Source organism: Amylibacter sp. SFDW26, from assembly GCF_009184395.1.
Taxonomy (GTDB): domain Bacteria; phylum Pseudomonadota; class Alphaproteobacteria; order Rhodobacterales; family Rhodobacteraceae; genus Amylibacter.
The window spans coordinates 225,993-283,663 of record NZ_WEIC01000004.1; the positions used below are offsets into that span (position 1 = coordinate 225,993).

At 43.3% G+C, this 57,671-nt stretch carries 58 protein-coding genes and 2 tRNA genes (2 of these 60 cut by a window edge); 26 read left to right on the top strand and 34 right to left on the bottom strand.

What is annotated here, in order from left to right; genetic code table 11:
- Positions 1-26, top strand: partial view of a formate--tetrahydrofolate ligase gene (locus F9L33_RS12780; RefSeq protein WP_152143184.1) — the 3' portion only. Its footprint begins 1,651 nt before the window's first position; 26 of the gene's 1,677 nt are visible here — the last part of the coding sequence; the start codon falls outside the window, past its left edge; its stop codon occupies positions 24-26.
- A gap of 93 nt (positions 27-119) precedes the next feature.
- The gene (folD, locus tag F9L33_RS12785) at positions 120-1,019 is read left to right on the top strand and encodes a bifunctional methylenetetrahydrofolate dehydrogenase/methenyltetrahydrofolate cyclohydrolase FolD (protein WP_152143185.1); all 900 of its coding nucleotides are present in this window, start codon (positions 120-122) and stop codon (positions 1,017-1,019) included.
- Between the two features lie 70 nt (positions 1,020-1,089).
- Here folD and F9L33_RS12790 read toward each other — a convergent pair whose 3' ends face one another.
- The 13 genes from F9L33_RS12790 to F9L33_RS15800 form a co-directional block, all read right to left on the bottom strand.
- The gene (locus F9L33_RS12790) at positions 1,090-2,400 is read right to left on the bottom strand and encodes an ATPase (protein WP_152143186.1); all 1,311 of its coding nucleotides are present in this window, start codon (positions 2,398-2,400) and stop codon (positions 1,090-1,092) included.
- Positions 2,401-2,491: 91 nt separating this feature from the next.
- On the bottom strand, positions 2,492-2,980 hold the full coding sequence (locus F9L33_RS12795) for a prepilin peptidase (RefSeq protein WP_152143187.1): 489 nt from the start codon (positions 2,978-2,980) through the stop codon (positions 2,492-2,494).
- A 9-nt stretch (positions 2,981-2,989) separates the two neighbouring features.
- A complete protein-coding gene (locus tag F9L33_RS12800; protein ID WP_152143188.1) occupies positions 2,990-3,841 on the bottom strand; it encodes a lipopolysaccharide assembly protein LapB in 852 nt (283 codons plus the stop codon).
- 22 nt (positions 3,842-3,863) lie between these two features.
- On the bottom strand, positions 3,864-4,433 hold the full coding sequence (locus F9L33_RS12805) for a tetratricopeptide repeat protein (protein WP_152143189.1): 570 nt from the start codon (positions 4,431-4,433) through the stop codon (positions 3,864-3,866).
- 51 nt (positions 4,434-4,484) lie between these two features.
- The gene (locus F9L33_RS12810) at positions 4,485-5,453 is read right to left on the bottom strand and encodes a type II secretion system F family protein (protein WP_152143190.1); all 969 of its coding nucleotides are present in this window, start codon (positions 5,451-5,453) and stop codon (positions 4,485-4,487) included.
- A gap of 2 nt (positions 5,454-5,455) precedes the next feature.
- Positions 5,456-6,415, bottom strand: a complete 960-nt coding sequence (locus tag F9L33_RS12815) for a type II secretion system F family protein (protein ID WP_152143191.1) — start codon at positions 6,413-6,415, stop codon at positions 5,456-5,458.
- An 11-nt stretch (positions 6,416-6,426) separates the two neighbouring features.
- The gene (locus F9L33_RS12820) at positions 6,427-7,884 is read right to left on the bottom strand and encodes a CpaF family protein (protein WP_152143192.1); all 1,458 of its coding nucleotides are present in this window, start codon (positions 7,882-7,884) and stop codon (positions 6,427-6,429) included.
- Positions 7,885-7,889: 5 nt separating this feature from the next.
- Positions 7,890-9,155, bottom strand: a complete 1,266-nt coding sequence (locus F9L33_RS12825; RefSeq protein ID WP_152143193.1) for a CpaE family protein — start codon at positions 9,153-9,155, stop codon at positions 7,890-7,892.
- Positions 9,156-9,352: 197 nt separating this feature from the next.
- Complete coding sequence (locus F9L33_RS12830) at positions 9,353-10,036, bottom strand: OmpA family protein (RefSeq protein ID WP_152143194.1); 684 nt, start codon at positions 10,034-10,036, stop codon at positions 9,353-9,355.
- Between the two features lies 1 nt (position 10,037).
- Complete coding sequence (locus tag F9L33_RS12835; protein ID WP_152143195.1) at positions 10,038-11,474, bottom strand: type II and III secretion system protein family protein; 1,437 nt, start codon at positions 11,472-11,474, stop codon at positions 10,038-10,040.
- A gap of 219 nt (positions 11,475-11,693) precedes the next feature.
- Positions 11,694-12,533, bottom strand: a complete 840-nt coding sequence (cpaB, locus tag F9L33_RS12840) for a Flp pilus assembly protein CpaB (protein ID WP_152143196.1) — start codon at positions 12,531-12,533, stop codon at positions 11,694-11,696.
- Positions 12,534-12,677: 144 nt separating this feature from the next.
- Positions 12,678-12,821, bottom strand: coding sequence for a hypothetical protein (locus F9L33_RS15795; RefSeq protein ID WP_193222041.1), 144 nt, complete (start codon positions 12,819-12,821; stop codon positions 12,678-12,680).
- Positions 12,822-12,927: 106 nt separating this feature from the next.
- On the bottom strand, positions 12,928-13,071 hold the full coding sequence (locus F9L33_RS15800; RefSeq protein ID WP_193222042.1) for a hypothetical protein: 144 nt from the start codon (positions 13,069-13,071) through the stop codon (positions 12,928-12,930).
- Between the two features lie 341 nt (positions 13,072-13,412).
- Between F9L33_RS15800 and F9L33_RS12845 the strand changes: the two genes are divergently transcribed.
- The 3 genes from F9L33_RS12845 to F9L33_RS12855 all read left to right on the top strand — a co-directional run bounded on the left by F9L33_RS12845 (position 13,413) and on the right by F9L33_RS12855 (position 16,795).
- The gene (locus F9L33_RS12845) at positions 13,413-14,261 is read left to right on the top strand and encodes a lytic transglycosylase domain-containing protein (RefSeq protein WP_152143197.1); all 849 of its coding nucleotides are present in this window, start codon (positions 13,413-13,415) and stop codon (positions 14,259-14,261) included.
- Between the two features lie 75 nt (positions 14,262-14,336).
- A complete protein-coding gene (locus F9L33_RS12850) occupies positions 14,337-16,298 on the top strand; it encodes an acetoacetate--CoA ligase (protein WP_152143198.1) in 1,962 nt (653 codons plus the stop codon).
- Between the two features lie 128 nt (positions 16,299-16,426).
- On the top strand, positions 16,427-16,795 hold the full coding sequence (locus tag F9L33_RS12855) for a diacylglycerol kinase (RefSeq protein WP_152143199.1): 369 nt from the start codon (positions 16,427-16,429) through the stop codon (positions 16,793-16,795).
- A 6-nt stretch (positions 16,796-16,801) separates the two neighbouring features.
- Here the strand turns inward: F9L33_RS12855 and F9L33_RS12860 are convergent, their stop codons facing one another.
- Positions 16,802-17,041 (bottom strand): hypothetical protein, encoded by a 240-nt coding sequence (locus F9L33_RS12860; protein WP_152143200.1) that lies wholly within the window; start codon positions 17,039-17,041, stop codon positions 16,802-16,804.
- 620 nt (positions 17,042-17,661) lie between these two features.
- On the opposite strand from F9L33_RS12860, the gene F9L33_RS12865 reads away from it, so the two are divergent.
- The 5 genes from F9L33_RS12865 to F9L33_RS15950 all read left to right on the top strand — a co-directional run bounded on the left by F9L33_RS12865 (position 17,662) and on the right by F9L33_RS15950 (position 22,041).
- A complete protein-coding gene (locus F9L33_RS12865) occupies positions 17,662-18,801 on the top strand; it encodes a porin (RefSeq protein ID WP_152143201.1) in 1,140 nt (379 codons plus the stop codon).
- 95 nt (positions 18,802-18,896) lie between these two features.
- Positions 18,897-19,724 carry a sulfotransferase domain-containing protein gene (locus F9L33_RS12870; protein ID WP_152143202.1) on the top strand — a complete coding sequence of 276 codons (828 nt, stop codon included), beginning with the start codon at positions 18,897-18,899 and terminating at the stop codon, positions 19,722-19,724.
- Positions 19,724-20,587: a sulfotransferase domain-containing protein gene (locus F9L33_RS12875; RefSeq protein WP_226804126.1), complete on the top strand. Its 864-nt coding sequence runs from the start codon at positions 19,724-19,726 to the stop codon at positions 20,585-20,587. Before F9L33_RS12870 ends, F9L33_RS12875 begins: the two co-directional genes overlap by 1 nt.
- 462 nt (positions 20,588-21,049) lie before the next feature.
- Positions 21,050-21,166: an Arm DNA-binding domain-containing protein gene (locus F9L33_RS15945; protein WP_226804127.1), complete on the top strand. Its 117-nt coding sequence runs from the start codon at positions 21,050-21,052 to the stop codon at positions 21,164-21,166.
- Between the two features lie 278 nt (positions 21,167-21,444).
- Positions 21,445-22,041 (top strand): site-specific integrase, encoded by a 597-nt coding sequence (locus F9L33_RS15950; protein WP_226804128.1) that lies wholly within the window; start codon positions 21,445-21,447, stop codon positions 22,039-22,041.
- A gap of 150 nt (positions 22,042-22,191) precedes the next feature.
- On the opposite strand, the gene F9L33_RS12885 is transcribed toward F9L33_RS15950, so the two are convergent.
- Complete coding sequence (locus tag F9L33_RS12885; protein ID WP_152143203.1) at positions 22,192-22,767, bottom strand: hypothetical protein; 576 nt, start codon at positions 22,765-22,767, stop codon at positions 22,192-22,194.
- Positions 22,768-23,067: 300 nt separating this feature from the next.
- On the opposite strand from F9L33_RS12885, the gene F9L33_RS12890 reads away from it, so the two are divergent.
- A complete protein-coding gene (locus tag F9L33_RS12890) occupies positions 23,068-23,247 on the top strand; it encodes an AlpA family transcriptional regulator (RefSeq protein ID WP_152143204.1) in 180 nt (59 codons plus the stop codon).
- 175 nt (positions 23,248-23,422) lie between these two features.
- Here F9L33_RS12890 and F9L33_RS12895 read toward each other — a convergent pair whose 3' ends face one another.
- From F9L33_RS12895 to F9L33_RS12905, 3 genes are read right to left on the bottom strand one after another with little or no spacing between them, the layout of a single operon-like run.
- Positions 23,423-25,477 (bottom strand): glycosyltransferase, encoded by a 2,055-nt coding sequence (locus F9L33_RS12895; protein WP_152143205.1) that lies wholly within the window; start codon positions 25,475-25,477, stop codon positions 23,423-23,425.
- 8 nt (positions 25,478-25,485) lie between these two features.
- A complete protein-coding gene (locus tag F9L33_RS12900) occupies positions 25,486-27,084 on the bottom strand; it encodes a GMC oxidoreductase (RefSeq protein ID WP_152143206.1) in 1,599 nt (532 codons plus the stop codon).
- 4 nt (positions 27,085-27,088) lie between these two features.
- The gene (locus F9L33_RS12905) at positions 27,089-27,643 is read right to left on the bottom strand and encodes a sugar dehydrogenase complex small subunit (protein WP_152143207.1); all 555 of its coding nucleotides are present in this window, start codon (positions 27,641-27,643) and stop codon (positions 27,089-27,091) included.
- Between the two features lie 199 nt (positions 27,644-27,842).
- On the opposite strand from F9L33_RS12905, the gene bcsS reads away from it, so the two are divergent.
- Both bcsS and F9L33_RS12915 read left to right on the top strand, forming a co-directional pair.
- Positions 27,843-28,562 (top strand): cellulose biosynthesis protein BcsS, encoded by a 720-nt coding sequence (gene bcsS, locus F9L33_RS12910; protein ID WP_152143208.1) that lies wholly within the window; start codon positions 27,843-27,845, stop codon positions 28,560-28,562.
- Positions 28,563-28,921: 359 nt separating this feature from the next.
- A complete protein-coding gene (locus F9L33_RS12915) occupies positions 28,922-29,176 on the top strand; it encodes a hypothetical protein (RefSeq protein ID WP_152143209.1) in 255 nt (84 codons plus the stop codon).
- Positions 29,177-29,274: 98 nt separating this feature from the next.
- Here the strand turns inward: F9L33_RS12915 and F9L33_RS12920 are convergent, their stop codons facing one another.
- The gene (locus F9L33_RS12920; protein ID WP_152143210.1) at positions 29,275-30,201 is read right to left on the bottom strand and encodes a LysR family transcriptional regulator; all 927 of its coding nucleotides are present in this window, start codon (positions 30,199-30,201) and stop codon (positions 29,275-29,277) included.
- A gap of 172 nt (positions 30,202-30,373) precedes the next feature.
- On the opposite strand from F9L33_RS12920, the gene F9L33_RS12925 reads away from it, so the two are divergent.
- Complete coding sequence (locus F9L33_RS12925; RefSeq protein WP_152143211.1) at positions 30,374-31,330, top strand: MBL fold metallo-hydrolase; 957 nt, start codon at positions 30,374-30,376, stop codon at positions 31,328-31,330.
- 70 nt (positions 31,331-31,400) lie between these two features.
- Here the strand turns inward: F9L33_RS12925 and F9L33_RS12930 are convergent, their stop codons facing one another.
- On the bottom strand, positions 31,401-31,694 hold the full coding sequence (locus F9L33_RS12930; protein WP_152143212.1) for a hypothetical protein: 294 nt from the start codon (positions 31,692-31,694) through the stop codon (positions 31,401-31,403).
- Between F9L33_RS12930 and F9L33_RS16080 the strand changes: the two genes are divergently transcribed.
- On the top strand, positions 31,676-31,987 hold the full coding sequence (locus F9L33_RS16080; RefSeq protein ID WP_152143213.1) for an RHS repeat-associated core domain-containing protein: 312 nt from the start codon (positions 31,676-31,678) through the stop codon (positions 31,985-31,987). The genes F9L33_RS12930 and F9L33_RS16080 overlap by 19 nt on opposite strands.
- Before the next feature lie 405 nt (positions 31,988-32,392).
- On the opposite strand, the gene F9L33_RS12940 is transcribed toward F9L33_RS16080, so the two are convergent.
- The 6 genes from F9L33_RS12940 to F9L33_RS12965 form a co-directional block, all read right to left on the bottom strand.
- Positions 32,393-32,467: transfer RNA gene (locus F9L33_RS12940), tRNA-Phe, on the bottom strand.
- An 86-nt stretch (positions 32,468-32,553) separates the two neighbouring features.
- Positions 32,554-32,736: a DNA gyrase inhibitor YacG gene (locus F9L33_RS12945; protein WP_152143214.1), complete on the bottom strand. Its 183-nt coding sequence runs from the start codon at positions 32,734-32,736 to the stop codon at positions 32,554-32,556.
- Positions 32,733-33,776, bottom strand: a complete 1,044-nt coding sequence (locus F9L33_RS12950) for a ribonuclease E/G (RefSeq protein WP_152143215.1) — start codon at positions 33,774-33,776, stop codon at positions 32,733-32,735. The genes F9L33_RS12945 and F9L33_RS12950 overlap by 4 nt, the downstream gene beginning before the upstream one ends.
- A complete protein-coding gene (locus F9L33_RS12955) occupies positions 33,773-34,357 on the bottom strand; it encodes a nucleoside triphosphate pyrophosphatase (protein WP_152143216.1) in 585 nt (194 codons plus the stop codon). Before F9L33_RS12955 ends, F9L33_RS12950 begins: the two co-directional genes overlap by 4 nt.
- Positions 34,358-34,361: 4 nt before the next feature.
- Complete coding sequence (infA, locus tag F9L33_RS12960; RefSeq protein ID WP_069301276.1) at positions 34,362-34,580, bottom strand: translation initiation factor IF-1; 219 nt, start codon at positions 34,578-34,580, stop codon at positions 34,362-34,364.
- 363 nt (positions 34,581-34,943) lie between these two features.
- On the bottom strand, positions 34,944-35,744 hold the full coding sequence (locus F9L33_RS12965) for a bifunctional 2-polyprenyl-6-hydroxyphenol methylase/3-demethylubiquinol 3-O-methyltransferase UbiG (RefSeq protein WP_152143217.1): 801 nt from the start codon (positions 35,742-35,744) through the stop codon (positions 34,944-34,946).
- Positions 35,745-35,968: 224 nt separating this feature from the next.
- Here F9L33_RS12965 and F9L33_RS12970 point away from each other — a divergent pair, with 224 nt between their 5' ends.
- Positions 35,969-36,433 carry a YHS domain-containing (seleno)protein gene (locus F9L33_RS12970; protein WP_152143218.1) on the top strand — a complete coding sequence of 155 codons (465 nt, stop codon included), beginning with the start codon at positions 35,969-35,971 and terminating at the stop codon, positions 36,431-36,433.
- Between the two features lie 199 nt (positions 36,434-36,632).
- Positions 36,633-37,388: a TylF/MycF/NovP-related O-methyltransferase gene (locus F9L33_RS12975; protein WP_152143219.1), complete on the top strand. Its 756-nt coding sequence runs from the start codon at positions 36,633-36,635 to the stop codon at positions 37,386-37,388.
- Positions 37,389-37,427: 39 nt separating this feature from the next.
- Here F9L33_RS12975 and F9L33_RS12980 read toward each other — a convergent pair whose 3' ends face one another.
- Genes F9L33_RS12980 through F9L33_RS15805 form a run of 6 tightly spaced genes read right to left on the bottom strand, consistent with a single transcriptional unit; the run spans position 37,428 to position 41,572 of the window.
- On the bottom strand, positions 37,428-37,871 hold the full coding sequence (locus F9L33_RS12980; RefSeq protein WP_152143220.1) for a low molecular weight phosphatase family protein: 444 nt from the start codon (positions 37,869-37,871) through the stop codon (positions 37,428-37,430).
- Positions 37,872-37,876: 5 nt separating this feature from the next.
- Positions 37,877-38,365, bottom strand: a complete 489-nt coding sequence (locus F9L33_RS12985) for a UPF0262 family protein (protein ID WP_370452128.1) — start codon at positions 38,363-38,365, stop codon at positions 37,877-37,879.
- Positions 38,358-39,671, bottom strand: a complete 1,314-nt coding sequence (gene hisD / locus F9L33_RS12990; protein ID WP_152143221.1) for a histidinol dehydrogenase — start codon at positions 39,669-39,671, stop codon at positions 38,358-38,360. The genes F9L33_RS12985 and hisD overlap by 8 nt, the downstream gene beginning before the upstream one ends.
- 3 nt (positions 39,672-39,674) lie before the next feature.
- The gene (locus tag F9L33_RS12995) at positions 39,675-40,160 is read right to left on the bottom strand and encodes a DUF2948 family protein (protein ID WP_152143222.1); all 486 of its coding nucleotides are present in this window, start codon (positions 40,158-40,160) and stop codon (positions 39,675-39,677) included.
- The gene (gene murA / locus F9L33_RS13000) at positions 40,157-41,422 is read right to left on the bottom strand and encodes a UDP-N-acetylglucosamine 1-carboxyvinyltransferase (protein WP_152143223.1); all 1,266 of its coding nucleotides are present in this window, start codon (positions 41,420-41,422) and stop codon (positions 40,157-40,159) included. The genes F9L33_RS12995 and murA overlap by 4 nt, the downstream gene beginning before the upstream one ends.
- 6 nt (positions 41,423-41,428) lie before the next feature.
- Positions 41,429-41,572 carry a hypothetical protein gene (locus F9L33_RS15805; protein WP_193222043.1) on the bottom strand — a complete coding sequence of 48 codons (144 nt, stop codon included), beginning with the start codon at positions 41,570-41,572 and terminating at the stop codon, positions 41,429-41,431.
- 92 nt (positions 41,573-41,664) lie between these two features.
- Here F9L33_RS15805 and F9L33_RS13005 point away from each other — a divergent pair.
- The 7 genes from F9L33_RS13005 (at position 41,665) to F9L33_RS13035 (ending at position 47,684) form a co-directional block, all read left to right on the top strand.
- Positions 41,665-41,739, top strand: a tRNA-Thr gene (locus F9L33_RS13005).
- Positions 41,740-42,076: 337 nt separating this feature from the next.
- Positions 42,077-43,054, top strand: coding sequence for a fatty acid desaturase (locus F9L33_RS13010; protein WP_152143224.1), 978 nt, complete (start codon positions 42,077-42,079; stop codon positions 43,052-43,054).
- A 169-nt stretch (positions 43,055-43,223) separates the two neighbouring features.
- The gene (locus tag F9L33_RS13015; protein WP_226804129.1) at positions 43,224-44,036 is read left to right on the top strand and encodes a class I SAM-dependent methyltransferase; all 813 of its coding nucleotides are present in this window, start codon (positions 43,224-43,226) and stop codon (positions 44,034-44,036) included.
- 92 nt (positions 44,037-44,128) lie between these two features.
- Complete coding sequence (locus tag F9L33_RS13020; protein WP_152143226.1) at positions 44,129-45,100, top strand: glycosyltransferase family 2 protein; 972 nt, start codon at positions 44,129-44,131, stop codon at positions 45,098-45,100.
- Complete coding sequence (locus tag F9L33_RS13025; RefSeq protein ID WP_152143227.1) at positions 45,087-45,779, top strand: class I SAM-dependent methyltransferase; 693 nt, start codon at positions 45,087-45,089, stop codon at positions 45,777-45,779. Before F9L33_RS13020 ends, F9L33_RS13025 begins: the two co-directional genes overlap by 14 nt.
- Positions 45,776-46,156, top strand: a complete 381-nt coding sequence (locus tag F9L33_RS13030; protein WP_152143228.1) for a GtrA family protein — start codon at positions 45,776-45,778, stop codon at positions 46,154-46,156. The genes F9L33_RS13025 and F9L33_RS13030 overlap by 4 nt, the downstream gene beginning before the upstream one ends.
- Positions 46,157-46,163: 7 nt before the next feature.
- Positions 46,164-47,684 carry a hypothetical protein gene (locus tag F9L33_RS13035; protein WP_152143229.1) on the top strand — a complete coding sequence of 507 codons (1,521 nt, stop codon included), beginning with the start codon at positions 46,164-46,166 and terminating at the stop codon, positions 47,682-47,684.
- A 317-nt stretch (positions 47,685-48,001) separates the two neighbouring features.
- Here F9L33_RS13035 and F9L33_RS13040 read toward each other — a convergent pair whose 3' ends face one another.
- Together F9L33_RS13040 and F9L33_RS13045 are read right to left on the bottom strand one after the other, a co-directional pair.
- The gene (locus F9L33_RS13040; protein WP_152143230.1) at positions 48,002-49,849 is read right to left on the bottom strand and encodes an ATP-binding protein; all 1,848 of its coding nucleotides are present in this window, start codon (positions 49,847-49,849) and stop codon (positions 48,002-48,004) included.
- Positions 49,846-50,484: a response regulator transcription factor gene (locus F9L33_RS13045; RefSeq protein ID WP_152143231.1), complete on the bottom strand. Its 639-nt coding sequence runs from the start codon at positions 50,482-50,484 to the stop codon at positions 49,846-49,848. The genes F9L33_RS13040 and F9L33_RS13045 overlap by 4 nt, the downstream gene beginning before the upstream one ends.
- 557 nt (positions 50,485-51,041) lie before the next feature.
- Between F9L33_RS13045 and F9L33_RS13050 the strand changes: the two genes are divergently transcribed.
- Together F9L33_RS13050 and F9L33_RS13055 are read left to right on the top strand one after the other, a co-directional pair.
- A complete protein-coding gene (locus tag F9L33_RS13050) occupies positions 51,042-56,597 on the top strand; it encodes an HYR domain-containing protein (protein ID WP_193222044.1) in 5,556 nt (1,851 codons plus the stop codon).
- Positions 56,598-57,305: 708 nt separating this feature from the next.
- On the top strand, positions 57,306-57,671 hold the beginning of the coding sequence (locus F9L33_RS13055; RefSeq protein ID WP_152143233.1) for a BCCT family transporter. The gene runs 1,461 nt beyond the window's last position; 366 of the gene's 1,827 nt are visible here — the first part of the coding sequence; its start codon is at positions 57,306-57,308; its stop codon lies off the right edge, out of view.

Below are 57,671 nucleotides of genomic sequence, written 5' to 3' on the forward strand. Positions count from 1 at the left end.
ACGGTCAGATTGAAGGCTTGTTCTAGAAAATAGCTTGATTAGCTTGCATAAATTCTAAATGAATATACACACCATCCAACGATTGGGTGGTGTGTCTTTTTTTGAGAAAAGGAAAACTAATGTCGGCAAAGATTATCGACGGTAAAGAGTTTGCAGCAAATGTGCGCGCACAAGTGGCTAAGCATGTGACACGGTTGAAAAATGACCATGATATCACACCTGGTTTGGCCGTTGTTTTGGTGGGTGAAGATCCTGCCAGCCAAGTTTATGTTCGTAACAAGCACAAATCGACGATTGAAGTTGGCATGAACAGCTTTGAACACCGTTTAGATGCGGATACATCAGAAGTAGACCTATTGGCTTTGATCGATCAATTAAACAATGATCCGTCCGTACATGGCATTTTATGTCAGCTACCATTGCCAGAACATTTGAACGAAGAGTTAGTGATAAATTCGATTATCCCTGAAAAGGATGTTGATGGTTTCCATATCTCTAATGTTGGTTTGTTGGGTACGGGGCAGCGCTCTATGGTGCCATGCACACCACTTGGTTGCTTGATGATGCTGCGTGATCACCACGGCAGTCTATCTGGCTTAAACGCGGTTGTAGTTGGTCGTTCGAATATTGTTGGTAAGCCTATGGCAAACTTATTGCTGAAAGACAGCTGTACAGTCACAATCGCACATAGCCGTACAAAAGACATTGAATCTATCTGTCGCGCTGCAGATATTGTAGTTGCTGCTGTAGGTCGCCCTGAGATGATTACAGGTGATTGGATTGGTGAAGGTGCTACGGTTATTGACGTAGGCATCAACCGTATTCCGCATCCTGAAAAAGAAGGCAAATCGAAGTTGGTTGGCGATGTTCACTTTGAAAGTGCTGCTGCAAAAGCTGGCGCGATTACGCCTGTCCCTGGTGGCGTGGGCCCAATGACAATTGCATGTTTGCTGGCGAATACTTTAACAGCTTGTAGTCGTGCAAATGGTTTGGATGAACCAGAAGGTTTAACGGCTTAGATTTTTATATTTAAAAGAAAAAACCTCTGCAATTTCTTGCGGAGGTTTTTTGTGCCTTGGGGATGGCAGTTTATCTTTCGACGTTGCTATCTTCTACGAACATGTTTGCCCATGCGTGATCAATCAGCTCACGCGACATCACACGAGGCAAGCCTTGATATTCGCAAATAGAGATCATTTGATCGATTAAGAAAGGTGCTTGATAGGCAGCGTATTTATGATCGACTTCATCATACTTTGCACCAAACAGGTAAACTAATGCATCTTTATCCAAGTTGAAACGTTTTGCTTTGGCCACCAACATATAAATTTGCAACATGTCTTCGCGATTTGGGGACTCAATCAAAATTTTAAAATAAATTCGACGTAAAGCCGCGCCATCAAAAATTTTATTTGGATGGAAGTTTGTTGAGAAAATTACCAATGTATCAAAAGGAACCGTAAATTTCTCACCAGAGGCAAGGCTAAGAATATCTTCGCCACCCTCCATAGGAACAATCCAGCGGTTGATTAGGGCTTGTGGGCTATCAGCTTGGCGCCCCAAGTCATCCACGATAAATACGCCGCCAGCAGCTTTTAATTGCAAAGGCGCTTGGTATGTTTTTGAGTTTGGGTTGTACTTGAGCTCAAGCATGTCGAGACTTAATTCACCACCTGTGATTACAGTTGGGCGATTACACTTAATATAACGACGATCATATGTACCACCAATGCGGCGTAAGCTGCTTGTTTCATCTTCTTCATTATCAGCAGATGTATGAATAATTGGATCGTAAACAGATATTACCTGCCCAGCATATTCCAAAACACGTGGAATATAAACTTTATCACCCATAGCGTCACGAATGCCGTTTGAAATTGATGATTTACCATTACCTGGAGGACCATACATCAGAATTGAACGCCCAGAGTTAACAGCTGGACCAATTTGATCAAGCAAGCCATCAGGGATGATCAAATGAGACATAGCACCTTCAAGTTTCGCTTTGGTGATACCTACATTGCGAATTGTTTGGCGTTTCACCTGTGTTTCGAAATCAGCCATAGGAACTGGAAGCGGTCCAAAATATTCTGATTGCCTAAGCGCGTCCAAAGTACGATTTTTACCTGTTTCGGTCATTTGGTAACGCATTTCAGTTGTAACGCCACCATCGCCATTACCCAAAGTTTCAATCAAATTCTGTGCTCGGCACATTGCAATCAGTTCGTTCACTACAGGTACGGTAATACAAAGCTCGCGCGCCATATCACTCGCAAGTTCTAAATTTTTGCGAAATATTGTTTTAAGGAAAATCTCACGTGCCAATACTGGAGATAATCCAGTTTCCTCAAGACTTGTTGGCTCTAATGGTTCAAGAGCTATGCGCGACTGCATATTCATAATTTACAGCTTTCTTTTTGTTTTTATCACACTGTGTAGTGCAAATTTAAACGCTTATAGAAAGCGAAACTAAGGCTGAATTTAGGCTTTTTTAGGAATAGAAATTCACTAAAAACAAATAAACGATCAAGCTTCCAGCCAACGTAATTCCAAAAGGAAACATTCCGTCTGGGTCCCAAGAAGCCCACTTTTCAGTGTGTTGTCTTAATACCGGTGTGACAGCTATTAATTTGTGTAAGGCGAGGGAAATAAAAGAAATTATTGCCACGATAAAGATAAATTGAAATGCATGCGATAAGGCAATGAATGGTGCTATTACTGCCGCAAATTTAGAGTCGCCACCACCTACGAGGCCCAAACTGGTTACCAGAAAACCAAGAGCGAGTATAACGGCACCTTGCGCAAGACGAATGCCATATTCTTGTAAGTCAAAAATCAGAAAACCGAGAATTAAAAAACTACCCAACAAAGCTAAACATGCATTATTGGGGATGCGCATGAACTTCATATCGGTCCAGCATACATAAATACCAATGAAAAATGCTGGAAAGAAAAGGAGAACCTCTGGTAAATTTAGCATCTTCTTATCCTATCCGAGAGCTTCTAGGCTACGTACTGCAGCTTCAAAGTGGCGTGGGTGAGTTTCAATAGCATCCTCTATTAAACCGCGGCCAATGGATTTTTTGCCTTGTTTTACTGCTGTTAAGCCAAGTGTATATAATAGCTGTGCTCGCTCAATTTGAGTGACTTGAATGAGTGGAAATGCATAATTTTCTTGAGAGCCACGAGATAAGATTAAGTTATTTTTTGCTGTGAACAACTTAGGGTCATACGATATGGCTTCTAAGAATAAAGCTTCAGCTTCCTTGTAAGAACCTCTTGTTAGCTTTGAGTATCCCCAGTTATTTAATACACTTGCAGGTTGTGTCGTGAGACCAGTAGCGGTTTCATAAAAACTATCTGCTTTTTTCCATTGTTTTTTGGAATCCGCTATTAAAGCCTCTAAGCGATAACGTTTAAATGTTTCTACTGTTGGTGGAACTTTATTCAATTCTAATTCTGCAGTCTTCCAATCATTTGACCTGATCAATGCATCTGCATAATCAATTCTATCTTGAGAGGTTGCAGCTTCGTTTGTTAAGAGCTTCTTGTAAACAGGGAGTGCTTCTGTTGCACGCTTAGAACGCACCAATGATGATGCTAACCCTCTTTGGAAATCAACTCTATCTGGTGCTTTTTGGAGAGAGTTCTGAAAGAAACTTACTGCTTCATTTGGGTCAGCAACAGTAAGCATAATGTCGTTTAAGTTAGTCTCATCTACGACATTAATCACTTTCTTTTCAGGGTTTTTCTTTTCAGCGAATGGATTACTTCCTGGACCACACCCAGCTAAGCTAACCGTACCTACCAAACATACCAAACGTAATAGCGAAATCCGCATTGCCTGTTTTCCTGTCTCTGCTCTATTCGTCTTTGGCTGTTCTTAATAACAGATATCTACCGTTACCTCGGCGGACCAAATCGAATTCATTATTATTTTTATTAGGTGCATCATAGCTTGTTTTTTCAATCTTTGCGATGACTTTGGTTAAGTTTTTGCGAATTTCTTCAGATTCACCGTTATCTAAGCCAAAAGCGAGTTGAAAAGCGCGTCTTGCTTCTTGTAAATTACCTTCACTCGATAAGACTATAGCTAGATTATTCCATGCAGGGACGAATTCTTCGTCTTTTTCCACAGCTTTTTTTAATAATTTTTTTGCTTGGCCTAAACGCCCTAGTTTCAAGTTAGCGGATCCAAGTGCACTTAACACATCAGCATTTAAACCTTTGGTATTTGCCGCACGAATATAAGCTTTTAAAGCAAGCTCGTATTCACCCGCTGCCATTAATCTATGCCCAACAATCAACCCATCTACGGCTTCATCAATTCTTGCCGCATCAATATTAGTGTTGTTATGCTTTTCTGAAACGTTAAGTGTATTTGAATTGTCCTGCGTACATGAGGCGCACAAAAATAAAAGTAAGCTCGTCATTTTGAGAGTTTTCATTTTGTGAGAACAACACATAGAATTACCCGATTTGTATCAACCAAAGTTTTGCATGATTTGGTAAACTGAAGGTCCTACCAACATGATAAGCAGTGGTGGAATAGTAAACATCATTGTACTTAATGTCATTTTAGTAGGTAATTTATTTGCTTTTTCTTCGGCACTCATAATTCGTTTGTCGCGCATCTCGGCAGCATAAACACGTAAACTATCGCCAATGGATGTACCAAATGTTGCTGATTGAACCAAAACAGTCACAAACGACTTGATGTCATCAACGCCAGAGCGTTCTGCAAAATCTTTTAAGACACTTGGCTTGTCTTTACCCGCACGCATCTCGTTCGAAACAATGATGTATTCTTCTGATAGGCTTGGATAAGAATGGTTTAGTTCCATTCCAACTCTGTTAATGCTTTGGTCCAATGATTGACCAGCCTCAATACAAACAAGCATTAAGTCTAAACTATCTGGAAAGCCGCGTTCTAATTCACTTAAACGCTGACTGGCCCTGCGCTTAATCCACATGATTGGCGCAAAGTAACCCGCTATAACTGGCACGGCTACGGCTTGGATAATCGGGATTAATTCAGTGTTACCAGAGATTATAAATGCATAGATCAAGCCAAGTACAAGGCCAATGGATAATAGTGCAAATTGGGCAAAGTGAAATGTACGCACTGCGTCTCTTGATCGATAACCAGCGCGCATCAAATTAAGCCTACTCTTTGATAATGCTTCTTGGTCTTGAGGTTCAAGGAATGATGCAAATTTATCTAAATTTGGGCCATTTTTATTTTGTCTAAGGTTAAGAGATGTGCTTGCCTTAGCAGGCCGCTTCTCAAAATTATTAGGGGTGTTTTTAATGCGATCAAACGGGTCCTTTGGCTTTACTAGAATAAATGGAAGCGTCAAAGTAACCAGGAAAATACCAAATACGCCCAAAGCGATGACTGGGCCAGAAGGCCCAAGTAAGTTTGTTAAGGTGTTCATTATTCCGTTTATCATTTTTACACCTTAATATTTACCATGCTCTTCATAATGAAGACGTTCAATGCCATCATGGCTCCTACAATAATTGCAGCAGGAAGAAAGGCCGGTGTCTGCTGCACTTCATCGTAATAATTCGGTCTAATCATAAGAATTGCTGCAAGCGCTAAAAGTGGAAAAGCTGACAAGAAATAACCAGAAAATTTTGCTTCAGATGTAATCGCTTTTACGCGTCTAAATAATCTAAACCTTGAGCGAATAACCTGGCCTAAACCACCTAAAACTTCCGCAAGGTTACCACCGGACTGGGCTTGAATGCCAACTGCTACGCACAAAAAGCGTAAGTCTTGTAAATCAATGCGACCTGCAAGTTCTTCCAATGCAACGGTTAAATCACGTCCATATGTTGCTTCGTCTGCTATGACACCAAATTCTGTTCCAATTGGATCTGGCATTTCTTGCGCAACTGTATTGATTGCGCTTGAGAAGGGGTGGCCGACACGTAATGAACGTACAATCAATTCGATAGCATCAGGTAACTGTTCTTCGAATAACGCCAATCGTGACTTAGCTTTTTTATTCAACCAAACATAAACCCCTCCGCACCCAATAGCGATTGCTATCGCTAATGTTGCTAAAATCGGGATTTCCGTGAAAATATTAAGCACAACAAAACCTGCTATGGATAATGCTACCATAATTGACACTAGTGCTTTTGGAGAAAAAGCGATGTTTGCTTGGGCTGCTTTTGTTGCAAGAATTGAAAAAACCGGAACGCGCTTTGAGCGGTTATGTTGCTCGCGTTCTTTGCGCAATGTGTTTAATACTTCTTCGTGATCTTTACCTTGCTCTAAAAGGGCAAGGCGTCTGTTCACTCGGGAATTAAGTTTGATACTCTTCCCGAAAACGGTCAAGTATAGGCCTTCGATGACCATGATAACGCCAACAAAAAGTATTAAAAGTACTGCTGCAACTGACATTATTTCATCCCCTATTGAGCCGCTTTTTTCGTATAAATACTTGTAGGCAAGTCGTAACCCCATTGTTTGAAACGGTCTGAATAGCTGGAACGCATACCAGTTGGTGTAAAGGCACCATCAATTTTGCCGTTATCCAAAGTGCCATAGATCTCATACTTGAAGATCTCTTGCATAGAGATAATCTCACCTTCCATGCCAACAATTTCAGTAATTGATGTCATACGACGAGAACCGTCTTGCAGACGCTTAACCTGTACAATTAAGTTAACCGCTGATGCGATTTGTGCGCGTGATGCAGATATCGGTAATTCCACACCTGTCATTGCGATCATATTTTCTAAACGCGCCACGGCGTCACGGGCATTATTGGCGTGAATTGTTGTCATAGAGCCATCGTGGCCTGTATTCATAGCTTGAAGCATATCGATCACCTCATTACCGCGCGTTTCACCAACGATAATGCGATCTGGACGCATACGTAATGCGTTACGCAGACAGTCTTCTTGGGTAACTGCGCCAGTACCTTCTACGTTTGCTGGGCGACTTTCCATACGTGCCAAGTGTGTTTGTTGCAGCTGTAGTTCCGCAGTGTCTTCAATCGTAGCAATACGTTCATTATTATCAATAAAGCTTGATAATGCATTCAAAGTCGTCGTTTTACCTGAGCCAGTACCACCTGAAACGATAATATTCAGTCGCGTAGCAACTGCTGCCTGAAGATAGGCAGCCATTTCTTCTGTAAAAGCATCAAAATTTACAAGCTTATCAATGCTAAGCTTTTCTTTTTTAAATTTACGAATGGAAACAAGAGCACCATCAACAGCTACAGGAGGGACCATAGCGTTAAAACGAGATCCATCTTTCAAACGTGCATCCACATAAGGGTTACTTTCATCTACACGACGCCCAACTGCGGATACGATTTTATCAATCACCCGAAGAAGGTGTTTTTCGTCTGCAAACCGAATGTCAGACAATGACAAGATACCAGCCCGCTCGACAAATACCTGCTTATGGCCGTTGATCAATATATCATTGACATCCTCATCCCTTAGGAGAGGCTCTAGAGGGCCAAGGCCTGTTACTTCGTCTACTAGTTCTTGAACAAGTTCATCACGCTCAGCTTTATTTAAAACGATGCCCATTTCTTGAAGGCCATCTTGTGTGACAGCGGAAATTTCACGACGTAAGTCAGCTTCTGAAGCTTTATCGATAGCTGCAAGGTTCAAGGTTTCGAGTAATCTTTTGTGCATTTGCATGCGAATATCAATTAGGCGTGCTCTACGTTTTTCGTCTTTGCTTAACTCTGCAGTTGCCGTTGGCGCAGGAGCTTTTTTTGGTATAGCCAACGCTGGTTTTTCAACTTTGACAGCATTCTCTGTCGTCGCAGGAGTCGAAGCTCCTACTTCTGTTAGCTTTGCATCATTAGGTGCCTGAGTTGAGCTTGTTTTGCTATAACGTTTGAACATATGACTTACTCAGCGGCTTCAGCAAGATCATGATCTTGGCATAGGTCAGCAAAAGTCTCTGCAATTTTCACGATATCTTTTCTCAATGGGTTTTTAGCAACCATCTCTCCAATTGAAGTGCCATGATCACCCGATGCAGGAACATGCTTGCCGCCATCTGATAACTGCCAACGAAAATCTATATCTAGTGACTCTGCCATACGTTTAACACGAGATTTGCCACTCAAATCAGTCATTTTAGGCGCCTTATTCAAAATGAATTGAACCTTTTCAAAAGGTAAATCTTCTGATTTTAAAGCGCGAATGAATCTCTGAATACTTTGTGCGGATCGCATATCTAAGCCAACAACTGCTAGGAAAAGCTCGCATTCATTTAGAACAACTTCTGACCAGCTTACGAGAGTGCGCGGCAAATCAATAATGACCACATCATAGCAAGAGCGGGCAAGATCGATGAGATATTTGACATCTTCAGGACTTATAAAATCTAGAGGTACAGCGTCTTGTGGTGATGGTAATACCGCAAGCTTTTCGTTGTATTTTGAGATAATTTGCTTGAACGAAACCGCATCCGCATTTGTCACTTCTGTTAACAATTCAAAAGCAGCTTCTGATTTTGGAACATCCAAGTAAGTTGCAACAGATCCAAACTGAAAGTCAAAATCCAAAATGCATACAGACTTGTTTTGCGCGGTTAGAAGCGACTGTATTTCCCAAGCTAAGTTTGTGGAAAATGTAGTAGCACCTACGCCACCAGACATACCGTAAACTGGTAATAGGATACCTTGTGTTTCAGGCTCAGCTTCTTTGGTATTTGAGCCTTCAGCTTGAATGAAAACTTCTTTGATTATGACATTCTCGGGCTTTTCACTCAAAACGCGCTCTACAGCTTCATCTAAAGCATTTTCTGGAAGCGGGTAGGGGACAAAATCATCAGCACCTAAACGCATAAGTTGATGCAATGAAATTGGCGTTAAATCATGGGTAACAAGAATAACTTTTATGCCACGATCTTTAGCGGCACCAACGATATTCGCTACAAATGTAAGATCATCTTCATCTGTCTTATCTAAGGCAATAGTAACGAACTTTATTGTGTCAGCGTGGGAACTACGTAAAATGTCTTCGGCGTTATTAAAATCTAAGCCACCCCAGTTTGCACCGAGTTTTTCTTCGAGATCTTCAATAAGTAGATCAAATTGCTCTAAATCACGCGCTATTGCACATGCTTCAATTATATCCGTATCGCTTGTTTCTGATGCTTCAGTCATTTTTTTGCCCATTCTTCTGTTTCTCCAACGTTTTCGTCATGAAAAACAAATTTCCTCCAGTATTCTCTAGGTGGGAAATGTGGCATTTTTAGGGGGGAAACTGCATATTTGCGTTTTATTTGTAATAAAAATGGCCCACTTAAATTTAAATGGGCCATGTCTACTAGTTTGTTCTGATTGCAGTGCGAATGAGAGCTTTAATTTTGGCTTTTATTCTGTGCCGCAATAATACCATCGCCTTGGTCTCTAATAATTTCAAGATTTTCAAGCGTTATGTATCGGTTGTAAATCTGTAATGCGTATTGTCCGCTAAGCCCCCCGCCTTTTTTGAAGCTTCCAAAACCGGCGACTTCTGTTACTGTTCTGCGGTTTTCGCGGTTGCGATCTTCTGTTAATACAAGTGGCTGTGTCTCACCAAATGAAGCTACGCCTCTTATTTTATGTCGACTTACGCCTAATGATATCAAGTAGTTAACGGCAGCTTGAGCGCGTCTCTTGCCAAGATTTTTATTATACCCTGGGCTGCCAACTTTATCCGTATGACCATAAACTTTAAACGTAATAAGTTGATGTTTCTTTATCCATGCTGCTTGACGTTTTAGTATTTCTTTTGCCTGTTGATCTAGACGGGACGAATTAAACTCAAAGTTTAATGTTGCGGGCGCTTCACTTGCAAATTTACGCGTAAGATCTGCAAGCATATCACTTGTTAGGTTTCCAGTATGAACAGCAATGTTATTTGCATTTGCTGTACCAAATGGAGCACCGAAAACTTGTGGACCAACTTCATTATTCGAGAACCAGTTTGCATCTTTATTTTTGCATGCTGATAATGCAATGACACAACAAGTAGATAAGATTAGTTTTGAGTGTTTCATCATCTTACTCCATCACATAGCCATAAGAACCGCTAAAGTCTTGCGATGCTACAGTGCCACCTTTACGTGTTTTGCCGCTACCTTCAATGTGCCCAAATAAGAATAAATCATTATCGCTTGGTAGTTTGACGCGATCTGTAGGTAGTGCAAGCACATCACCATCAACCGGCGAAACGAGGTGCGCTGTTACAATGATAACCAGCTCTGTTTGGTTGCGTTCATATTCGGCACTTCTAAACAAAGCGCCTAATACTGGAACGTCACCTAGCCATGGAACTTGCCCTGATAAATCACGGAAGTCTTCCTGTAATAAGCCTGCAATTGAAATGCTTTCCCCATCACGCATCTCGATTGATGTTGATGCTTCCCGGCGTGTAAACGCTGGAATGGTTAAGCCATCTAGTACAAGAGAGTTTGTTGTATCAATAGCACTTACAGCTGTTGTCATAACGAGATTAATCAGATCACCGCTTAGTACTGTTGGGATGAATTTCATCTCAATGCCGAATGGTTTAAATTCCACTGTGGTAACATTATTGGCCTGCGAAACTGGAATAGGGAATTCACCGCCACCTAAGAAATTTGCTTCTGTACCAGATAAGGCAACAAGGTTTGGTTCTGCGAGTGTACGTATTAAACCTTTGCTTTCTAACGCCTCTAAAAGCAAATTGATTGCCAGAACACCAGATGTAAATCCAAGCCCTACGGCACCATTGCGACCATCTAATAATGATGCTGCAGGGTTGTTTAAACCTGTTCCTCCATTGCCATTTGCAACAGCACTACCAGCTATTGCATTACCCACACTAAGGCCGCCATTTAATTTACCGCCAGAGCTTGTACTAATTCCGATTGATGAGCTTAGCGTTTTAGCCACGCTTCGCTGCATTTCTGCAAACCTTACTTTAAGCAATACTTGCTGTGAGCCGCCGACTGTTATTAAGTTGGTCACTCTTTCAGGTGCGTAGCGTTGAGCAAGATCAAGCGCCAATGCAATCTTTGATGGCCCTGATACTGTGCCGCTTAGAACAATACCATCATTTGCCGATCGCACTTGAATGTTCTCTTTTGGCATAATCTCTTTTAAAAGTTGTTTAAACTCAGAAAGATCAGGGGTTACGCGTACATTTACGTTGGTTATCAATTTACCGTCCGCGCCCAACAGTGTCATAACTGTTTTACCTGGCGACTTACCCAATACGTAAATTGTTTTATCTGATAATGTCGCAATGTCTGCAATACTTGGGTTTGCCACGGAGAGTTCTGCGAAGGATTGCTCTGACTCCATAACAATTGCTTGGTTAAGCTGAACGGAGATAGCACTCGTTGTAGTACCTCTCATAATTCGTAATGTATTTTGCGCATATGACATGGTTGCCGGAAGGGACGCACTAAAAAGTGCCCCAGCCACGACTGTGCATAGTGTTTTCACTAATTTCATGTGATCCTGCCTCTCTGACCACTGTTTTCGTTTATTATTATTATTACATTCATCATGGGCCAATTGTGTTTTTATTGCAAGAATCAATGATTTATTAGGTTTGCTTAGTGTGGATAACTAGCAACACAAGCTTAAATGTATGAAATTTAAGAACTTAAATTGTCTTTAGAAACGAAAAAGAGCGCACTCAGCGCTCTTATTGAAGTAATAATTACGTTATCAATCCGAGCAAGGAATTGGCACTTGTATAACTTCTGCGCCTTTTCGTGTCTTAATTGTACATACTTTTTCGACTTCTTTTACTACGGCCTGAGCTTCTACGCGACCAAGCAGGTCATTTTGAGTAACTTCAATGTTTTCAGAGTTTGTCTCATCATTAACACCGCGTAAAGATAGCAATAAATTACCCGTAGACTGTGCTTGTGCCAGAGCAGCTACCGTATGAGGAGACACTGCAACTGTTACTGTTTTTGCAACTGTCGGTGCTTGTGTTTGTGAGCTTGCGCTTTGGTCAATCGCGATCAAAGCAATCTCATCCATGATTAATCGAGTAACCGTAGATTCGCCCACACGACCTGTCCAATAGATATCGATTTTGTCGCCAGGGCGTAAGAAGCCTGATACACCAGATGCCACATCAACACGCAATGTAAAAGCACGCATGCCATCAGAAAGACTAGATGCAACACTTGCATCTTCACCAAGACCAGTGACTTTTGTTGATAAGAGTATTTCGCCAGCATCGACCGCGCGGACAACTGTTCTAAAATCAGTTTCGCCATCTAAGCCAAAAAGGTCTTCGGCTTTTGAAAATGCAGTCTCAGGGATGCTATTTGCAGGCCATTCGATAATTTTTACGTCTTCTTTTGTTAAAACTTTACCGTATGATAGGTTTTCTGCTGCTACATATACGTCGATTAATTCAACGTTGTTTGCTACACGCTTTTTCAATTCTGCAATGTGCGAAGCATTTGCAGTAAATTGCTTTCCTGCAAAGTAAACTGCACCACCCGCTAAAGCGACACCTAAGATCAATACCAATGCAAACACGATGCGCATAGTTACCTCATAAAACTGCTATATTTTTGCTCTTATTTTTATTTTTTTTGAGCGCAAAAGATAGCCACGTATGGCTATCTTTGAAATCTTATTTTACAGTTCCTTAAGGATAAGGCACTGTAATTATTTCACTTTGCTATTCTATTAAAGTGAAATTGCTGTGATTGCTGTGTTAACTTTAGTTGCCAAAGCTGAACCAACTGTTGCAGCGATCAAAACAGCACCAGCTGTTAGAACTACGAAGTCAACTGTTACAGCACCAGACTCATCATTTAAAAACTTTTTCATTTGTGTGTCCTCCAGGGTCTCTTATTAGTCATTGATGACTATGTTTATATCTTATAGTTACGACAGGCCTTTAAGAATAAAAGCCTGCGTAATTTTTACTCAACTATTAAAGTGAGATTGCAGTAACTGCTGTGTTAACTTTAGTTGCCAAAGCTGAACCAACTGTTGCAGCGATCAAAACAGCACCAGCTGTTAGAACTACGAAATCAACTGTTACAGCGCCAGACTCATCATTTAAAAACTTTTTCATTTGTGTACCCTCCAAGGTCTCTAAGTTGTAAAGAAAGCTTGTTTGTTATTTTGGGGTATGTTGCCCCGTTGCTTTCGAGACCTAATAGGCACTTTAAATACGGCAACAGTTTGGCTGGTATATAAAAAACTAAAAAAAATAGTTAAAAAGTATAATTTTTTATTTAAAATCATTTTTTATCAATAGCTTAGGTGTTTTTATTTTTTTCACTTTTTGTGTGAATGCCAAATCTAAAATCTGAAATATGTCTGTAATGTCACAGTCTCTGCGTAAATATGACCACATTTGCGCAGTTTTTACAAAATATCGTATAAGGATCAAAAAAAAGAGCAGGCAATTTTATGGGTATTTGGCGATCAAGGTTGGTCTTTGTGGGTTTGTGCACCGTTTTTATGGGTACTATAGCCGCTTCCACATCAATATATGCGGGCGATGAATCAGTTTTTAAACGGATCAAGGTGGAAAAGCGGCCATTAGGATCTCGGATTAATATTCAAATCAAGCCAGATGAATCGTATTATCATAAGGATAAGCCCGAACCTCAAAAAACTGTACCAATCATTGACGGCACTAAAACCGCCATAAAACCTGTTGGTCAATATGAATGGTTTTGGTCAGGATTTGATCACGATATATCGAACGCATCTTTAGCTCGCCTTATCGATGCAGAAGAGAAGCTATCACAGACACCACAAAAATCTGGGAATATTGCGCCAAGTTTAGAAAGTATGCGCAAATTAGTTAAAAGCTATGGCCCGCAAATTATGGTTGCGACATTAGACAAGAAAATATCACCTGCGTTTGTGTTGGCTGTAATAGGTGTGGAATCTGCCGGGCGTGTTGATGTAGTGAGTTCAGCTGGTGCAGTTGGGCTTATGCAGCTGATTCCAGAAACTGCAAAAAGATTTAATGTTAATGACAGCACGGACCCAAAACAGAATATTTCTGGCGGCGCAGCATATTTAGATTGGCTATTAAAAGAATTTCAGAGTGATCCAATTCTAGCTCTTGCGGGTTATAATGCAGGCGAGAACGCAGTAAAGAAGCATAAAGGCGTGCCTCCTTTTGCTGAAACACGCGGATATGTCCCTAAAGTAGTCGCTGCATGGAAGGTTGCCAAAGCGTTGTGTAAAACACCTCCTAAGTATGCAACAGATGGGTGTGTTTTTGATTTGAGTCCAAAAAACTAAGCAATAGTAATAATACGGGCTGGTAAAATGCCCAAAACTTGAACAGATTGCCCGAGCAAATCGATGGGGAATCAAATGTCAGATACTTTGCAACCTTTATGGGCACCTTCAGCTGAACGTATGAACGCAAGCTTATTGGCACAATTTCACCTGCAAACCTCACAAACATCTGGTGTTGAAGCATTGGATTATGACCAGATTTGGGATTGGTCTGTTAAATCCCCAGAAGATTTTTGGGATGCTTTGTGGGATTTTTGCGGCGTTGTTGGTGAAAAAGGTGCTCCAATTTTAGGTGATACTGATACATTAATTGATACGCAGTTTTTTCCAAATGCGGAATTGAATTTTGCGGAAAACCTGCTTTCAAAGGCGGGTGATGGTCCTGCGATTATTTTTCATGGTGAAGATGGGACCCGCAAAGAGTGGTCTTGGGTGGACTTAAGCGATACTGTTTCAAAGCTACAGCAGGCATTAACGGATAAAGGTATCAAAGCTGGAGACCGTGTTGCAGGTTTTTTGCCAAATTTACCAGAGGCGGTTGTAGCTATGTTGGCCGTAACAAGTTTAGGGGCCGTATGGTCATCATGTTCCCCAGATTTTGGTCTAAATGGCGTGAAAGACCGTTTTGGGCAAATTGAACCAAAAATTTTATTCACAGCGGATGCGTATCACTACAACGGTAAAACACATTCTTGTTTAGAGGTCGCTGGCCAATTGGCGGACGCAATTCCTTCAATTAAGGATGTAATCGTTATTCCTTATGTAGAGGAACGTGCTGATATTTCTGATTTGGCTGGTAAAGGTGTGCATCTGAAAGATGTATTAGATGCATATGCTGTAAGAGATATTGAATACACTCGTGTGAATTTTGCGGCACCTTTATTCATCCTATTTTCATCAGGGACCACAGGGTTGCCAAAGTGTATTGTGCATTCTGTCGGAGGTTCGCTTATACAGCATCTTAAAGAACATCAGATGCAATGTGATATAAAACCGAATGATCGTTTTTTCTATTTTACAACGTGTGGATGGATGATGTGGAATTGGTTGGTTAGCGGTTTGGCCTCTGGCGCGACTCTAATCCTTTTTGATGGTTCTCCTTTCTATCCAAATGGAAACCGGCTCGCAGATATTGCAGCCAATGAAAAAGTTACACATTTTGGCACTTCTGCGAAATACATAGACGCCTGTGCCAAATCGGATGTTAAACCTATTGCAACACATGATTTATCTGCTTTGCGTACGATTATGTCGACAGGATCACCATTAGCGCCAGAAGGGTTTGATTATATTTATAATGGATGGAAATCTGATGTTTGTTTGTCATCAATTGCAGGTGGCACAGATATTATGGCGTGTTTTGTTGGTGGAAGCCCAATCAGTCCTGTCTACCGTGGGCAATGTCAGAAGCGCCATTTGGCAATGAATGTTCAGGTATTTGATGAAAACGGTCAAGCAACTAATGGTGAGCCTGGTGAGCTTGTCTGTGCGTCGGCACATCCTTCAATGCCTATTGGATTTTGGAAGGACGAAAACAGAGCTAAATATAGTGCCGCATATTTTGAGAAGTTCGACAATATCTGGCATCATGGTGATTGGGTTGAGCTAACCGACCAAAAAGGCATGACTTTCTTTGGTCGGTCTGATGCCGTTTTAAACCCAGGTGGCGTACGTATAGGCACTGCAGAGATTTATCGCCAAGTAGAGCGTATAGAAGAAGTGTTGGAAGGCTTGGTGATTGGCCAACAGTGGGACAATGACGTGCGCGTCGTACTCTTTGTGCGCCTACGTGAAGGTGTTGAACTGACCGATGGCCTGATAAAACGCATTAAATCAGAAATTCGTCAGAATGCTACACCCCGGCATGTGCCTGCGAAAATTGTGGCTGTTGCGGATATTCCACGCACCAAATCAGGCAAAATTACTGAACTGGCCGTGCGTGATGTTGTTCATGGACGTGTTGTTAAGAATACAGAAGCAATGGCAAACCCAGAAGCCTTAGAACTGTACCAGGATCTAGACATTCTAAAGAGTTAAAGTTTCTATGAACTGCTCTGTTCTATCTACAGATGAAATAAAAGTTTGATGTTCCAAAAAATAAGCTAAAGCTTATAAATGATAGAAATGCATCATATAAGGTGCCGTGATAAAAGAAGAGGGGCGCAATGGGGTACATTAAGAGAGAAGCGGCACGTATTGTTGCGAGAGCTGTGAATACTTGGGACGGTTTGAAAATCACATGGAAAGAAGAAGCTAGCTTTCCACAATGGTGTATTGCTAATATTGTCTCAGCCTCACTTACATTTGCGATTGATATGACAGCAGTCGAGCAGGCACTGATTATAGGGTTTGGATTGCTGGTTTTGGTTGCAGAACTGTTCAACACTGGAATTGAGGCCGCAATTGACCGTGTTTCAAGTGATATTCATCCATTATCCAAGAAAGCAAAAGACGCTGGATGTGCAGCGGTTGCCCTAACTGCTGTCACCACAGGTGTAATTTGGGTGATTATCGCTTTGCCTAAAGTTATCTAAAGCGGATCAAGTTGTTGCTGACTTTATCTGATAGCTACCTTCAGGTAAATCTAATGCGGCTTCCAAATCCCTTATTTGAGACATCGAAAGCGTGATCTTTTGAACTTGATCGGTTCTTGGATCTAGCTGTTCTATATTAACCTGTGAAGCAAATACGTTAATCGTAACATCTTCTTTTAAAGGCGCTTGGCCCTCATCAATCAATGTTACGACAGTAGCGTCAAATTCGTGTTCTATAGTAAACATAAAGTTAGGCTAGCGGACATATAGCGAGCTTGCAATCGCATATGTATACAAGTTCATGTATATTCTATGTATGTTTTTTAACATTTTGTATGTTCGTTGCCGATACCAACCCTTTGTGTGGTAAATTGGCCAAATATTGAATCATCCCTCTCAATATCTAATATTCTTGTGAGAATCTTGTGAGTGTTTGGAGAGTCTAGATTCGTATTTGAGGATTTGATGCTTTGCTCAAATTTAAGTCTCAGTTTTTTATGCCGAGGGCTGTAAAAACAGCTCATTTCCCATAAAAATAAGGCTACTTTTCCTATTTTTTCAAAACTGTGAGTCGTAAATTGCTGTGTTTTAAAGGCAGGCTTGCATATAAAATTACACTCTATTAGCACTGCTAGCGGTATTTCTGTTGCATGGATGTAACTATTTACCATTCAATTACCAGTAAACTGTTCGTGCGACTTGTTTGTGAAACGATATTATGTGTTTTTATGTGCACAGGCAAAACCCTGAGGGGTGATGTTTAAGACTACTTACTCTGACTTGAGGCTAAGCAAACACTGTTTACTGATATGTTGGAAAACTGAATATGCTAATATTTAGCAACACGATCATAAAGGATTGGGATAATGAAGAACACATTACTTACAACAACAGCCCTAGCTTTGACAGCTGGCGCAGCATATGCTGATGGCCACGCAGTTGACGTAAAAGTTGGCGGTTTCTACAACACAACAGTTGCAATCACTTCTGTTGACACAGGTACTAACTTTGCTGGTACAGATTTCGATGGTATCGATGTTTTGTCAAACGCAGAAATCATCTTTAAACCATCTATCACATTGGACAACGGCATCAAATTTGGCGCAGAAATCCAATTGGAAGCAGGCTCAGGTGGCGGTAATACTGCTGGTGCTGCAACTGATGACATTGATGAGTCATACGTATACATTCAAGGTGACTTCGGCCAAGTGTTGATCGGTTCTGAAAACTCTGCTGGTTACAAAATGACTGTAGCTGCGCCAGACGTTTCACCTATTTTCGCACAATCAAGCTCATTGACAGCATTCGTACCTTACTCAGGTGCAACTGTTGGTGCTAACGTATTCCGTGGCACATTGGGTGCAACATACATCGAAAACGCTGGTAACAACGATGCAAACCGTATCACATACTTCTCACCACGTTTTGGTGGCTTACAATTGGGTGTCTCATACGCACGTGACGCAGGCCAAGGTAACGGTGCTGTAGACAATAATGCAGTAACAACTGACTTTGTTGATATCGCAGCTAACTACGGCGGTTCTTTTGGTGGCGTAGACATCAATGCATCTGCTCGTTACGGCACAGCATCAGCAATCGCTGGCGCACCTGATCCAGAAGTTTGGGGCGCAGGTCTTAAACTAGGTTTCGGTGGTTTCTCAATCGGCGGTTCATACGCTGAGCAAGATGGTACAGCTGGCGGACTTGGCGATGGTTCTTCATATGACGTGGGTATCGGCTACGCAAATGGCCCAATGAGCTACTCATTGACATACTTCGCTGGTGAAAACCGTGACAATGAAGGTTTGGATAACGTTGCTGCAACTGCAGATGACGGTGTTAATCGTGAGTCTCTAGACACAATCGTTTTGGCTGCAAAATACAAAGTTAACTCAAACTTTGCTGTATCTGCATTCGTAGCAAACACACAATTCGAAGAAGCTGGCAACCCAGCTGACGACGTTGAAGGTACTGTACTTGGTGTAGCTGCTCAGTTCAGCTTCTAAGTTAAGTTACTTACCTTAATAATGGAAAAGGGGTGGCCTAGGCTGCCCCTTTTTTCTATGTATAGGCTGCGTTCAATTGAAAGAGTCTCTCGCTAATGAAATCTATCGTATGGCTGGCATCTTATCCTAAATCTGGAAACACTTGGCTGAGGGTGTTTTTAGCCAATTATATTATAAATTCGGATAAAGCTGTGCCAATCAACGAGGTTCATAGGATTGGGATTGGGGATTCAAATTCTAAGGCTTATCAAATGGTCATGAAGACACAATTTGATCCTACTAATCCTCAATTATGTGCGAAAGTAAGGCCTGCTGTTTTGCAAGGTATTGTAAATAACAAGGCTGATGTGAATTTGGTGAAAACTCATAATGAAAATGGCACAGCTTTTGGTAACCGTCTGATTCCGCCAGAGTTCACCCGATCTGCAATTTATATCATGCGCAACCCTTTAGATATGATCCTGTCTTATGCAAACCATTATGATATGACCATTGATGCTGCGATCGAGGGAATTGCGCGTAAAAGCAATACCTTACAAGGGGGCGGGGAATCTGCGTTTCAGTTTATAGGAACGTGGTCAAATCACGTTGTTGGTTGGACAAAGGCGCGCAAATTTCCGGTTCTTACACTGCGATATGAAGATATGCTGGGTGATCCAATCACAGCATTTTCAAAAGTAATTGAACATATTGGCTTACCAGTAGATCAAGAACGGTTAGAAAGATCTGTGAAGTTTTCTGAATTCAAAGAGCTTCAGAAGCAAGAAGATAAAGCGAGTTTTGTAGAAAAATCTGATACCCAAGAGCGTTTCTTTCGATCTGGTACATCGGGTCAATGGAAGCAAGAGCTGAACCAAGATCAGATCGACCGAGTCCTACGAGACCACGGTCGTGTGATGAAAAAATATGGATACGAAATCTGATGCAACAACGTAATATTATTTGGATTGGATCGTATCCTAAATCTGGCAATACATGGGTTCGCTCTTTTTTGGGTAATTATTTCCAACCAACGGGAAAAGAATTAAGCATTAATGAGTTATCGTCGATAACCACGTCTGATGTGCGTAAGGATTGGTTCAATAAAGCTGCAGGTGGTGAATATACTGGTACCGGAATTGATGATTGGATCATCATGAGGTCAAAAGTGCTGAAGTTGATCAATCAATCTACTGGTGGAAATCGTTTTGTAAAAACGCATTCGAAGATTGCGAATATTGAAGGATACCATTTGATTGCTCCAGAGGTAACTGCGGCTGCAATTTGTATCATCAGAAACCCATTTGATGTAGCGGTTTCTTTTGCACGGCATTTGAATGTTCCACATGATGAAGTGATTGATCGATTGTGTGATCCAATGAGCATTACATCAACTGATAACGGTATTTTAGAAGCTCTTGGCAGATGGGATGACCATGTTCAAAGTTGGACCAAAGCGCCAGGTTTGCCTAGGCATTTAATGCGATATGAAGACATGGTCGATAACCCTAAAGTTGCATATAAGGCGATGTTGAAATTTTTACAGGTGCCCGCCGAATATACTCGCTTGCAAAAAACATTGAAAGAAACTTCGTTCAAAACTTTGCAAGAACAAGAGGAAAAACAAGGGTTTAAAGAGAAGCCAGCAGGTATGAAAAGGTTTTTTGCATCCGGTAAAGCAGGGGGGTGGGTGGAGCATTTAACGCCAGAGCAGGTTGATCGCATCCACTCTGAATTTAAGCCAACAATTGAAGAGTTTTTCCCCGAGATAGGCGAGCAAGCTGCAGCATTTGTTGCAGGCAAGTGACTTAATTCATATCCTTCAATAAATTAAACAATCAACATGTATTGGTGCGTTATAAGTATTGGATATGCAAGTTTGCGCGATCGTTTAAAAATCACCACTAGAAAATCTTATATTTCATTCAGAATATGAGATTAAATGGTGCCCGAGGGCGGATTTGAATCACCGACACGAGGGTTTTCAGTTCTCGTTTTACACAAATCATAGTTGAACATACGGATATATTTATCATTTTATTTCATATATTTAAATTGATATTTGTGAACATAGAAGAACATGTAAAACCGCCTCTACACCCGTTATTTTAGAGCCTAAAAGAGCCTAAGATCATGCAAAAGTAAATCTGACAGATATTACCGTTAAAACATTACCCTTAACTGACCATGGGCAGACAACCTATTGGGATGAAAATATGAAAGGGTTTGGTGTGCGTGTCTCTCAAGGCGGTTCAAAGTCTTTTGTTAAGTGCATGGTGTTAATCGCCAAAGAGAAACACTTGGTAAATATCCGACCATCAGTCTCAAACAAGCTCGTGATAAAGCGAAGCAGCTTATGGCGCAGATTACTCTTGGGATTAAGTAGGGGCGATCAATTTCATATTCAGAAGGGCGTGAATTATTCCTTGAAGCGTGTGCTGCTAAGAATAAGAAGAACACGGTAGACTACTATCGCAAACGATTAGACGCTCATTTTCGTTTTGGTCGTAAACGTCTCAATGAGATTACACGAGTAGATATACAATCCCGTATACGTAAGATCACAACATCACAGTCAGAACAGCATCATGCTTTTGTTGCTTTCGTACTTTTCTCAATTGGGCACTCAGAGAGCAGTATATAGATGTAAGCCCGATTGTATCCATGAAGCCACCTACAGCCTCTAAACCGCGCGAACGTGTTCTTACAGATGCTGAATTGGCGGAAGTATTTACCAAAGCTCACATTCACCAATACTCCTTTGGGCGAATTGTGACGCTATTAATTCTGACTGGTATGCGTAGAAACGAAGTTGCCCACCTAGAATGGGACTGGATTGATCCAGATGAGCGAATAATAACGTTACCTTCCACTCTTACTAAAAACAAACATACTCATACGATACCCTACGGTTCGCTGACTTTTGAGCCTTTGGAAGGCTTATCAAAAAACAGTAAATCCCTGTTTCCATCTGTAAGTGAGAAAGGAACGGTTTTTAATGGTTGGGGTAAATCTAAAGCGCGATTTGATAAAGAGCTAGAGAACGTTGAGCCGTACACTCTACATGACCTTCGCCGTACCTTTGCAACCGTCCATGCCAAGATTGGTACACCTATTCATGTCACCGAAAAACTGCTTAACCACGTTTCAGGTACCATTAGTGGTGTGGCTGCTGTGTACAATCGCCATTCATATATGGATGAAATGCGTACTGCTGTAACCGCATATGACAAATACTTAGAAAACCTAATCAATCCATGATGGAACGATATTTCTCCGAAGAGAGGCGCATAAGTGTTTACTATGAGGCTAGTGTTTAACTTTAAATGTGGGGGCAAACTGGCCCATAAAAACAAAATTGGTGCTAACCTATCTACGAGAAAATCCGCTCAGCGAGGCATGATCCAATATTTATTTACGGTATAGCTCATCTAACCCATCAATAATACGGCTCTTGGCTGCTCGTATTGTCTCATCAACACGAAGGGATACTTTTGACATCACCAGATCAAAATCAGGGTTCTCCGTTGAAAAAACTTGCTCCATGTCCTCATACATAGCTTGAACAACGCTTTTGATTATACCACCGTTGATAGGATTAACTTTCTCCATAAAATAATCTAACCTTACATCTCCTCTCAAAAGAAAGATTGAAATATTGTTCCTTGATTTGCCAATACTACTATCAGCTATATTTAATAAATGTCTCTGAACGTTATCTTTATCTCCCGTTTTAACAGCCTCAGGGAGTATCCGACTGCCAAAGTTCTTTAAGCTTTCATCAAGATCTTTTTTAATATCCCTTAAATGAAACTCAGAAATCTTTTTGGCTTGTTCTACAGTGAGGACACCATTTTGGATTTCTATTATTTTATTTAAATTCCTACTTAGCTTAGAGTTATTAAAATATATAGTTACGGCCAAGCCAATAAGTGCAAGAACAACACTCGAAAATCCAAAAAAAACTCCAATCATTTCTTTTTCCATAAATATAGTATCCTTTTAAAATAATAAGATTTTAAGAGGTAATTTGTTTTGCATATACCTTCAATATGAAAGTAAGTGTTTATCGCTGTTTGTACATTTGTGTTATTTTTGGGAGAAATAAAGTTCACAAGCTCTTGGCATCAATTGAATGGCGTTGATGTGCTGCCCCAATGCGTACTTTTGTATGTTGCATATGACGAATACCTAGAAAACTTAATCAACCCATGATAGCAAGAACGTCCCTCGAGGCTTAACCCTTGGGGTATCGCGATGCTCCTATATTACATAGGAGACATTGTGATGAGGATACTATCGAAGAAGGCGTTGAAAGAGTTGGTCTTATATTCACCCCAACACGTTGCACGACTGGAAAAGGCAGGCCTATTCCCTAAAAGGGTGCAGCTGGGCCCTAACAGAGTGGGATGGGTTGAAAGTGAAGTCTTAGATTGGCTTGAACAACGCTTGTTACACCGAAAGTAACCAACACAAGCTTCCTTGTGGAGCTGGGCGGCCCAACTGTGCATAGGTTGGGTAAAACTGCCCAAACTATCCATGCCGGCTTCCGGCCCTAAGCTGCCGTTCAAGAAAAATTTGGGGAAGCTAACTTTTCGTTCAAAGTATTACACGGCACTTTATCTTTAGTATTATTACTGTTTCAGATTGTACTAGTGTTATTTACATCGTCTGTTATGTGGTATTTGATTACTTTTTTACAATTAGTTTCTTCTATCAAGAAGGGTTTCTTCGCACATTTAGATTTTGTTCTAATGCTTGTTTTAAAACCTTGGCGAATAAAACTGAGTGGCGTTGTGAAATCTGAGTTCGAATTAAAAGTATCCCTTTGCCAGCCAGTTGAGTAGAGAGCATCTTCCAATAACTTTCTCTCATTTTGGTCAGGTACACTTAAAGAAAAGTCAGTTTTTAATGCACCTTGCGATTCATAAAAAGCATTAAGGGTTACTCTTGCTGATCCATTAGGGAAATAGATTTTTCCATCAATCGGAGTTGTATGACTGGCTTGTTTTATTGCCGTTTCAAAGCTGACAAAAGACATAGATATTTTTGAGGTTACAAGCTCATAAACTTTACCATCCACTGATAGCTCCGCTATCAGTGGTATCGAGAAACGGTGATCCTCAAATGTATTTTTAGAATGGTAGAGTATTTTGCGCACAAATATAAATCCTCGCGCAATATTTAACATGGCCCATAGGCTTGCAATCAAGATTAAATCAGAATTAAAGCCCGCTTTAAATACTGCGTTTATGTCAATATTTACAATCGTACTTGGATTTAAAATAATTGATGTAAGAACCCCCACCTCCAAATCATTCCAATTTGATATGCAGGCATATAGAATTGCTACAATACTAAGACATACAACAGATAATTGTGGTGTCATCATCAACCACTCGGCATTATTACTTGGAACCTTTTTAGAATACCGCCATGACATCTTATTTCGAAATACTGCAAATGTTGCGATAATCGCTATGGGAAACCGCATCATGCTGTATAGTTCATTGACCCAAAAACGGCCATAACCACAGGCAAATTCCTGTACCAAAGCATAAGTGAAAATCGGATATATAAGCATAATAAGGATATTTAAAATAGTAACTTCAAAAGGAGCAACACCAGTGAAGAGTGAATAAATCGGAAGAAGGTAGAAAATAAGATACTGCCAACCTTCAATATGATTTAAGCCGACCAATAGATACGCAATCCGTTGCCGAAGTGTTAAACCTTTACAAAAAAACAAATTTTCATGTCGCAACACATGAATATTTCCGTGCCCCCAACGCAAGCGTACTTTGTAAAAATCTGACAGTTGGAATTCACCTAATCCATAAGCAATGCTTTCATTGTGAAATGCAGTTTTGTATCCCTTTTTATGAAGTTTTAACGATGTATGTAAATCTTCAGTGACTGTATCTGTCGGTATTCCGTTAATATCATCTAATGCAGAACGTCTGTATATTACATTGGTTCCAATACAGGTTGTTGCGTTAAAATGATCCGAGTTTGGCATGGCAATGTGATAAAAATAACTTTGATCATGCCACAATTCGCCATTACGACCATTCACGAATTGTAAGCAATCTGAATTATAAAAATCTTGTGGTGCTTGTGCTAATGCCACTTCAGGGTCTTCAAGAAACCCCAACAATGCATGTATGGCATTTGGTTTTGGAATATGATCAGCATCAAAAACCATAACAAATTCTGCTTTACTATGAGCCAACCCAAAGTTCAGGTTTCCAGCTTTTGCATTATGATTTTCATCTCTAGACAGATAAAAACACCCCAATTCATCCGCTAGTTTTTTAACGGCTACATTTTTACCATCGTCTAAAATGATGGTTTGATGTGGGTATTTAATGTTAACTGCGGCTTGTACCGTACGTCTGATAACATCATATGGTTCTTTATAAGTTGGGATAAAGACATCTACTTCTTTACCTTCTGGGCAATCTGGCGAGGCTCTATATCTATGACTCGTTGTTGAAAAAATAGCGCCAAGCGATATGATAACCCCTATGATTTCGGCTGTGTAAAATATTGATGATAAGATTAGAGCATCACCATTAAAGATTGTGAGGCGCCAGAATAAATATGCACCAGAAGAACATATAAATAAGACAGCAACAAAAATGCGTAACTTCTGGCGTTCGCGGAAGCGTTCTTCGATTTTTATACCATTTTGCATCGTTGGCTTTACTTATTAATCTGGGTTAAAATCGACCGTGCGGTTCGAAGCGCCATAGCTGAAATCGTGAGTGTTGGCGTCGTTGTCGCTACTGACGGAAATAAAGCAGAACCTGCAATGAACAGGTTAGGGTGATCATGGCTGCGTCCAACGTCATCTGCAACAAATCGTTTGTTATCATGGCCCATCATTAAAGTCCCTGATGAATGGAGATGTGTATATGTTCCTAGAAGCTTGATATTTGTAGCGCCTAATATTTTGGCCATTCTAGCAACGTCGTTATAACTGGCCTCTACACCATCAGTTACGTAGCTATCCACATTATAATGTATAGAGATTTTTGGCATCCCAGAACTGTCGCGCTTATTAAAGTCGACGTTTACCTTATTAGATACATCTGGCAGTTGTTCTGTTGACGTTTCCACTCTTAGACGCCTTAAAGCAAGGTCACTCAAATAAGTGTCTATCTCAACAGGATCAAGGCTGTGTTGTAGAGCTTCAAGCGTTAGATTATTAACGGTATCTTGGTTTATAAACGATATTAAATATCCAGAACGTTTCTTCCTAAAATCACCGTCACGCTTTGAAATATCCGCATAAGCAGTCACTGGCCCGCGACCAGGGAAAACAGGATATGGCATATCAAAACTTATCTTAGAGCCATAATGATCCATAAGACGTTTCCCGACCATACCAGAAGAATTTGCTATGCCGTTTGGATGCGTTTCGCTCGTGGAAGAAAGAAGTAATCGCGGGGACTCTATGCCGTTTGCCGCTAAGACAAATATATTAGCTTTTACAGATAAAAGAGAACCATCAGGGCGCTTTACGATCGCTTTCTTAATACGGTTGTGACGGTCTGTTTCTAATCTTATTACAAGGGCATCTGCTAAAACTTGAGCGCCGTATTCTTCGGCTTTATTGATGTGCACATCACCAGAATATTGCGCTCCAATTGGACAGACATTTGTACAGTTGTGATGGCCATGGCATTGAGGGCGATTATCATATGGACGGCTATTCCTTGCCACAGGTTTTGGCTGAAGGTTATATCCGTTGCCATTCAAAACTTTAGAAACTGTTAAATCCGCATAAGAGGCTGCAACTGCAGACATTGGATACGGAGTTGATCTAGGGGAGTCCCAATCGGCATTATCTTCACAACTGACGCCAAGCTCTTTTTCGGCAGTTGCGTAATCAGGCTCTATTTCAGAATAAGAAAACGGCCAGTCAATTCCCACACCATAGTTAGAATTAATTGCCATATCCTGTGGCAAAAACCGATGGCAAGCAGCTGCCCAGTGCCATGTTGTACCGCCAACACCACGTAGATGGTCAGCTTGGTAGGGCGTGCCGCCAACATTTCCGATGTAATCTTCTGATGGGTCCGATGGGTCGGTTCGCGGTGCTAATTTAGTATTTGGATATGGCGCAGAACTATCCAGTTTCCATGTTTCTTGTTGACGCTCGAAAACGTCTTCTCGGGTAAATCTTGGACCTGCTTCTAAAATGATTGTTTTTACACCGCTTTGGCTAAGCTTGTATGCTATTATTGCGCCAGCAACTCCGCTGCCTATTATTACCGCATGTGTTTCTATAGTTTGCATGGAATTATTTCTTGAGTTTTTTTAGATATTCATCAGGAATATTTGCCCAACTACCTGGTTCTAAGATTCTGGTTCCTGGAGGGGCAATATAATTACCGACTACATCCCACATTAAAGCCGCATCATATAATATTCTTTGCTTGGGCTGTGCTTCATGGAAGTAAATGCCCGTATACCAAGTCGACAATATGTGGGAAACAAACCAAGCTTCACCATCCCCGATTTCTTTGGCTTCGACTAAGTCTGCTATGGATGCATCGGATTGTCTGTTTTCCAAACCATTCTTAATTTCGGTATAAGCTGTCGAAATGTGCTTCTTCCCCCAAGGTTCTTGTTGCATTAAAAGATACATTGTTTGTGCGCCATCTTTGTCAAGATTTTCACGACAGCATATTAATTGTGATAAATGATAGAAAACATCAAAAGATGGATGTTCTGGATCATTAAGGCTGGGGCTGTAATTCTGAAATATTCGGAGCGTTTCTTTTGCCATAGCCGTATTTCCTAACCCGTAAGACAACAAAGATAGGACAACACTGCGTCGGTTCAGGACATTCATAAATACAACTCGTATATTTGTAATTTTAACCCCATTAGCACAAAAAGTATCATGGGGTACTTCTTAAACCGATATTCTTTCATAAAATATCAATTTTGCAACATAGTTGGTTTATTTTACAAGCTGTTAAAATTTATTATATCCACTCATGATAAGTAATATTATGTAATATTTTAATTATGGTTTCAGGGGAAATGAAATGCTTACACTAAATTCTATTACTAAAGTTTCAGCAACAGCTTTGCTAATATCAACGACATCCGTTTTGGCAGAAGAAACAAACTCATCTGTTCTGATTTTTGGATCCGAAGTTGGTTCCGATAGCCTAACGGTATATACAGGTCTCATCAAAGCTTTTAATGGCGATCTAAACAAAAGCGGATATTTAGGCAGAGGATTTATAGCCTACGGTGATTACAATTATGAAACAGCTGCCGTTGCGGGTGGCTCCGTAGATATTGAAGCTGTATCTGGAGATCTTATGCTCGGCTATCAGATTGTTGGCAATCAAGCGATTATCAGCGGATTTGCAGGGCTTGATATTCAAAGTAATGCTCTTACCCCGAATGACCCACAAAATAGCACAGGCGGATCAGCTCATGGATTTAAGATTCAAGGCGAAGTACGCACAACTGAAAATGCTCCAGCACAAGCAAGCTTAATTGCAAGCTATTCAGGTGCAAATGAGACGTATTATTCCCGCGGGCGCATTGGGTTTAATGTTGGTAAGTTTTCCGTAGGCCCAGAAGCATCTTTGTTAGGTAACGAAGAATATGATAGCCAGAAATATGGCGCGTTCATTAGCGGTCTAAAGGTCAACTCACTAGATGTTTCTGTGAATGTCGGTTATGCGAATTCAAGCGGCAATGGTAGTTCTGATGGAGCTTATGCTGGCTTTTCTTTAGTTCGTCCTTTTTAAGCACACACAATAAAAATATTTTAAGCCCCGCTGAAACAAGTGGGGCTTTTTACAATTATATCAGCACTATCCATCATCATCTTTCCATATGCTTTGATCAGTATTACATCCTTGATTTTGTCGCTTCATTAAAGTGGTGATTAATGGTATTTTGTTTCACGTTTATATTCTAATGTTTTATTTGGGCTCAGAACGATCATTAGATCGATTGCAGCATTCAAAGTTTTAACTCTTGAATAAATGGCGTCTTTTTCTGGGTGATCCCATAGATCCTCCATCCGCAGTGAACGTCCGCTTCCCGCCCAAATTTGCCCGCAAAAACTTGCACATCCCTGTATGCACAAGTTTGGGGGAGAGCTATGCGTAAGTTCAAAATTGGTTTGGTCCTAGCGGGACAATACCTATCGGCAATCACCAAAGATGTTATCGATGCCATCTTTGGAAACGTGAGAACGCTTGTTATATTTCGTGTTGGGGTGACCTTCCAAACCAAGGGCGGCCTGCACACGGTCTGCGGCATTGATAAAACCCTGTTCTCCCAAGACTGCATGGGCTGGTGGGTTCAGACTCATCCGTGTCAGCAGAAAGTGCCGTTACCTGTAGCGTGCTGTTGACGCAAACGAGCAGACGATTGACTTCCGCATGACTGCGCGGCGAGATGCGAAGGTGAAGAAAACGTTTCTCAATAAGGCTGTCTAGTGCGTATTCGGAACTACTCCAACATGCCCTCTCTGGACAGAATGTCGGGAAGGATATCTTCCGAGAGTTTGATCGTTGCATCGATGCGTGCAATCCGGCGTGCGCCAGGCCGATATGCGAGGAACACCGGATGGGCTCGCACTTGGAAGTCAGGCAAACACCTTACCAGCCTACCCGTGGTCACGGAATCGCCTAGCATGAATTCAGGTATGAGGGCAAACCCCAGACCAGCCAATGCAATATCCAAAAGAATATGGAAACTCAGCACGGCTAGTGGGCCTGAGACAGGAACGGCAGTTTCTTCCGTTAGGGACTCAAATTCCCAAATGGCTCCGGGGCGATTCCCACGGAAGGTCATGCAAGGCGCGTCGGCAAGTTCTTTGGGATGTTTCAACTTGTACTTCGCACAAACTTCAGGTGTAGCAACCAGAATACGTCTGAAGGACCCCATCTCACGCGCAATCAGGCGATCATCGTGGACCTTGCCAATTCGAAAGGCAATATCGGTGCCAGGATCTTGCAGGTCGGCAAAGTCGTACTCGGTTCGCATAACCAGGGTCAGGTCTGGATGTCGCTCACGAGCGATGGGGAACAGTCTTGATGCGACAAGACCACCAAATTCATGCGTTGCCGCAATGTTGACTTGCCCGGATATACCGGTGCTTTCCTCGCGCGCGATATCCTGGATCAAGTCAATTTCAGCCAAAACCGAGGCAACCCTATGTTGTAGACGTTCCCCAATTGGTGTCAGCTTGACCGACCGTGCCCCTCTCTCAAAGAGTTTTACACCCAATTGATTTTCGAGCTGTGCGACATGTCGGCTGACACCGGACTTGGCAATTCCCAACTGGTCAGCGGCCGCGCTTATACCACCGATTGTTGCAACCGTGTGGAAACTGACGAGGGCGGGCAATCCTAATGTTCTAATTTCTTGAACCATGAGTTCAACTTTATCTCACTGTTCTGAAACATTGACAAGCTCTATCTTAGTTTCATCATTCGAAAAAGACGGCAATGATTTCGTTTTCAATTCGGTGAGCTTTTAAAATCAATAGCGAGGCAGTGTCTGATACTAGGCATCGCTTAGAACTAGAACCAAGGAGATAGTAATTATGACAAACGATGCATCCGAGTTAAAATTTTCCCGTCGAGCAACCATGGTTGGCGGTGCTGCTATTGCTGTTTCACCCTTAGTAGCGCCTTTTGCGCAGGCCCACACTCATGAAAATTCCGAGGATCGGGAGATCATACAAATCGCCGATGGTGTTTACCGTACGCGAGAAAAATTTACCTTTGGCTTGCTGATGGACACGGATGATGGTGTTGTCGTTTTTGACACTTTGAACGCAGACTTTTCCAGCTGGCTTGATGCTCAGATTGCGCAACGTTTTGACAAACCTGTGGCCGCTGTTGTTTATAGCCACAATCATTCTGACCATACGTCGGGTGGTGAGGTTTTCGCCAGACATGATCCAAAGTACATCAGCAGCGAGTTGGCTCGTGAGAGCCATGTCCGAATGAAAGTTGCAACAAGACCAGCCAATGTAACTTTCGATGAAGGCTATACTCTCAGACTGGGCGGTCAGGAAATACATCTTCGTTATCATGGGCCAAATGATGGAAAAGGGTCAATTTCCTTTCTCGTGCCAGACAAGGGTTTGCTCAGTGTTATTGACTGGTTGGTTATCGGTAGATTACCCTATCGCGAATTGAACCGTTATGACATGGAGGGAACGATCCGTTCTCTGGGTGAACTGGATGCGATGAACTGGGAGCTTGCTTCTCCCGGCCACTCAATAACAGGTGGAAAAGATGGTTTACGTCTTTTCCGTCGTTATCTTGAAACCCTGCGTGATTTGACACTGGAACACATAGTTGCACGAACTCCCATGGCGCAGGCTGTTGCCAATATCCGCTCGCAATTGGCAGCGGTTTCAGAATTTCATTCTCTAGCGCAGTTTGATGCGTGGGTGGAGGATAATATTCGAGGTATGCATTTTCAACTTGCGCGTATTGAAGGTTATGCAGATGGATTCTTACCTGACCCAGAATATGCCAGTGCTCAATAAAGTTTGATCGGTTGGCGATCAACCCTCAAATGTCTTGCCTCTCCAAAGTTAACTAAACTTAGGAACAGTTTTACGGAGGCAAGACAAAACTGCTTTTGTATAACTGTGGAGCAAAGCCGTAGACTTTCAGGTTTGGAAACAGTGCAGTTACAGATATTGACCCTGTTGTATCCTGCCTTGGAGCATTACTCCCAGCAAACACACCTTTGTAATTATCTGCCCCATATTGTGCAGCCACACCCAAAGATATTGTTGTGCACGCGGTCCACGATCTAGACGGGAATAGGATTGCCGAATACCGCGGTGACACGGGCGCCATATTAGCGGAATACATCTGGCTAAACGGTGAGCTTGTGGCAGCCATTACAGAGGGCTTCACCTTCTACGTCCGCACAGACCACATCGGCCGCCCGACATTTCTCGACGATCCAAGATGGCACCGTCATCGGTATCGCGGATTGGGAACCGTTTGGAGCCTTACACGCCACAACCAGCCCCCAAGCCCTAAACCTCCGCTTCCCAGGCCAATGGTTCGGCGGTGAAAGTGGCCTCCACCAAAACTGGATGAGGGATTACGATCCGACCACGGGCAGATACATCCAAGGCGATCCACTCGGACTTGTCGATGGAGCGAGCGTGTATGGGTATGCAAGGTAGAGTCCTAATCGTTATAGTGACCCAACTGGACAATGCCCCTGGTGCGTTGCTGCTGTACTTGGTGCATTAGTAGATTTAGGAACGCAATTAGCACTTAATGGATTTAATTTAAAGTGTATTAACTGGAAAGAATTGGCCGTAGGGGGGCTTGCTTCTGGGCTTGGTGTGGGAGTAAGGGTTTACGCCACGGCTACGGCATCAACGTTGTCCGTTCAGGCATGTAGTTGAACATGTTACAGAAATGGATGGGACATGCTGATATTTGCACCACTGCAATCTATGCCAATGCTGTTGGGCCTGAGGAGTTGGAGATTGCGGATCGGATGTGGTGAGAGCGCAATATATGAGATACATAGACTATTACGAGCCTAAGATTTTTTAGTTTTTGCTAAGTCTTTGATTTAATGGTGCCCGAGGGCGGATTTGAACCACCGACACGAGGATTTTCAGTCCACTGCTCTACCCCTGAGCTACTCGGGCACGAGTTTGCGATGATATGATTTACACCGCTGGGTCGGGGCGTTTTAGGATAGGGTGTCCCGTTGCGCAAGAGGTAATATGCGCTGTTAGTGTAATTTCTGATTTTCTTCGGAAAAACCTGCCGGAACGCTGTCTTCTTCGTCAGTTTCCATGGTTGGAATTGCGTATCCGCCTGTAAGCCATTTTCCCAAATCTAAGTCAGCGCAACGTTTTGAACAAAACGGGCGGTACTTGGCTTTGGTGTCTTTATCGCACATAGGGCAGCTCATAGAGATATCACTTCGGATAGGGGTAAACGTTCGCGTTTTCTTTGTAACTCATAATGGCCCAACGTGGTCCAACCGACAAGGATTGTATCAATACCATCTGCTTTGAAAGCGCGGCGTAGTTCGGTTTCGATTGTACGGCGCTCATTCTTTGGGCTTGGCGCGAAATCAATGACGATCTGGCCGCCTAAGCCGCGTAGGCGTAGTTGACGTGGTAAATCTTTAGCCGTGGCTATATTCGCCTTAAGACCCGCCGTAAGCGAGAAATCAGAACCAGTGTTCACATCTACGGCTACAAGGGCGCGTGTGGGCTCTATAACCATCGAAGCACCGCCTGAAAGTAGGCATTCAGTGCGACCAAGGGCATAAAGATGATCCCAGACGCCTAATGTTTCAAAGCATTCATCCTCGGCGATGACTTCATCTGCATCGGGCCAGTTCACCCATGCCTGTTCAGCAGCGTCAGGGGCGTCTAACAACAACTCAGGCTCGCCAGATGCATCTGCAAGGACAGCATTGGCTGTTTGTGTCATAGCCGTGATATCAGCATAGACATCATCTTCTGCTGCTTCGTTACATGCAGAGCGCAAGATTAGACCGCAGTTTTCAGGCGCATCTGCGAAAGCTTCATGTGCTATTTCACGTAAACGCAATTGTTCTTCTTCGTCTCGGATGCCGCGGGCAATATTAATGCCTGGATTGTTCGGTGTAACGATAGCGTAGCGGCTTTTGAATAACAGTTTATTAACCACAGGTGCGGCTTTGCCTGGTTCTGCGTGTGTTACAACCTGAACCAGCATCGTGGTTCCTGGAGCGATTCCCTTGGCTTGTTTCAAAAAACCTTTTTGACCGTTGCCCAAGTTCAGGATCAGACCATTTTGACCCTTCATGGGTTGCGTCGCTTTTGCACGGTAAATCGCATTCGGGCGCGGGGCATCTGATGTGGGATCCACAAGCAGGTCAACCAGCTTGCCATTTTCCAACATGGCAGCGGCGCGTTGGCCCTCTATTGTGTCTATGGCGACAACGGTTCCTTTTTTCATGATGAGGTCCTGTTGTAATCTAATGGGTATCCAACGCCTGATAACATGCCTGCAACTTCTGTTAGAGGAAGGCCTACGACGCTGCTATAGGATCCGTTGATCCATGGGATGAATGCGGCGGCAATACCTTGGATGGCATAAGCACCAGCTTTGCCTTGCCATTCGTTTGAGCGGATATAACCAGAGAGTTCTATATCTGATAGGACTTTGAATTTTACGGCTGTAGTGACCTGTTTTTCAATCACGCAATCTTTGGTTTTAAGAGCAACTGCAGTGATCACACGGTGACGGCGACCTGATAAAAGACTTAAGTATTCAATGGCTTGTGCTTCATTCGATGGTTTGCCAAGGATGCGACGGCCAACAGAAACAACAGTATCAGCACATAAAACGATTTCATCATCTGTGTGATCAATTGCTTGTAATTTATTGGCTGTGATGCGGCGAGCATAGGATAAAGGTAGCTCTGCCTTTTGTGGGGTTTCATCGATATCCGCAGGGCGGATATCACTTGGTATAACGCCGATTTGCGCAAGCAATTCTTGCCTGCGTGGACTGGCTGACCCCAGAACCAATTTCATGGTTTTACTTATAGCGGTAGTTGATGCGGCCCTTAGTCAGGTCATAAGGTGTCATTTCCACCTGAACCTTGTCACCAGCCAAAACGCGAATGCGGTTTTTGCGCATTTTGCCAGCTGTGTGGGCGATAATCTCATGGCCGTTCTCTAGCTCTACCCGAAATGTCGCATTCGGCAGAAGCTCAACAACGACACCATCGAATTCGAGAAGTTCTTCTTTAGCCATGTTTACTCCTAGTTTGTAACTGTATGGGGGATAAAATCCCTTTGCGGGGTTACATGATGGGGTTTCGGGAGAATTACAAGTAAAAAGGGGCTTAACGGTGCGTTTCAGATGGTTAATGTAAGTTAATGCAACAGATTATTGGCAGAAATGGGTGTATGATTTGCGTATGATCGGCGTGCACAGGACGTATGACAGCTGTACGGCATAAGAATATGTGTGTTTTGTTAAGAATGGTTAATTTTAGCGGGTGAAGAGCGCAATATTCGTTAAATTTATGCGAAGATTGGTATGACTTTCATTTTGTGTAGAATGGAAACCATGCTCAATATCTGCTATGGGGGACAAAGCTACCGTCGGGAACGGTTAGTTCAAATCCGTGACAAGGGTATAACTCATTGGGATTTGAGCTTTGCGATTACAATAAATATCGTATTCTGGTTCGCGAATTGTATGTGCATGTTCGGTCAGCTGGCGAATTCTCAATCCAGCAGAGACCGCGGACGTTAGAATATCTCCCAGACTGTGAATGAACCAATACCCAGTTTCCCCAACGCCATGGTCGAGACCATCATAAGCTATCGCTTCGTTAACCTCTTGTGGACTGCGATCAAAATAGCTGAAACTTGGCTCGTGGGGTCTATCGGTTGCTGGGTCGAAAACCTCCATAAACGGATGAGTTTCATAGATGACGAGCATGGCATGAGGAGACATTAGTCTTCGCACAACTTCGAAAAAACTTTGAAGGTCGGGCATCCAATTGAGGACTCCTATCGTGATCAAAACAAGGTCATAGGTTCCGAGATTCTCTGGTAAATCATAGATATCAGCTTCTAATAGGAGTGGGGCTTGCCCCGCTAACTCTGCAAGTTTTTGACCCTGTTTTAGAAAGGATTCGGATTGATCAATACCAAGGGCAGGCACTGCGCCAAGAGAAGCAAGAGAAAGGAGTTCACGCGCATTATTACAGCCGATTTGAACAGCATTCCGCCCATTTATATCGATACCTTGAAGTGTAGTGGTCAAACATGCGTCCAATACGCTAAACTCAGGCTTTGCAGCCGCCGCCAATAAATCATCCCATTCCTTGCCTGTTTCATGAAGTCGGGCTGAAGCCTCCCATGCGGCTTTGTTGGCTTGAGTTATGGAACGAATGTCATCTACCATTTTGAAAAATCTTTCTTAAATGCATCTTTCTATTTTCGTCGAACATTAACTATTCGCTACATCGTAGCAATATGTAAAAAGGGCTCATAGCAGATATTCATTCTTGCTAGCAGGTAGAGCCTAATTACTATTTGTATTCTAACCACAATGAAATGTGATTGGTGTTTTGTAGCCTATTAAGAGAACCTTTATACAAATATTCACATTTTAGATGGAGACAAATTATGCCAAACATTAATTACACATTGAAACGCCGTGAAATGATGGCATTGAGCATTGTGGGTACTGCATCTTTCATGGCTCTTCCATCCTTTGCAAAGGACCGTATTTCCAAGACTGGTAAAGGCGTTGCCATCAAAGGGTTTGATACGACAGCTTATTTCGAAAAAGGTGGACCTGCTAAAGGTACCGATGCGAATGTGGTCGATTGGAAGGGGGCAAAGTGGCAGTTTGCAACTGCTAAAGAGGCGGCGATGTTTAAGGCTAATCCAACTGCTTTTGCTCCACAGTTTGGCGGTCATTGCACGCGGGCGATGTCCATTCGTAAGGTTGTGCCTGGTGATCCAAAGGTTTGGCGTATCCGCGGGGATAAATTGTATTTGTTTTTTGCACCTATTGGTCGCGACCTGTTTGACAAAGGCCCAGATGCGATGATTGCAAAGGCGCAGGCTTATTGGGATAGCTTATAAAACAAAATGCGCCGAATAATATAGCGGTTCAAATTAATTCGCATTTTGAAATACATTCATAATCAATGAAAATGATGAATGTATTGCAGATTAATGGTTTTTTCTTCATAGAGATAATTAAATGGAAATTTAATTTAGCATATGTGCGGTTAATATGAGAACTGTGGATGCATGTTAATAAAGAATAGGTTCTGGCTAAATGAATATATATCAGCGATTATTAACTGGCTTTCGAAAAGCTGTTTGTGGCGCGCCGTTCAAATTTACATATGCGGCTGATGGATTTGCTGTACGGAAAAAATTCGTACCATTCTTAGATGATGAGAATTTCAGTAAGTCGTGGCGAGAAACAACGAAGCTTAATGACCCATATTGGGGCGGAACAACACCTGATATTCGTTGGCGCTGCCATGTATGTGCATGGGCTGCATCAAGCTGTTTGGATATTGAAGGTGATTTTGCAGAGTTTGGGGTGAATACTGGAATACTCTCATCAATGGTGTTGAAAACAATTGATTTTGAGAAAACTGGAAAACGGTTTTTCCTGTATGATACTTTTACTGGTATTCCAGAAGATATGGCGACACCCGCTGAAATTGCTCATACAAAGAAAATGAATGATACAATCTACTCGACAGATATTCTTGAAGTCGCAAAAGAAGTATTTTCACCTTTTAAAAATATTGAGTTCATACAGGGGCGCTTGCCTGAAACTATAGAAACATCTGGCATTGGCAAAATTGCGTATGCCTCAATTGATTTGAATTCCGTTGTTGCAGAAATGGCCGTTGCCGAAGCTATCTGGGACCGCATGTCTACTGGGGCTATGATCGTACTAGATGACTTTGGTTTTGGGGGACATGAAGATCAGAATAAGGCTTGGAATGAGTTTGCTGCATCTAAAGGTAAAATGATATTTACTGTTCCCACGGGACAGGGCATCTTAATGCGTTAGTATTTACCTTTGTAAATAATTCTGACCAAATTTTAAATACTAACTTAAGAAGCGTTTTTTGATGTTTGCGATGATGTCGTCTCGAACGGCGCGGTAAGCCGCTAGTTTATCTTCGCGATTTTCGCCTGATCCTGTTGGATCGGCGGTTTCCCAATACTCCACATCTACGGCGCTGTTTTTTGTCAGTTCAGCAATACGTCTGTGGGATGTTGGGGATAGGGCGATAACAAGATCAAAGCTGTCTAGGCGGTCGCCCCAATCTTCGAGTTCTTCGAAGGAGCGGGATTTGTGTTTGGATAATTCTACGTCGAGTTCTTTACAGACAGCTACGGCAAAGCCGTCCACATCATTATCGCCTTTGACGCCTGCGGACTGGATGAAGATTTTTGTGCCAACTAGGTTTTTCATCAATCCTTCAGCCATAGGCGAGCGGATAGAATTATGATCACAGCAAAATAGAACGGCAGATGGCGTGTCAGACATGATGATTACCCGCGGAAATGCAGAACGCAGATCAAGGTGAAAAGACGCCTTGCTGTGCGTTTGTCTGTTTCGATTTTGCCTTCAAGACGTTCTTGTACCAAACGGCCGCCTTCATCATGGATGCCGCGACGGCCCATATCAATCGCTTCGATTTGGGCGGCTGGCAGACTTTTGACGGCGTCAAAATATGCTTCGCAGATTTGGAAGTAGTCTTTGATGGTGTCACGGAAAGGGGACAAAGACAGGTGAAATTCACCCGCTTTATCGTCTTGTTCTGTGACGATATCAAAAACCAAACGCTTGTCTTGGATAGAAAGTGTTAATTTGTATGGGCCAGCGGGTGTTGGGGCATCGCCTTTGTCTGGAAGGCCGAATGCATTGTCCTCGATCAGATCATAGATTGCGATCTTTCGTTCTTGATCCACTTCGGGCGTTGGGGCAGGGAGGCCTGTGTCATCCAATTCGATGTGGGTTAGGTAAGAAATCTCAGCCATCGTTACTTTCGTTCAATTTATCAAGCCGTGCCCGTACGGACAGCCCATGTGCCTCTAGGCTTTCGGATTTTGCCAATGTTTCAGCGGCAGGTCCGATTGCTGCAAGGGCGTTTGGTGTCATCTTGGCCAATGTTGTGCGTTTCATAAAGTCCAAAACCGACAAACCTGACGAAAATCTTGCGGATCGTGCTGTTGGCAACACGTGATTTGGGCCGCCAATGTAGTCGCCAATGGCTTCTGGTGTCCATGCGCCGATGAATATTGCACCTGCGTGGCGTATGGATTTTGAGTATTCTTCGGCATCAGCGAGACAAAGTTCTAGGTGTTCTGGTGCGATGCGGTCGGATAATTGTGCCGCCTCAAATAGGTCATCAACGATGATAACAGCGCCGAAATCTTCCCAACTTTTGCGGGCGATATCGCGACGCTCTAGTGTTTCTAAGCGTTTTTCGATGGCTGCGATGACTTTATCGCCGAATTTTGCATCATTTGTGATCAGGATCGCTTGTGCGCTTTCGTCGTGTTCTGCTTGAGACAGCATATCAATGGCAATCCAGTCTGGATCGTTGTCTTTATCAGCGATGACAAGGATTTCTGAGGGACCTGCGATCATATCGATGCCAACAGTGCCATACACACGGCGCTTTGCGGCGGCTACGAATGCATTGCCAGGACCTGTGATGGTATCAACTTTTTCGATTGTGTTTGTACCATATGCCATTGCGGCAATCGCTTGGGCACCGCCAATACGATAAACAGTTTCAACACCTGCTAGGCGTGCAGCCAATAGAACCAGCGGATTGTATTGGCCATTTGGGGTTGGAGCACAGATTGATAAGCGGTCAACTCCTGCAACTTTGGCTGGAATGGCGTTCATCAAGACAGATGAGGGGTAAGAGGCAAGGCCGCCTGGTACATACAGACCTGCGGCTTCGACAGCTGACCAGCGCCAGCCTAGTTTTGCGCCTGATGCATCTTCCCACCATTCGTCTTGTGGCAACTGTTTCTTATGGTAATCGCGAATACGGGTTGCTGCGAGCTCTAATGCTTCTGCTTCTGCCTCTGGCACTTCTGCAATAGCTGCGTCGATTTCGTCTTTGGTGAACGCCAATGTTTCTGGTGTCAGATCAAAGCCATCGAATTTGGATGTCAATTCAATCACAGCGTCATCACCGCGTGTCTGAACATCGCTGATGATGGCCGCAACAGCATCATCCACCTCGACGGTGGTTTCGCGTTTGTTGTTTAGAAACGCTACAAATGACGCTTCGAAATCGGCGTCTTTGATGTTTAGAACGATAGGCATTGTTTATTCGACCGTATGATTTGGTGCAGATTTGGATACTGCCTTGTAGGGTTTTGTGACGTCTTTCAACGTGACATCTAAGCACTCTACATCCAAAGCCAAGGCACCATCGCCAGCTAATGTGAAAATAACCTGACCTTCGCCGTCTTTTCCTGCTTTGAAATCAATAGATAAGATTGAAATGATTTGGTCTTTGTCAGATTTATCGATGCCCATAGAGGACACTTTTAAAACGTTGTTCACAACCAGCATGGCTTGCACGCGTTCATAGACACGGTTGCCGCGTTCAGCCTGTGTTTTATCTTCCCAACGGAAGCGGTTGAGCAACAGGCCAAATCGATTGGCCGATGGTTGCCATGATGTTTCTTTTAAGGGCAACACTGCATCTTGAATAAGTGTCGAGATCACACTTAGATCATCTACATCTTGTGCGATAAGACGTAATGATTGTTCAATGCCATCTTCGAATTTAGCGTCTTGTTGGGTCACTCAGATACCCTTTCGATATTCGCACCACAGGCGGAAAGTTTATCTTCTAAACGCTCATAGCCGCGATCCAAGTGATAAACGCGTGATACGATTGTTTCACCTTCGGCAGCAAGTCCTGCAAGGATAAGGGATACAGAGGCGCGTAGATCCGTCGCCATGACGGGTGCACCTTTAAGTTTCTCAACACCAGTCACTGTGGCTGTGCCGCCACTGACTTCGATGGATGCGCCCATGCGGATCAATTCAGGGGCGTGCATAAAGCGGTTTTCAAAGATGGTTTCTTCCAGCACTGATGTGCCGTCCGCTGTACATAGCATTGCCATCATTTGCGCTTGCAGATCCGTTGGAAAGCCCGGGAACGGTTCGGTTACAACATCTACGCCTTTGATACGGCCATTGCGGCTGGCGACTTTCAGACCACGCTTGGTTTCTGTGACTGAGATGCCGCAAGCGTCTAGTTTTTCACAAAATGCCGCTAAAAGGTTGATACGCCCGCCCAGTAATTCAACTTCGCCGCCAGCGATGACAGGGGCCAGCATATATGTGCCAAGCTCGATGCGATCCGTGACAACAGGGTGGGTTGCGCCGTGTAGTTTTTCTACGCCTTCAATGGTGATGTCTGTTGAGCCGTCACCGCTGATTTGTGCGCCCATTTTACGCAAGCAATCGGCAAGATCTACGATTTCAGGTTCGCGGGCTGCGTTTTTGATAACGGTTGTACCCTTGGCAAGCGTAGCTGCCATAAGCAGGTTTTCTGTGGCACCAACAGATGCGAATTCCAACTCAATTACAGCGCCCTTTAGGCCTGTTGGGGCTTTGGCGTGAACGTAGCCTTCTTTCAATTCGATTTCCGCACCTAAAGCTTCAAGGCCTTTGAGGTGTAGGTCAACGGGGCGCGCGCCAATAGCGCAACCGCCAGGCAGGGAAACAACTGCTTCGCCATCACGCGCCAGCATTGGGCCAAGAACCAAGATTGACGCGCGCATTTTGCGCACGATGTCATAATGTGCTGTGTGGTTTGTAATCTTGTGGGTATCTAAGACGATGATTTGACCGCCTTGCAACACAGCCACTTCGGTGCCCAAAGAGGATAGCAATTCGTTGGTTGTCTTGATGTCAGATAAACGCGGTACATTTGTTAGGGTCAAAGGTTCGTCTGTTAGCAAAGTTGCTGGCATCAATGTTAGGGCAGCGTTTTTTGCGCCCGCAATAGGGATTTCACCACTCAAAGGGCCATTGCCCCGTACGATAATCGAATCCATCTGCCTTTACCCCTTAGTGTCTGCCGCTTTTCGTGTACGACTTTGTGCTTTGCGCCTTTGCAGATTTTCGCGCAACTGCTTGCGCAGCCGTTCAGCACGTTCTGCTGCGGCTTTTTCTTTGGCTGTCATTGGCTTTTCTTTTTCAGTCATGGCACCCCTTTACAATAAGCTTTGTGCGGGGTCTAGACAAAGTGCTTTATCCCTTGCGTTTCGTCTGGCTTGCGATAAAAAGCGCTCATTGTGCTGCTGTAGCTCAGTGGTAGAGCGCGTCATTGGTAATGACGAGGTCGGGAGTTCAATTCTCCCCAGCAGCACCATTTCCTTCAAGTTGTAAAAGGTCAGGCAAGTTTGCCATTTTGGCGGATTTATTGCCATTAGGGCCGATACGGAACTAAATCATTGGATGAATGGCAGCTTTTGATGACAAATCGCGCTTGAAAACGATATCGTTTGGTAACTAAGGGCGGAGAGCAGACATTCAGTTGGGAAATAGAAAGGAAGGTCATCTGTCCAGAAGTTGACATTCATGATATACTGCAAGTTTAAGTGTATCGCATAGCTGGTTTGTTAATGTTTAAATAAATTCTTTATAGAGTTTGCAAATACTATATCCATGAATATGGTGGCGTAAAATAAATTCGATAGGGACAAAAATTGGATTTCGACGATAACTCCACATCATTTAATAAAGTGAAAAGCGAGATTAAGAACTCACAAGGGGTGAGTTACTCGGATTTTTTAAGAACCTTAACGCCTAATTTTCGCGTGGCTCAACGCGACTTGCTTCTGGGGCATATGGCTTTGGTTACAACATTATTGGTCCTGTGTTTTCTCCCCTTAAGCTCATGGCCGATATCAATTCTAGCAATCCTCGCAGGAAGCTTCTTGATTGGGTATTGGTTTGCATATATCCAACTTTTTATTCACGAAGCAGCACATTACAACATGGCTGCTAAAAAGGAAAATAATGAGTTTATTGGTAATTTCGCCATTGGTATCCTTGTTGGTTCTTCAATAAAAGATTATCGAAAAATCCACTTTCAACATCACCGTGCTTTAGGCACTACGGAGGACAGTGAGAATTCTTACTTCTTCCCTTTTAACATCATTATGATTTTTAAAATGTTACTTGGAATACGCGTTGTCGAAGTCATTATGAATCGCAAAAAAATAGTGGATCAAGTTAAACCAAATGACGGCGGAAAGCCACGTATCTCTGGAATATTAATAGCGGGGCTTATCCTACATTGTTCAATATTGGGTCTATTGTTTATCACTCAGGAATGGATCGCGTTATTTTCATGGGGGATCGGTATAGCAATTGTATTTCCATTCTTTGGCGCGGTTCGTCAAATTCTTGAGCACCGTTCGTTAGATGCAAATCCACAAATTGATTATAGTGAAGTTGATCACGGCGCTATGACACGTATATTCGGGGATGATATTTTTTCTAGGACATTTGGAGCTGCTGGGTTTAATAAACACTTAATTCACCACTGGGAACCAAGGCTATCTTATACAGTTTATGATAACGTATTAGCCTATATCAGTGATACACAGCTTGCAGAGACAATTGATAAGCGCAGTTCTAGTTATGGTCGCGTTTTTGTAGACCTCTTGAAGAGTTCTTGATAAGTAACTTTAAAACTTAAGAGATTAAGACATCATGCCATCAAACCAAACGCATCAGTGCCCTCTTTGTCGAAATGATGAAGTTGAACTATACGCAGAGGCTAAAGATGTTGAATATGCGACCACTTCCGACACTTATTCATTTTACAATTGTAGGGCCTGCGATATCTTGTTCGTTTCTCCAATGTTGGATGATCAACTTGATCTAATTTACCCCAGTAATTACTATGCCTTTGGTGGGGCACAAGAAACATTAGCGCAAAAAATAAAAAACTATTTAGATTTACGATTATTCAGAAAAATCACTGACCATTTTCCACAAAACACAGCATTAAATATTTTAGATGTTGGTGGTGGTGACGGGTGGCTTTTGGATTTGTTCAAACAAATGGATCGCAAATTTGGTGAAACTTGGGTTGTGGATTTAGACCAAAAAGCCCAAGAAAAGGCGATTGCGAAAGGTCATAATTTTCATTTGGGGCCTATTGAAATGTTCACCTATGATGGCAAGTTTGATGTTATCCTTATGCTAAACCTTATTGAACATGTGAAAGATCCTCGTGCCGTTCTATTACAAATAAAATCTCTGCTCAGCGGGAATGGTTGTGTCTTAATTAAAACACCAAACTTCAATTCTCTGGATGCGAAATTATTCAAGAATAATAATTGGGGTGGTTTTCATACGCCGCGCCATTTTGTGCTCTTCACGCAATCAAGTTTTGAAAGCTTAGCACAAGAGGTTGGCTTGAAAGTCACGCAGTCCCAACTGACCCAAGGCGCGCCATTTTGGGCCGTATCTGTTACAGCTTTAGCTCAGAAATATGGCTTGATCAAAGTAGATTATTCCAAAGGTATGCATCGCCATTGGTTATATAAAGTTTCAACGCTGTTGGGAGCGGCATTTGATATTTTGCGTGGCCCATTCTCCGATACATCCCAAATGTTCATAACACTGAGCCATAGCGATGATAGTAAGAATTAAGCTGGCTTGTTAATCCATCTATGAATGCTTGATTTTTATGGGGTGAGCCGTTTTAGTGATGCACAATACCTCTGATGCAGTGAAGGAAGCCAATGTCTTCAAAATATAGTTTTGTTATTCCCTTCATGAACGAAGAAGATGTTCTGCCATTACTCATAAAACGCTTGCGTAGGGTTATTGATGACCTTGATGCTTCTGCCGAAGTGATATTTGTTGATGACGGCAGTAAAGATAAGAGTGCGGCTATTATTGCAAAAGCAATTAACGCTAATCCAGAAATGAAACTGATACGGCTATCTCGTAATTTCGGACATCAGATAGCTGTAACTGCGGGATTGAATAAAGCTTCTGGTGAAGCCATCATTATCATGGATGCGGACTTACAAGACCCACCTGAGGTTGTCCATGAGTTGATTGCGAGTTGGAAAGAGGGCAATGAAATTGTGCATGCTCAACGAAACCGCAGGCAAGGGGAAACTTGGTTTAAAAAGAAATCAGCAATGGTTTTTTACAGTATTCTTAAACGCCTTTCATCAATTGATATACCGCGCGATGTAGGTGATTTTCGCTTGATTGATGCGAAAGTTTTGAATGCTTTTCGCCAAATGCCAGAAAGGGATCGATTTTTACGAGGAATGTTTTCGTGGGTTGGTTTCAAACAGTCGATTGTGCGTTTTGATCGGGATGAACGCGAGGCTGGTGTCACGAAATACCCGCTAGGTAAAATGATGAAATTGGCTATTGATGGACTCGTAGGGTTTTCTGATGCGCCCTTACGTCTTGCTTTGTGGATGGGGGTGCTGGTGTCTGTTGGTGCTATTTCATATGGGCTTTATATTTTGATCATCGCGATGTTTACAGATCAACTTGTCGCTGGTTGGGCCTCGACTGTAGTCATCTTATCGTTTCTAAGCGGCATGAACTTACTGATTAGCGGTGTTATAGGTTTATATGTTGGTCGGATTCACAATGAAGCTAAGCAACGCCCTTTGTATTTTGTTTTAGAAGAAGTTGAAGCAGTTATTCCAACTCCCAAAGGTAAACGTGCTCATGTCAAAGGATGAATTTGACGAATACCGGGATAATTACGTTGAGACAGTTGAGAAATCCGTGGAGTTCTCAGGTTTACGTCATAGTTTTTTCCAAGAATCCAAAGCTTTAATAATAAAAGATCTAATAGAGCAGTATTTACCTGATAATTCTCGTAAAACACTTTTGGATGTGGGTTGTGGCGTCGGGGCTTTACACCCATACATAGATAAGATGTTTACTAAAATTCATGGTGTGGATGTATCTGCTGAAAGCATAACTAAAGCCAAGATTAATAACCCTATGCACGATTATCAGTATTACGAAGGTCATACTCTACCCTTTGCTGATAATTCCGTTGATATGTCACTAGCAGTTTGTGTGATGCATCACGTACCGACAAATCTCTGGGATAACTTTCTGTCTGAAAAAACACGTGTCGTGCGGCCAGGCGGGTTGGTTTGCTTGATCGAACACAATCCTATCAACCCGGCAACGCGACTGTCTGTGGCACGTTGTCCCTTTGATGAAGATGCTGTTCTACTCGGTGCACGTCCAATGCGAAAACGTTTACGCCAAGCTAATCTTGATTGTGTTAAGACAAGGCATTTTGTTTTTTTTCCCACAAACAAACCAATTATACGATCTATTGAACGTCGGATAGGGTGGTTGCCGTTGGGGGCACAATATGCGGCGATTGGAATTCCTAGATGATAAATAAAGCAGGTTTACTTCAAGTATTACGCTTTGTAACAATCGGCGGTGGAGCCGCCATTATATATTTCATTCTGGCCTTAACGCTAGACCGCTTGTTTGATCTGGCGACAATATGGGCATCCTTTTTAGCGTTCGTATTTTCGGCTGTATTTTCATTTGTAGGGCATAGGTGTTTTACATTCTCACCAACACAAACCTCCAAAAAACAAATGTTTAGGTTTATGATATCTACAATCATCGGGTTGTTGCTTTCTACAATTATCCCAATTCTTTTACAGACGCAGGCCCCTATAGTATCCTATATAACAGTCTTAATTACAGTGCCTGTCGTGTCGTTCATTCTCTTAAAGTTTTTCGTTTTTTCAGAAGTATAAATCACCCATGTCAAAACCATACCAACTCCCTACCATCCTTTCATTTATATCGGTCCTTTTACTTTGTTCCTATATGCTTGGGGATGGCCAATTAAATCATGATACCAGTTGGTATCTAATCTCAACAGGTTGGTGGTTGGAAGGTGTGCGCATTTATGATGAAATACTAGAATTGAACCCACCACTTGCTTATTACTTAACTGTGCCACCCGTTTATGTGTCCCAAGTCTTTAATTGGAATGCAGTGACCGTAATGAAGGTCTATGTATTAGTAATTGCAACAATTTCTGTGCTTTGGGCTCATTTTATATTAACCCGCAATCAATTGCATTCAAGCGCCCAGGTTGCGGCGCTGACAATCGGTGCTAGCTTTGCCTTAATGATTGTGCCAATTCATAATTTTGCGCAACGCGAACATTTAATGGTTTTATTTGCTTGGCCTTATGTAGCATTAAGTCTTTCCAAGCCAATGCATGTCGATTTACCTCAAAAGCATATTATTGCAATTGGTTTATTTGCTGCTCTCGGTTTTGCGATAAAACCTTACTTTCTTGCAATCCCACTTTGTATAACCATGGCTCATTGCGTCTATGCACGATCTCTTCGGCCAATAGCCAGCACATTGAATGTAACGGTTCTTGTATTCTGCATCCTTTATGTGTTGGCTTCATTGTTTTTACATCCAGAATATTTCAACAATATCATCCCACAAACGGTGCTGACATATGGGGCATATGAAGAGGGCTTTCTAATTGTAATTAGAAAGGGGGCCTCTGTGATATCTCTGATGATATTTGCACTCCTTGTCGCATTCCTGTTGCCATCAATTAAAAAATCCTCCTTTTCTGCTTCGGTTTGTGCTGCTGCTTGCTTAGGTGGGCTCGGTTCTTATTTGATACAGTCGAAGGGATGGGGGTATCAAATAATTCCATTTCAATCGTTCGCATTTATATTTCTAGCCTGGCTTACGATTTCGTTATTCGAAGATATAAAAACACGACTGTACGGTTTTTTAATTGGGACTGCTTCTTTAGCGCTTATTCTCGTACCTGCACTTAAAAATGGAACGTATGAGAATCCATTCTATAAACAGTTTGCCCAACATTTTTCATGCCCTGCAGGTGCGCGGAGCTACCAGGTGTTTGGCTCGAACGTATCCCCCAGTTTCCCTCTCGCAAACTTTGCGAATGCTACGCCAGCAAATCGCGCCCCAGGATTATGGATATTCCCTGGCGTCATCCATCAGTTGGAAAATGTCACGGATGATACCGAGCGTATGGCTTTGAATGCAGCTATTGAACAATCCCGTAAAACTGTCGTCGACGACTTTATGCGCGTCCACCCACAATTAATTATTGTCGATGTGCGCGATCATAAATCTTACTTTCAAGGTTCATCATTTGATTACATTGATTACTTCAAAGGTGATGAGCGTTTCAAATTGGCTTGGGTAAAATACAAGCTTGTTGATGAGTTTCAAGGGTTTCAAACTTACCGTCGAAAAGGATGTGTTAACGAATTAAGCTAATAGGTATTCGAAAATACGTATAGATATGTCGTACAATCCTTAAAGGGAATGCCGTAGATCTTCCATTCTTCTTTAAGTCATTTTACCCATTTGGATCCGACAATATCAACCCTCAACTTTAAAACACGAACTGCTACCAACTTAATATTCAAGTTTCTAGGCACAGAGAATGACTGCTTTGCGGAGGTTGTAGTATTTCAAATAGCCGGGGCTGATGTCGGCTTAGGGCCGAAAGCTGATTTAATATCGAGGGGTTATCTTTCACGCATTTTTTGCCCAAAGGCAAAGCTATGTGTCCATAAAGGCAAAGGTCTGCATCAAAAAGGCAAAACCTTGTGGCATTTTACAGGAAATATGGATGGCCAAATTAACTTTATACTCGATCCGTTCGATGAACTTGATAGTTCCAATTCGGCACCAATCTGATCTGCGCGACGCTGCATTCCCATTATTCCATGCCCAGAGTTTTGTTGGTTAACTTTGGTTAAATCAAACCCTTTACCATTGTCACTAATAGTGACTGATGTTGCATCCGATGCGACGGTAATATGTGTGGCTTCACCGTGCTTAATGACATTCGTGATTGCTTCTTGAACAATGCGCAGAAGGTTCAGGTTTTGTGATGGCCCTGGTTGCGGCAGCTTGGGTTCATCGGCAATTTGCCAGTTAAACTCCAAGCCATGTTCTGCCAGCAGATCTTCTAGCCTTGTGCGTAACATACCTAAAAGTGTCGAAATACTGTCTTCTGTTTCCAAACTGTCCAACATTAATGCTAGATCGCGTAGAGCGTCTTCTAAGGCTTTTTTCAAAGTGGTATCTGTAACCTTTTTATTCTCCATATAGGCCAAAGCACTGACCAGCTGACCACCCAACCCATCATGCAAATCCAGCATGATGCGTTTACGTTCCTCATCAATCACTTTGCCTTTTTCGGCAATGGCAAGTTTTTCGAAACTCTCTGTTAATTCTGTTGTTTTTTCTTCAATCACGCGCTGTTGTGAAAGTGTTAGGCTTTCATACCGCGTCAGGGATTGGATCAAGTCGGAAATGATCAACCACAAACAGACAGAAGTCATGATAATGGGCATAAAGTGAAACAGTGGTTGATTGCGAATTGGAAAATTCAGAACATGGAAACACAGAGCGTAAAATCCCAGTGCTGCAGACAAAGACAAACAGGTGAAAAATAAATAGAAATCCCTTTGTTTGATTTTTGAGCGGTTGCGCCAAAACACCATAAGAATACTCATAGCGAAAACAGCTGTGCCAAATCCAAGAGCGGTTGCAAGTGTAAAGGCATAGGCTTCGGGGATTATTAAAATGCTTAACACATACAGGCTTAAAAATATCAAATACAAACGTTCATGGCTGGGTATGATTGCATCCAGAAAACGGTTGGAGAATTTTAAGAGCAAATAGACATAGGCTGATACCGAAAAGGGCCATAAGCCCGACCAGTATTTATAGGGCAAGCGGCTGGTATCCATGCTGTAATGCACCAAAAAGATACAAGCCACGACACAAGACAAGCACAACCATAAATAGGTGTGGTTGATCTTTTGCGAAAGTGCCAACGCCCCCAATGCAATTGACAAAATAAGCATAATGCCCAAACCAAACCGCGCGGCATAGACGCTGGTGGCATATCGCCAGTTATAGGCAGGCTTTAAAACCGCAGCAGCACCCAGATAGAATGGGTGAAGATCAACGCCTTCTTGCGGATAGCCTGCCAATGTAAATTGCACAGTATTTGCACCTGCCAGCAAAAGCGATGCGGGGACTGTGATAAAAACTGGATGGTTCCAGTAACGTTTTGGCGCTTCCATCCCAGTATCAAACACCCGTAATGCATGTCCGTTCAGCGTAATCTGCGCGTCATCTGCAAGTTTGGGGATGTATAAAGCCTGCACCATATTGGGTGCTTTATCCAATGTCACAGTAAACTGTAAATCTTGCCGCTCTACGCCCACATCATTACGCATCTTGGAATGATACGGCAGAGATTGTGCTGCACACTCCCCATCTGTACAGAGCTGCCCGTCAGACACCAAATACGCGCCCTCAATAGGGTCAATCCGACCAACGTTAAAAAACAAAAGAACAGTAAGAAGCACTGTGACCCATGCGGAAATGCCAATGAATAATTTGATATTAGGCCAGTTCACAGAATTCCCATTTTCGTCGCTTGTGCAATTGCTTCTGTATTAGAGCTTACTTCCAGCTTACGGTAAATGTTACTGATGTGATTGCCAACGGTTCCTGTGGAAATATCGAACTGTTCGCCAATCTCACGCCGTTTATAACCACGTGCCACAGCCGTTAGGATTTCCACTTCACGCGGGGTTAATGTGATCTCTGGCATCTGCTTTGTCTGGGCTCTATCCACCATCGCCAGCAAATGACGCGCAATTTGTGGGCTGATCGGGCTGCCGCCGTTGATCACGGCATGTATATCTGTGCCAATATCCGTCATCGCGCCGCTTTTCAGGATATAGCCCTTTGCACCTGCCTGAATGGCCTCAATCACACGGCTTTCATCCCCAAAGATCGAAACGATCATCGCATCTACATCCCAATCGGCCTGAACACAGGCACGCACCGCATCGATCCCTGATCCATCGGGCAGGCCGATGTCCACCAACACCACACGGGGGCGCAGATCGAACAGCATGTTGATGCCTTGATCCAGCGTGGTTGCATGTCCCGCCAGCACAATCCCATCGGTCGCAGCAACCGCATCGCGCAAACGTGCGGCAATGTCGGGGCGATCTTCGATGATCAGGACTGGGTGGTCGGACACGGATAAAGCCTTTTTCACTGATGTTAGTAGCAATCTAGCAGAGATGCACAGATATCACATGTGTGAATCCACACATAGGAACATATCCTAACCTAACGTAAGTTTACATCATGAGGGGAAATACGTTTTATAAGTCTTTGGTGAGTGGTGTCGTATGGATACGACATCTGTACGTTATATGTACCTTTATTTTCGTAACGGTATTCACATTATTGAACACAACTCAATCGGCACATGCGACGGTGAGTTGTGAAAACTTTTTTTCCGATACACTTGTTGTTAATTCCGAACCTTTGGGGCAAGGGACCTGTTCATTTGGTTTACAGCCTCCGAATTTTGGACAGTTTCTTTTACTTCAGCGGAAAACGGATGCGTTGGATGACGGAATAAATGCCACTGCAACGGGTCTTACTACACAGATTAGGGATAGGACCGGTATTGATTATGTTCCGACTGCAGCATCATGTATTTCTGGCCCTTGTGATATTCGACCAACGTTAAGCAGCCGGGTCGCGCTTTTATGTAATTCACTGTTAAATGCTACGTGTCGATTTAATGTGACCTACACACCGATTTTTGGTACGGGTTCGAATTTCACCGCTGAATTGGAGGTCAATTACCCCTCTGGAACAATTAGTGCCGTTGTGAATGGTCAAGAATTCAACAGCCCACCAGCGCCACCAGAAATTGAAGTAGTTTCGTTTCCCAATGGTACAAGCATCACTCCAACGTTTGGATTTCTAGAGGTTGGTAGTTCCACACCAAATCCGCGTCAATTTGATGTTCAAAATTTGGGCAATCTCGCTCTTAATTTCACTGGTGCGCCCAGAATTGAAATCACGGGTGAGCATGCGGGTGATTTTTCAGTCCTTCGCGACCTTCCAGCATCCCTTGGCGGCGGACAATTTGATATTCCGGCAACGTCTACTTCTTTTGAGTTGGGATTTCTACCAACCGCAACAGGCACCAGAAACGCAACGGTTACGATCCGAAATAATGATGCAGATGAAGGTGTTTATACATTTAATATTACGGGTGAAGGGCTGATCGCAGGCGCACCTGTTGTTCCCGCCCAAATGACGCTCACAGTTACCCCACCTGTGGCAAATGCTGGTGTCGATCGCGTATTGCGCTATACGATTACGATGCCTGATCCTGCGCAAAACGCCATTGATCTTGCATTCGAACATAGTGTTTCGAATGATGTGGATGCGTTAAATGCAGGTGTTACTTTAGATGCTACCAGTCTTCCCGCAAACCCTTGCGGTGCAGGGTCATCCATTGCCCTATTATCACCGAATTTTATTGGCTTGCGTGGCGGCAATTTAACAGCTGGTGAAAGCTGTTCTTTTGACATCAGACTAAACGTCCCAAACTCAGCACTTACAGCTGATCATACTCAATTGACCAGTGATTTACGTACCTTTTCAGCGGGCCAATTGCTGTCCAGTGCTGCTGCTGAATTCACATACACTGTAAATGATGCGCAAGGGCCGCTCTTTGCTAACCTTCCTGCGGATCAAATCCTGACGGCCAATTCGGGTGAAAATACAGCAAGCTTGGATGTAACGACACTGGGTATCACCGCGATAGACAACACAGATGGACCCGTGACACCTGTATTTATGGTTGGCAGTCTCGAACTCGCGGGTGCGTATGATTTCCCGATTGGTGACACGACAGTCACCGTTGATGCTGTAGATACGCTTGGAAATGCTGCAATCCAAGAAACGTTCAAGGTTACTGTGAAACCGCCAATAGAATTGGCAACGCTAACCCTTTCTGTCTTACCAGAAGTAGCTGCAGCAGGTGCGCCGCGAACTTTGCGTTATACCTTATCTCTACGTGATCTTGCGCAACCTGTGACTGCTATCGGTTTTGAACATGATGTTGCCTTTGTGGTTGGATCTGTATTCATAGATACGGCACGATTGCCTGCGAATCCTTGTGGTATCGGATCCAGCGCAACGCTTACGAGTCCAAGTTTCTTGGTTCTAAGAACTGCTGGGTTGAACGCTGGTGAGAGCTGTACGTTTGACATTGGTTTGACTGTGCCCGTTACAACAGCGCAAGGCGTATTCAGCAATTTGACGAGCCCCATAAGATCAACGGTCGACGCTGTTGAACGTTCAGGCCCTCAGGTCACTGCCCCCTTTACTATCACCGCTGATACGGATGCGCCTGTGATTAATAATGTGCCAGCAACCCAAAGTTTGATGACTTCTGGTATAAGCACCTCAAATTTGGATGTAACGACACTGGGTGTCACCGTCACGGATAATGTAGATGCTGGACTTACACCACTGTTTAGGATTGGCAGTACTATTTTAACTGGTCCATTTGATTTTCCGATTGGGGATACAACGGTCACTATCGATGCCACCGATGTAGCGGGAAATACAGCCACACAGGCCAGCTTTAGAGTTCGTGTCGATGACGTTGACGCACCAATAATTACAGCATCTGATATTGCAACGACGCTAAATTCTGTTTCGCTAAATGCCACGGTCACAGATAATTCAGGCGAGGTGATTGCCCCCGAATTCGCCATAGCAGGCACGCCGATTACCAGCCCCCATGACTTCCCGTTGGGTGTCACAACGGTGGATGTCAGTGCAACGGATAGTGCGGGAAATACAGGCACAGCCCAGTTTGATGTGACTGTGACAGACGGCGAGGCGCCTGTGATATCCAACCTGCCAACCATTGCGACGGCAACAGCGGCATCAGGTGCTACAACAGCCCCAGTGACATGGGCAGAACCAACGGCCAGCGATAATGTGGGCGTGGTCAGTTTTACATCCACTGCTAATTCTGGTGATGCTTTCCCAGTAGGTCTTAACACGGTGACCTATACAGCCCGCGATGCTGCGGGCAATGAAACTTCTGAAAGTTTCGATGTGGTTGTGAACCAAGCAAATGTTCTGAGGGTAACAGGTGCGCTTGTGGGTGGCCCCATTGATGTGGGTGATACAGGCACATACCGCATCACCGTCACCAACCCGAATAATATGGATGCAATTGATGCGAGCATTGCAGCCTTTGTTGGTTCGGTAAGTGCGCCGCTGACAATTACAGGATTGGGTGCGGGTACGCCTGTTGTGTCTGGCCCCTGCACAGGATTTATGGGCACTGCTTCGCCCAGTTTTACAGGTGTTGCCGCCCAAGGGGGCACTGTGCCCGCAAATGCATCTTGTTCGGTAGACATTCCCATAACAACCACAATCGCAACCCCTGCAGGTGAGTTTCCCGTCTTTGGTGTTGCAGTTGGCGACGTGAATGGTGTGGAGTTAACTGGCGCCTTTGCTGATCTGGCAAAGCTTGTGATTGTTTCACCAGATACAACAGCACCCGTTATCACGGTTCCTGCGAATATTGTGGTATCCACTGATGCAGGCCAACCCAATGCGGTTGTGAATTTCACAGTAACGGCCAAGGATGATGTTGATGGGGATATCAGTGGATCAGTTGTCTTATCTCAAGCTTCAGACAGCACGTTCCCTGTTGGTGTGACTACAGTGACAGCCGATGTGATGGACAGCAGTGGCAATGCCGCGACGCAAGCCAGCTTCACGGTGACTGTGACTGATACCGAGGATCCAGTGATCGTTGGGCTACCTACAGATATTGACCTGAACTCGGCAACTGGCACAGGGCTTATTGTGACTTGGGTTGAGCCAACTGTGACGGATAATGTTGGTGCAACTTTGTCCTCCACCGCCAATTCTGGTGACACCTTTCCCATTGGTGTGAGCACCGTGACATATACCGCGCGAGATGCCGCGGGGAATGAAACCGTGGGCAGTTTTACCGTCACAGTGCGTGATACCGCAGCACCGACAATAACACCTCCTGCAGATATTGTGGTGTCTACGGATGCAGGGCAAGCCACAGCTGTTGTGGCTTTTGCAGCGACAGCGACGGATAGTGTGGATGGAGATTTGAGCAGTTCGATTGTGTATTCCCAAGCCTCTGGCACAGCCTTTCCCGTTGGTGTGACCACAGTGACTGCGGATGTCACAGACAGTGATGGCATTGCAGCTTTGCAAGAAAGTTTTACGGTTACAGTGAATGATACAGAAGCGCCTGTTATTACCGTGCCTGCTGATGTGAATTTGGTTGCGGCGGTTGGGGTGACCACGGCGATTGCGACATTTGGAGTGACCGCGATTGATGCTGTGGATGGTGATGTGTCTAGCAGTGTGGTTTTATCACAAGCCTCTGGTACTGCGTTCCCAATTGGGACTACTGTTGTAACGGCCGATGTCCAAGACGCCGCTGGAAACGCTGCGGTACAAGCGCAGTTCAATGTTATCGTCAGAGATGCCGCTAACCCAGATACAACACCACCCGTTTTGACAATCTCTGGTGTACCCACAGAAACAAATACTGCCTTTACGGCAACGTTCAATTTTGATGAGGATGTAATGGGGTTCGCGGTTGCCGATATCGATGTTACGGGCGGAACAGCATCAGGTTTTGAGATTATATCTACTCGATCATACCGCGCTTTAATTACACCTGATACGGATGGAACCATCACTCTGAATGTCGCTGCAAATACATTAACCGATTTGGCGGGTAATCCCATGGCGGCTGATGTTCAGGCGCAGACCGAGTTTGATGGCACAGGGCCGGCTGCGGTTATATCGGCACTCGCAGGTTCAATTAGCGGGCCTTTTGATGCGACGGTTACGTTCTCAGAAGATGTGACTGGGCTGGTGGCGAATAACTTTACAGTTGTGAATGGAGTGATCGGACTGGCGGGCACAGGGCAAGATTACACAATTTCATTAACGCCATCTAGCCCTGGGGATGTTTCGGTTATTTTAAATGCCGATCAAATCGCTGACCGTTTGGGTAATTTAAATACAGCATCGAACTTAGCAAGTTTCAGTCGTGAAACGGATGCGCCTGTTTTAACCATCACAGGTGTTCCAGACACGATTACAACGAACGCACCATTCAACATTGGGTTTTCCTTTTCTGAAACGGTCATTGGTTTTAGCCTTGTGGATGTAAACATTTCAGGCGGTGTTCTGAGTGGATTTTCAGGAAGCGGAAGCTCTTACCAAGGAACGATTACACCAAACGCGCTTTCTGATGTGACCATAGCCGTTTCTGACGGCGTTGCCACTGACCCTGCGGGTAACATGCTGATTGGTTCTAGTGAAACTACACAGTTTAACAGTGCTGCGCGCACAAGCGAACTGATTGCGGGTGCCTTACAAAGGCGCGCAAATAGTTTGCTGTCGAACCAGCCGAATATAAGTGGATTTCTAACAGGAGTTGGACAACAACAGGGCGTCTTTAAGCTCGATGTTTCAAATGGCTTTGCAGACGTTAATATAGCAAACCGTGGCGATGAAAGTGTGTGGTTCCAAATCAAAGGGAACCGCACAGAGATTGGAACTGCAGAAAGTGATTATCTGTTTGGTGTGATTGGTAGCCATCGCAAGATATCAGAAAATACATTGATTGGCGCAATGCTACAGTTCGATCATCTTAACGATAATGACGGAGCGGCACAGACTAGTAGCGACGGTTGGTTGTTTGGTCCATATTTTGCAACCAAACACCCAAAACATCCTTTGTTTTTTGATGGGAGCGTCCTTTACGGCCAAACGAACAACAGAATTTCACCTTTTGGGACGTACACTGATAGCTTTGAAACGGAGCGGTATTTAATCACAGGACAGATAAGCGGTCATATGCAATATGATGCTTTGAAACTAACACCGCGGTTGGGACTACAACATACGAGTGATGAACAACTGGCTTATATGGATACGCTTGGAAATCTGATCCCAGATCAAAGTATCCGTTTGAGTGAACTTAATATTGGTATGGATTGGGATTATGATGTTCCCATTGATTTTGGTAAACTGCATTTTACAGGTGGGCTATCAGGCATATGGTCAAAGACGTCTGGTAGTGGAGCTGCAGTTACCGTTGTTCCAGAATTTGAAGGTTTTAGGTCACGCTTGGATGTAGGTATCAGATATGCGCTTGGTACTCAGCATAAGCTTGATATTGATGTGTATTTAGATGGTATAGGACAAGGTGGATTTAGCAGTCACGGTATTAGTCTGCTATATGCTCTGGAATTTTAACGTAATCTAATTAGATTAGTTCGTTTTGTTTATGCTCACTTGACCGCCATTCGCTAATGTCCGCTTTGTACCCCATTGCTGACATTGAGATCGCTAATATCGAATGTTTCTTAATGTTCAATGGCTAAGCAATTTAACCAAAATGGCAGTGTGTTTTACCCAATCGTTTTTCTACTCTAATAAAAACAATGGGTTACATGCTGCCTAATGGTGAACTTAATGTGCTTTCCACACAAATGTAAAAAGTCAGGCAAGTTTGCCATTTTGGCGGATTTATTGCCATTAGGGCCGATACGGAACTAAATTATTGGATGAATGACAGCTTTTGATGACAAGTCGCGCTCGAAAATAATATCGTTTGGTATGGCACTGGCAATAGCTGCCATATACTTCTTGTTGATTGTTCCTAAGGCTCCATACCAAAATCGCTTTTGTTTAGGGCTAAGCCAATTCCGTTCAAAAGTATGCTTCAACCTGTCCCTGTTAAAAGCGGGTAGTCTGTCTTGTGTTGCTATAAATTTTGTATTGAACAGTAATGTACAATCAACTATAGGTACTTAATAGGCACCTGTGTCTAGGGCGTTAGCTTAAGGGCAACTAATTAGGAAACTGGTTTGTGCGGCAAATGCTTAGCTCTTACCAGAAGGGAAGAACCCCGCATCCAGCCCAGCTTCAACGTCGCAAAACGACATCGACAGGGAGGACAGTATGTCAATCAAATCACCGTTTACCGATTTGGAGATCAATCGATCTTCAACCGGATTTTATAAAGGACACTCCGTGGAAATTGCTCTGCTGAGCAAGGCAATTATAGTTGCATTGGTTTTGTGGGCGCTTGTATGGCCGACAAATGCAAACGGTGTTTTGGGGAGCGTGAACACCAGCCTACTGCAAAGCTTTAACGGCTTTTACATCGTGACCGTAGGGCTATTCATCTTCTTTTTGGCTGTTCTTGCGCTTCTGCCTCAAACAGGCAAATTGAAGTTGGGACCAGCAGATGAAAAACCGGAATTCTCAGGTTTCTCTTGGTTCGCGATGATGTTTGGCGCAGGCCTAGGCGTAGGTCTTATGGTA

Coding starts and splice junctions, on each gene's coding strand:
- F9L33_RS15795 (WP_193222041.1), bottom strand. CDS start 12,821: ATGAAAAAGTTTTTAAATGATGAGTCTGGTGCTGTAACAGTTGACTTC.
- F9L33_RS12820 (WP_152143192.1), bottom strand. CDS start 7,884: ATGTTCAAACGTTATAGCAAAACAAGCTCAACTCAGGCACCTAATGAT.
- F9L33_RS12855 (WP_152143199.1), top strand. CDS start 16,427: ATGGGGTACATTAAGAGAGAAGCGGCACGTATTGTTGCGAGAGCTGTG.
- F9L33_RS12955 (WP_152143216.1), bottom strand. CDS start 34,357: ATGAAATTGGTTCTGGGGTCAGCCAGTCCACGCAGGCAAGAATTGCTT.
- F9L33_RS12890 (WP_152143204.1), top strand. CDS start 23,068: ATGAGGATACTATCGAAGAAGGCGTTGAAAGAGTTGGTCTTATATTCA.
- F9L33_RS12920 (WP_152143210.1), bottom strand. CDS start 30,201: ATGGTTCAAGAAATTAGAACATTAGGATTGCCCGCCCTCGTCAGTTTC.
- cpaB (WP_152143196.1), bottom strand. CDS start 12,533: ATGCGCATCGTGTTTGCATTGGTATTGATCTTAGGTGTCGCTTTAGCG.
- F9L33_RS12885 (WP_152143203.1), bottom strand. CDS start 22,767: ATGGAAAAAGAAATGATTGGAGTTTTTTTTGGATTTTCGAGTGTTGTT.
- F9L33_RS12845 (WP_152143197.1), top strand. CDS start 13,413: ATGGGTATTTGGCGATCAAGGTTGGTCTTTGTGGGTTTGTGCACCGTT.
- F9L33_RS12805 (WP_152143189.1), bottom strand. CDS start 4,433: ATGACGAGCTTACTTTTATTTTTGTGCGCCTCATGTACGCAGGACAAT.
- F9L33_RS12800 (WP_152143188.1), bottom strand. CDS start 3,841: ATGCGGATTTCGCTATTACGTTTGGTATGTTTGGTAGGTACGGTTAGC.
- F9L33_RS12830 (WP_152143194.1), bottom strand. CDS start 10,036: ATGATGAAACACTCAAAACTAATCTTATCTACTTGTTGTGTCATTGCA.
- F9L33_RS12970 (WP_152143218.1), top strand. CDS start 35,969: ATGCCAAACATTAATTACACATTGAAACGCCGTGAAATGATGGCATTG.
- F9L33_RS12865 (WP_152143201.1), top strand. CDS start 17,662: ATGAAGAACACATTACTTACAACAACAGCCCTAGCTTTGACAGCTGGC.
- hisD (WP_152143221.1), bottom strand. CDS start 39,671: ATGCCTATCGTTCTAAACATCAAAGACGCCGATTTCGAAGCGTCATTT.
- F9L33_RS12980 (WP_152143220.1), bottom strand. CDS start 37,871: ATGTCTGACACGCCATCTGCCGTTCTATTTTGCTGTGATCATAATTCT.
- F9L33_RS12975 (WP_152143219.1), top strand. CDS start 36,633: ATGAATATATATCAGCGATTATTAACTGGCTTTCGAAAAGCTGTTTGT.
- F9L33_RS12915 (WP_152143209.1), top strand. CDS start 28,922: ATGCGTAAGTTCAAAATTGGTTTGGTCCTAGCGGGACAATACCTATCG.
- F9L33_RS12825 (WP_152143193.1), bottom strand. CDS start 9,155: ATGACTGAAGCATCAGAAACAAGCGATACGGATATAATTGAAGCATGT.
- F9L33_RS12895 (WP_152143205.1), bottom strand. CDS start 25,477: ATGCAAAATGGTATAAAAATCGAAGAACGCTTCCGCGAACGCCAGAAG.
- F9L33_RS12835 (WP_152143195.1), bottom strand. CDS start 11,474: ATGAAATTAGTGAAAACACTATGCACAGTCGTGGCTGGGGCACTTTTT.
- F9L33_RS12905 (WP_152143207.1), bottom strand. CDS start 27,643: ATGAATGTCCTGAACCGACGCAGTGTTGTCCTATCTTTGTTGTCTTAC.
- F9L33_RS12925 (WP_152143211.1), top strand. CDS start 30,374: ATGACAAACGATGCATCCGAGTTAAAATTTTCCCGTCGAGCAACCATG.
- F9L33_RS12875 (WP_226804126.1), top strand. CDS start 19,724: ATGCAACAACGTAATATTATTTGGATTGGATCGTATCCTAAATCTGGC.
- F9L33_RS12850 (WP_152143198.1), top strand. CDS start 14,337: ATGTCAGATACTTTGCAACCTTTATGGGCACCTTCAGCTGAACGTATG.
- F9L33_RS13020 (WP_152143226.1), top strand. CDS start 44,129: ATGTCTTCAAAATATAGTTTTGTTATTCCCTTCATGAACGAAGAAGAT.
- F9L33_RS12870 (WP_152143202.1), top strand. CDS start 18,897: ATGAAATCTATCGTATGGCTGGCATCTTATCCTAAATCTGGAAACACT.
- bcsS (WP_152143208.1), top strand. CDS start 27,843: ATGCTTACACTAAATTCTATTACTAAAGTTTCAGCAACAGCTTTGCTA.
- F9L33_RS13030 (WP_152143228.1), top strand. CDS start 45,776: ATGATAAATAAAGCAGGTTTACTTCAAGTATTACGCTTTGTAACAATC.
- F9L33_RS15950 (WP_226804128.1), top strand. CDS start 21,445: ATGAAGCCACCTACAGCCTCTAAACCGCGCGAACGTGTTCTTACAGAT.
- F9L33_RS12790 (WP_152143186.1), bottom strand. CDS start 2,400: ATGAATATGCAGTCGCGCATAGCTCTTGAACCATTAGAGCCAACAAGT.
- F9L33_RS12815 (WP_152143191.1), bottom strand. CDS start 6,415: ATGTCAGTTGCAGCAGTACTTTTAATACTTTTTGTTGGCGTTATCATG.
- F9L33_RS15800 (WP_193222042.1), bottom strand. CDS start 13,071: ATGAAAAAGTTTTTAAATGATGAGTCTGGCGCTGTAACAGTTGATTTC.
- murA (WP_152143223.1), bottom strand. CDS start 41,422: ATGGATTCGATTATCGTACGGGGCAATGGCCCTTTGAGTGGTGAAATC.
- F9L33_RS12985 (WP_370452128.1), bottom strand. CDS start 38,365: ATGGCTGAGATTTCTTACCTAACCCACATCGAATTGGATGACACAGGC.
- F9L33_RS12965 (WP_152143217.1), bottom strand. CDS start 35,744: ATGGTAGATGACATTCGTTCCATAACTCAAGCCAACAAAGCCGCATGG.
- infA (WP_069301276.1), bottom strand. CDS start 34,580: ATGGCTAAAGAAGAACTTCTCGAATTCGATGGTGTCGTTGTTGAGCTT.
- F9L33_RS15805 (WP_193222043.1), bottom strand. CDS start 41,572: ATGACTGAAAAAGAAAAGCCAATGACAGCCAAAGAAAAAGCCGCAGCA.
- F9L33_RS12860 (WP_152143200.1), bottom strand. CDS start 17,041: ATGTTTACTATAGAACACGAATTTGACGCTACTGTCGTAACATTGATT.
- F9L33_RS13025 (WP_152143227.1), top strand. CDS start 45,087: ATGTCAAAGGATGAATTTGACGAATACCGGGATAATTACGTTGAGACA.
- F9L33_RS13035 (WP_152143229.1), top strand. CDS start 46,164: ATGTCAAAACCATACCAACTCCCTACCATCCTTTCATTTATATCGGTC.
- folD (WP_152143185.1), top strand. CDS start 120: ATGTCGGCAAAGATTATCGACGGTAAAGAGTTTGCAGCAAATGTGCGC.
- F9L33_RS12810 (WP_152143190.1), bottom strand. CDS start 5,453: ATGATAAACGGAATAATGAACACCTTAACAAACTTACTTGGGCCTTCT.
- F9L33_RS12900 (WP_152143206.1), bottom strand. CDS start 27,084: ATGCAAACTATAGAAACACATGCGGTAATAATAGGCAGCGGAGTTGCT.
- F9L33_RS12945 (WP_152143214.1), bottom strand. CDS start 32,736: ATGAGCTGCCCTATGTGCGATAAAGACACCAAAGCCAAGTACCGCCCG.
- F9L33_RS12795 (WP_152143187.1), bottom strand. CDS start 2,980: ATGCTAAATTTACCAGAGGTTCTCCTTTTCTTTCCAGCATTTTTCATT.
- F9L33_RS12930 (WP_152143212.1), bottom strand. CDS start 31,694: ATGGCTGCCACAAGCTCACCGTTTAGCCAGATGTATTCCGCTAATATG.
- F9L33_RS12950 (WP_152143215.1), bottom strand. CDS start 33,776: ATGAAAAAAGGAACCGTTGTCGCCATAGACACAATAGAGGGCCAACGC.